The sequence below is a fragment of the Rhodococcus sp. NPDC058521 genome, assembly GCF_042719695.1.
Classification (GTDB): domain Bacteria; phylum Actinomycetota; class Actinomycetes; order Mycobacteriales; family Mycobacteriaceae; genus Rhodococcus_F.
In genome coordinates this window covers 112,190-169,860 of sequence record NZ_JBHXNL010000008.1, presented here as the reverse complement: position 1 = coordinate 169,860, position 57,671 = coordinate 112,190, and the positions used below count along the sequence as shown (strand labels likewise).

43 protein-coding genes and 2 pseudogenes (2 of these 45 running past the window's edge) are annotated in these 57,671 nt (G+C 64.6%); 25 read left to right on the top strand and 20 right to left on the bottom strand.

Features of this window, described 5'->3' with window-relative positions; all coding sequences use genetic code 11:
- From ACFWO3_RS14815 to pglX, 9 genes are all read left to right on the top strand, one after another.
- Positions 1-56, top strand: partial view of an aldehyde dehydrogenase family protein gene (locus ACFWO3_RS14815; protein WP_378578786.1) — the 3' portion only. It extends 1,396 nt beyond the left edge of the window; only the last 56 of its 1,452 coding nucleotides appear in the window; its start codon lies beyond the left edge, outside the window; the stop codon is at positions 54-56.
- Between the two features lie 85 nt (positions 57-141).
- A complete protein-coding gene (locus ACFWO3_RS14810) occupies positions 142-765 on the top strand; it encodes a nucleotide pyrophosphohydrolase (protein WP_378578782.1) in 624 nt (207 codons plus the stop codon).
- Between the two features lie 191 nt (positions 766-956).
- Positions 957-2,837 (top strand): DNA/RNA helicase domain-containing protein, encoded by a 1,881-nt coding sequence (locus ACFWO3_RS14805; protein WP_378578779.1) that lies wholly within the window; start codon positions 957-959, stop codon positions 2,835-2,837.
- Between the two features lie 104 nt (positions 2,838-2,941).
- The gene (locus tag ACFWO3_RS14800) at positions 2,942-3,790 is read left to right on the top strand and encodes an HNH endonuclease (RefSeq protein WP_378578776.1); all 849 of its coding nucleotides are present in this window, start codon (positions 2,942-2,944) and stop codon (positions 3,788-3,790) included.
- 198 nt (positions 3,791-3,988) lie between these two features.
- The gene (locus tag ACFWO3_RS14795) at positions 3,989-5,209 is read left to right on the top strand and encodes a DUF6361 family protein (RefSeq protein WP_378578774.1); all 1,221 of its coding nucleotides are present in this window, start codon (positions 3,989-3,991) and stop codon (positions 5,207-5,209) included.
- Positions 5,196-6,950: a phospholipase D family protein gene (locus ACFWO3_RS14790; protein ID WP_378578772.1), complete on the top strand. Its 1,755-nt coding sequence runs from the start codon at positions 5,196-5,198 to the stop codon at positions 6,948-6,950. The genes ACFWO3_RS14795 and ACFWO3_RS14790 overlap by 14 nt, the downstream gene beginning before the upstream one ends.
- Positions 6,947-10,117, top strand: coding sequence for a helicase-related protein (locus tag ACFWO3_RS14785; RefSeq protein ID WP_378578762.1), 3,171 nt, complete (start codon positions 6,947-6,949; stop codon positions 10,115-10,117). Before ACFWO3_RS14790 ends, ACFWO3_RS14785 begins: the two co-directional genes overlap by 4 nt.
- A gap of 124 nt (positions 10,118-10,241) precedes the next feature.
- A complete protein-coding gene (locus tag ACFWO3_RS14780; RefSeq protein ID WP_378578760.1) occupies positions 10,242-14,363 on the top strand; it encodes an NERD domain-containing protein in 4,122 nt (1,373 codons plus the stop codon).
- The gene (gene pglX / locus ACFWO3_RS14775) at positions 14,363-17,950 is read left to right on the top strand and encodes a BREX-2 system adenine-specific DNA-methyltransferase PglX (protein WP_378578758.1); all 3,588 of its coding nucleotides are present in this window, start codon (positions 14,363-14,365) and stop codon (positions 17,948-17,950) included. The genes ACFWO3_RS14780 and pglX overlap by 1 nt, the downstream gene beginning before the upstream one ends.
- A 70-nt stretch (positions 17,951-18,020) precedes the next feature.
- Here pglX and ACFWO3_RS14770 read toward each other — a convergent pair whose 3' ends face one another.
- The 5 genes from ACFWO3_RS14770 to ACFWO3_RS14750 all read right to left on the bottom strand — a co-directional run bounded on the left by ACFWO3_RS14770 (position 18,021) and on the right by ACFWO3_RS14750 (position 22,202).
- Entirely contained in the window at positions 18,021-18,878 is an 858-nt protein-coding gene (locus ACFWO3_RS14770; protein ID WP_378578756.1) for a hypothetical protein, read from the bottom strand.
- The gene (locus tag ACFWO3_RS14765; RefSeq protein WP_378578754.1) at positions 18,875-20,227 is read right to left on the bottom strand and encodes an AAA family ATPase; all 1,353 of its coding nucleotides are present in this window, start codon (positions 20,225-20,227) and stop codon (positions 18,875-18,877) included. The genes ACFWO3_RS14770 and ACFWO3_RS14765 overlap by 4 nt, the downstream gene beginning before the upstream one ends.
- 186 nt (positions 20,228-20,413) lie before the next feature.
- The gene (locus ACFWO3_RS14760; RefSeq protein ID WP_378578751.1) at positions 20,414-21,034 is read right to left on the bottom strand and encodes a PIN domain-containing protein; all 621 of its coding nucleotides are present in this window, start codon (positions 21,032-21,034) and stop codon (positions 20,414-20,416) included.
- On the bottom strand, positions 21,031-21,864 hold the full coding sequence (locus ACFWO3_RS14755; protein WP_378578749.1) for an ImmA/IrrE family metallo-endopeptidase: 834 nt from the start codon (positions 21,862-21,864) through the stop codon (positions 21,031-21,033). The genes ACFWO3_RS14760 and ACFWO3_RS14755 overlap by 4 nt, the downstream gene beginning before the upstream one ends.
- Entirely contained in the window at positions 21,861-22,202 is a 342-nt protein-coding gene (locus ACFWO3_RS14750) for a helix-turn-helix domain-containing protein (protein WP_378578747.1), read from the bottom strand. The genes ACFWO3_RS14755 and ACFWO3_RS14750 overlap by 4 nt, the downstream gene beginning before the upstream one ends.
- 295 nt (positions 22,203-22,497) lie before the next feature.
- Between ACFWO3_RS14750 and ACFWO3_RS14745 the strand changes: the two genes are divergently transcribed.
- Complete coding sequence (locus tag ACFWO3_RS14745) at positions 22,498-22,947, top strand: hypothetical protein (RefSeq protein WP_378578745.1); 450 nt, start codon at positions 22,498-22,500, stop codon at positions 22,945-22,947.
- 68 nt (positions 22,948-23,015) lie between these two features.
- A complete protein-coding gene (locus ACFWO3_RS14740; protein WP_378578743.1) occupies positions 23,016-23,342 on the top strand; it encodes a helix-turn-helix domain-containing protein in 327 nt (108 codons plus the stop codon).
- A gap of 48 nt (positions 23,343-23,390) precedes the next feature.
- Here ACFWO3_RS14740 and ACFWO3_RS14735 read toward each other — a convergent pair whose 3' ends face one another.
- Complete coding sequence (locus ACFWO3_RS14735; RefSeq protein ID WP_378578741.1) at positions 23,391-23,714, bottom strand: ribbon-helix-helix protein, CopG family; 324 nt, start codon at positions 23,712-23,714, stop codon at positions 23,391-23,393.
- Positions 23,715-23,944: 230 nt separating this feature from the next.
- Between ACFWO3_RS14735 and ACFWO3_RS14730 the strand changes: the two genes are divergently transcribed.
- From ACFWO3_RS14730 to ACFWO3_RS14695, 8 genes are all read left to right on the top strand, one after another.
- The gene (locus ACFWO3_RS14730; protein ID WP_378578739.1) at positions 23,945-27,736 is read left to right on the top strand and encodes a DUF6079 family protein; all 3,792 of its coding nucleotides are present in this window, start codon (positions 23,945-23,947) and stop codon (positions 27,734-27,736) included.
- Positions 27,733-30,519, top strand: a complete 2,787-nt coding sequence (gene pglZ, locus ACFWO3_RS14725) for a BREX-2 system phosphatase PglZ (RefSeq protein ID WP_378578737.1) — start codon at positions 27,733-27,735, stop codon at positions 30,517-30,519. Before ACFWO3_RS14730 ends, pglZ begins: the two co-directional genes overlap by 4 nt.
- Positions 30,516-31,808 carry a BREX system ATP-binding protein BrxD gene (brxD, locus tag ACFWO3_RS14720; RefSeq protein ID WP_378578735.1) on the top strand — a complete coding sequence of 431 codons (1,293 nt, stop codon included), beginning with the start codon at positions 30,516-30,518 and terminating at the stop codon, positions 31,806-31,808. Before pglZ ends, brxD begins: the two co-directional genes overlap by 4 nt.
- On the top strand, positions 31,805-33,904 hold the full coding sequence (locus tag ACFWO3_RS14715) for a DEAD/DEAH box helicase (protein WP_378578731.1): 2,100 nt from the start codon (positions 31,805-31,807) through the stop codon (positions 33,902-33,904). The genes brxD and ACFWO3_RS14715 overlap by 4 nt, the downstream gene beginning before the upstream one ends.
- 202 nt (positions 33,905-34,106) lie before the next feature.
- Positions 34,107-35,609 carry a DUF3375 domain-containing protein gene (locus tag ACFWO3_RS14710; protein ID WP_378578729.1) on the top strand — a complete coding sequence of 501 codons (1,503 nt, stop codon included), beginning with the start codon at positions 34,107-34,109 and terminating at the stop codon, positions 35,607-35,609.
- Positions 35,606-36,232 carry a DUF4194 domain-containing protein gene (locus tag ACFWO3_RS14705; protein WP_378578727.1) on the top strand — a complete coding sequence of 209 codons (627 nt, stop codon included), beginning with the start codon at positions 35,606-35,608 and terminating at the stop codon, positions 36,230-36,232. The genes ACFWO3_RS14710 and ACFWO3_RS14705 overlap by 4 nt, the downstream gene beginning before the upstream one ends.
- Positions 36,229-39,531 (top strand): ATP-binding protein, encoded by a 3,303-nt coding sequence (locus ACFWO3_RS14700; protein WP_378578724.1) that lies wholly within the window; start codon positions 36,229-36,231, stop codon positions 39,529-39,531. The genes ACFWO3_RS14705 and ACFWO3_RS14700 overlap by 4 nt, the downstream gene beginning before the upstream one ends.
- Entirely contained in the window at positions 39,528-40,679 is a 1,152-nt protein-coding gene (locus ACFWO3_RS14695; protein ID WP_378578722.1) for a Wadjet anti-phage system protein JetD domain-containing protein, read from the top strand. Before ACFWO3_RS14700 ends, ACFWO3_RS14695 begins: the two co-directional genes overlap by 4 nt.
- 54 nt (positions 40,680-40,733) lie before the next feature.
- Here the strand turns inward: ACFWO3_RS14695 and ACFWO3_RS14690 are convergent, their stop codons facing one another.
- Both ACFWO3_RS14690 and ACFWO3_RS14685 read right to left on the bottom strand, forming a co-directional pair.
- On the bottom strand, positions 40,734-42,011 hold the full coding sequence (locus ACFWO3_RS14690; protein WP_378578830.1) for a lipase family protein: 1,278 nt from the start codon (positions 42,009-42,011) through the stop codon (positions 40,734-40,736).
- Between the two features lie 299 nt (positions 42,012-42,310).
- Positions 42,311-42,472 (bottom strand): annotated as a pseudogene (locus tag ACFWO3_RS14685) (CoA transferase); the annotation flags it as partial.
- 147 nt (positions 42,473-42,619) lie between these two features.
- Between ACFWO3_RS14685 and ACFWO3_RS14680 the strand changes: the two are divergent.
- Positions 42,620-42,877, top strand: coding sequence for a hypothetical protein (locus ACFWO3_RS14680; protein WP_378578720.1), 258 nt, complete (start codon positions 42,620-42,622; stop codon positions 42,875-42,877).
- A gap of 105 nt (positions 42,878-42,982) precedes the next feature.
- Entirely contained in the window at positions 42,983-43,399 is a 417-nt protein-coding gene (locus tag ACFWO3_RS14675; RefSeq protein ID WP_378578718.1) for a PRC-barrel domain-containing protein, read from the top strand.
- Here ACFWO3_RS14675 and ACFWO3_RS14670 read toward each other — a convergent pair.
- The 10 genes and pseudogenes from ACFWO3_RS14670 to ACFWO3_RS14625 all read right to left on the bottom strand — a co-directional run bounded on the left by ACFWO3_RS14670 (position 43,396) and on the right by ACFWO3_RS14625 (position 53,296).
- Positions 43,396-43,932, bottom strand: coding sequence for a 3-hydroxyacyl-CoA dehydrogenase family protein (locus tag ACFWO3_RS14670; RefSeq protein ID WP_378578828.1), 537 nt, complete (start codon positions 43,930-43,932; stop codon positions 43,396-43,398). The two genes, ACFWO3_RS14675 and ACFWO3_RS14670, sit on opposite strands and share 4 nt — an antisense overlap.
- Positions 43,919-44,242: pseudogene (locus tag ACFWO3_RS14665) on the bottom strand (3-hydroxyacyl-CoA dehydrogenase NAD-binding domain-containing protein). The gene ACFWO3_RS14670 and the pseudogene ACFWO3_RS14665 overlap by 14 nt, the downstream one beginning before the upstream one ends.
- 69 nt (positions 44,243-44,311) lie before the next feature.
- Entirely contained in the window at positions 44,312-45,625 is a 1,314-nt protein-coding gene (locus ACFWO3_RS14660) for an NAD(P)/FAD-dependent oxidoreductase (RefSeq protein ID WP_378578716.1), read from the bottom strand.
- A gap of 189 nt (positions 45,626-45,814) precedes the next feature.
- Complete coding sequence (locus tag ACFWO3_RS14655; protein WP_378578714.1) at positions 45,815-46,504, bottom strand: winged helix-turn-helix domain-containing protein; 690 nt, start codon at positions 46,502-46,504, stop codon at positions 45,815-45,817.
- Positions 46,501-47,703 (bottom strand): sensor histidine kinase, encoded by a 1,203-nt coding sequence (locus ACFWO3_RS14650; RefSeq protein ID WP_378578711.1) that lies wholly within the window; start codon positions 47,701-47,703, stop codon positions 46,501-46,503. The genes ACFWO3_RS14655 and ACFWO3_RS14650 overlap by 4 nt, the downstream gene beginning before the upstream one ends.
- A 150-nt stretch (positions 47,704-47,853) precedes the next feature.
- A complete protein-coding gene (locus ACFWO3_RS14645; RefSeq protein ID WP_378578709.1) occupies positions 47,854-48,600 on the bottom strand; it encodes a phosphoglyceromutase in 747 nt (248 codons plus the stop codon).
- A gap of 49 nt (positions 48,601-48,649) precedes the next feature.
- Positions 48,650-50,236 carry a 4-coumarate--CoA ligase family protein gene (locus ACFWO3_RS14640; RefSeq protein ID WP_378578706.1) on the bottom strand — a complete coding sequence of 529 codons (1,587 nt, stop codon included), beginning with the start codon at positions 50,234-50,236 and terminating at the stop codon, positions 48,650-48,652.
- Positions 50,237-50,603: 367 nt separating this feature from the next.
- The gene (locus ACFWO3_RS14635) at positions 50,604-51,098 is read right to left on the bottom strand and encodes a YbjN domain-containing protein (RefSeq protein ID WP_378578704.1); all 495 of its coding nucleotides are present in this window, start codon (positions 51,096-51,098) and stop codon (positions 50,604-50,606) included.
- Entirely contained in the window at positions 51,095-52,426 is a 1,332-nt protein-coding gene (gene mshA / locus ACFWO3_RS14630; protein WP_378578701.1) for a D-inositol-3-phosphate glycosyltransferase, read from the bottom strand. The genes ACFWO3_RS14635 and mshA overlap by 4 nt, the downstream gene beginning before the upstream one ends.
- A gap of 42 nt (positions 52,427-52,468) precedes the next feature.
- On the bottom strand, positions 52,469-53,296 hold the full coding sequence (locus tag ACFWO3_RS14625) for an alpha/beta fold hydrolase (RefSeq protein WP_378578699.1): 828 nt from the start codon (positions 53,294-53,296) through the stop codon (positions 52,469-52,471).
- A 64-nt stretch (positions 53,297-53,360) separates the two neighbouring features.
- Between ACFWO3_RS14625 and ACFWO3_RS14620 the strand changes: the two genes are divergently transcribed.
- Both ACFWO3_RS14620 and ACFWO3_RS14615 read left to right on the top strand, forming a co-directional pair.
- The gene (locus ACFWO3_RS14620) at positions 53,361-54,134 is read left to right on the top strand and encodes a PIG-L family deacetylase (RefSeq protein ID WP_378578696.1); all 774 of its coding nucleotides are present in this window, start codon (positions 53,361-53,363) and stop codon (positions 54,132-54,134) included.
- A gap of 37 nt (positions 54,135-54,171) precedes the next feature.
- On the top strand, positions 54,172-54,984 hold the full coding sequence (locus ACFWO3_RS14615; RefSeq protein WP_378578694.1) for a class I SAM-dependent methyltransferase: 813 nt from the start codon (positions 54,172-54,174) through the stop codon (positions 54,982-54,984).
- Here the strand turns inward: ACFWO3_RS14615 and ACFWO3_RS14610 are convergent.
- A complete protein-coding gene (locus ACFWO3_RS14610; RefSeq protein ID WP_378578692.1) occupies positions 54,956-55,393 on the bottom strand; it encodes a hypothetical protein in 438 nt (145 codons plus the stop codon). The genes ACFWO3_RS14615 and ACFWO3_RS14610 overlap by 29 nt on opposite strands.
- A gap of 66 nt (positions 55,394-55,459) precedes the next feature.
- On the opposite strand from ACFWO3_RS14610, the gene ACFWO3_RS14605 reads away from it, so the two are divergent.
- Entirely contained in the window at positions 55,460-55,855 is a 396-nt protein-coding gene (locus ACFWO3_RS14605; protein WP_378578690.1) for a PaaI family thioesterase, read from the top strand.
- 6 nt (positions 55,856-55,861) lie between these two features.
- On the opposite strand, the gene ACFWO3_RS14600 is transcribed toward ACFWO3_RS14605, so the two are convergent.
- Positions 55,862-57,124: an ROK family protein gene (locus ACFWO3_RS14600; protein WP_378578687.1), complete on the bottom strand. Its 1,263-nt coding sequence runs from the start codon at positions 57,122-57,124 to the stop codon at positions 55,862-55,864.
- Positions 57,125-57,509: 385 nt separating this feature from the next.
- Here ACFWO3_RS14600 and ACFWO3_RS14595 point away from each other — a divergent pair, with 385 nt between their 5' ends.
- On the top strand, positions 57,510-57,671 hold the beginning of the coding sequence (locus ACFWO3_RS14595; protein ID WP_378578684.1) for a TauD/TfdA dioxygenase family protein. It continues 786 nt past the right edge of the window; only the first 162 of its 948 coding nucleotides appear in the window; the start codon lies at positions 57,510-57,512; its stop codon lies beyond the right edge, outside the window.

Genomic DNA, 57,671 nt, shown 5'->3' with positions numbered 1-57,671 from the left:
CCAAGTACGCGGAGCAGCAGCGCCGGGCGATCGCGAAGAAGTTGGGGCGGCGGTAGTCGTGTGAGACTCGGCCCTGTGGCGTGCGAGCAGAAGCGCGTGAAGTCGCGCAGGGCCCCACGTCCATAGGTAGTGTTCGCACACGTGAACGACAATCTTCGCCGACTGTTGTCGGACCAGCGTGAGTTTGTCCGGGCCCGCGATTGGGAACAGTTTCACACGCCGAAGAACCTTGCTATGGCTCTCGGCGGCGAGGTTGGGGAGCTGGCCTGTGCTATCGGACATTTGCTGCCAGGTTCACCGAACTCGGCGGGCGACAAGGCACGGTCTGACGTGGTCGACGAGTTCGGTGATGTCGTGCTGTATCTCCTGCGCCTGTACGACGTGACGGGTATCGATCCGCAGTTGAGGTTCGGCGTGGCTGCCGAGGTTCCGCCCAGCTCGTTCCGGCCACCGTCGACACCTGCGGAACAGCTCACGGTGGCACGGGCCGTCTTCGATCTCACGGGGACTGCAGGCCGGTTACTCGAGGCTTTCCAATGGGAAGCGAACTCGGCCGTCACCACGTCCCAGTCGGAGCCAGTTCAGGGTCTGACACGGATTCTTCACCTCACCGCTGAGAGTCTGTGCACGCTGGGTGAACTCCTGGGCGTGAACGTCGTTGATGCGGCAGCAGCGAAGAACACGAAGAATGGGAGCAAGTATCCGGTTGAGCTCAGTCGCGGTTCGATCAGGAAGTACACGGAGCTGGATTCCGGTACGCAATGACTGAGTAGCCCTCCGATTGCTTCCGGTCTCGACGATCAGATTGCGGTGCAACGCCGATCCCGCCACGGTCCGAAGATCTGTCCGCATCCTCCGCTAACCTGACCTGGCGGCCCGACGGACTTCCGCTGTGATTCACAGCCACGGATATGCCCCCACCCGCACGACTGTATTCGTGCTGCCCTGGGGACTTCGTGACTTTGCTTCGCACGTCGGCGAACCACATCGCCGGCATCGCTCATCCCGATTCGTTGGCTGAACAACTGTTGGAGAAGATGCTGTTCAGCACCGGGCGGCGTGCCAGCCCCGCTGAGCAGAAGTCGTGGAGTCGAAGCCTGCCGGTATTTGCCCGTGATCTCGCAGATGCAGGACTCGGCGACATCGAGATGCTGGTCGAGTATCACATGCCGCTCACCTCTCAGCGTGCCGATGTGGTCCTCGCCGGGACTCACCCCGACACTGGTGCCCCGTCGTATGTGGTGGTCGAACTCAAGCAGTGGTCGTCGGCGTACCGGTTCGAGAACAATGCTGACCTGGTCGAAGTTCCGGGTATGCCGGGCGGGCCGAAGCTGCATCCGGTGGCACAGGTCAAGGGGTACTGCGATTACCTGGCCGACTTCGCCAAAGCGATTGCCGATCAACCGGATGCCCTGGCCGGAATGGCATACCTGCACAACGCAACCGATCCGGCCATGGTTGCAGATCTGCGCGCCTTCCCCACCGGGGTCACCGGCAGATTGTTCACCGCCGCTGACCGCTCCGACATGATCGCGTTCTTGCGTACGCGACTCGCTACCGGCTCCACGAGCCACGCGGCCGGCGATACCTTGATGCGATCGGCGGTGGCACCGTCTCAACAACTTCTCAAAGTGGCAGCGGCCGAGGTGCGAGAGCGTCCGCAGTTCCACCTGCTCGGCAATCAGCAGCTGGCAGTCGACTTGGTCCTGCATGCGGTCGAGCAAGCCCGCTCTTCGGACAGCAAGCGCGTCATCATCGTGACCGGCGGACCGGGGAGCGGTAAGAGCGTCATCGCGTTGTCGTTGGTCGGCGAGCTTGCTCGCCGCGGCCGCACCGTGCTGCACGCAACGGGTTCTCGATCGTTCACCATGACCCTTCGCAAAGTTGCCGGGCGCAGGGCTCCGCGGGTGCAGAAGATGTTCAAGTACTTCAACCAGTTCATGACCGCCGAACGCAACGGCCTCGACGTGCTCATTCTCGACGAGGCTCACCGCATCCGCGAGACGTCCGTGGACCGATACACCAAGGCCGAACTGCGCACGGACCGTCCTCAGATCGACGAGCTGATTGCGGCGGCCCGTGTCCCGGTTTTCTTGCTCGACGAGCACCAGGTGGTGCGGCCGGGCGAAATGGGCTCGCTCGAGCAGGTTCAGAAGCACGCAGCATCATTGGGCCTCGAGGCGCAGCATGTGCATCTCGATGAGCAGTTCCGCTGCGGGGGCAGCGAGGAGTACCTGTTGTGGGTCAAGCGACTCCTCGGTCTCGTCGAGGGTGGGCCGTACGAGTGGAAGGGTGATCCGCAGTTCCAAGTGCGGGTGGCCGAGACTCCGCAGGAGGTCGAGCATCTCCTGTCGCAGCAGATCGACCGCGGCTACTCGGCCCGGATCACCGCCGGCTATTGCTGGCCGTGGAGTAACGCCCGCGACGACGGAAGTCTCGTCCCTGATGTCGCGATCGGCGATTGGGCTCGGCCGTGGAACAGCAAGAGTGACAGACGTATCGGCGACGCTCCCCCTGCCCCGCTGTGGGCGACCGAGGACGGTGGTTTCGATCAGGTCGGTTGCGTGTACACCGCGCAGGGCTTCGAATACGACTGGAACGGGGTCATCATCGGCCCTGACCTCGTGTGGCGTGATGGCCGATTCACCACGATTCGGGATGCGAACCGTGATCCCGACTTCAAGAACCGCACGAAGATCCCCGATCCGCGATTCGACAAGCTCGTCCGCAATGTCTACAAGGTGCTGCTCACCCGCGGCATGGTCGGAACCGTCATCTATTCAACCGACGAACAAACGAGGAAAGCGCTTCGTGCCTTGATCGACGAACCCCGCTGACACCTCAGCGGCACTGGACCGAACACAAGAACGAGCACGGCCCGACAGGCTTCCGCCACAGGACACGCCTCCACCCGGTGCGATACCGGATAGGCGCATGGGCGTTGACAAGTTGGATTGTGAAGATCAGTGGGAAGACACCGCAGCATTGGGATTTTGCGCGCGATGATCAGTTCTGGGATGTGCGAGACGCGGGTTCGTTCAGGAGAATCGAGCCCGGCGACGACATCTTCTTCTGGTTAACGGGCAAGCGAATCTTCCTGTCCTGGGTACGCGCAACCTCCTCCTTGTATGCAATCGGTGACAACGCCCGTCGCGCGCACTGGGTCGACGTCGACACCGGCGGGTACACGCACCGATTCGAATTCGAGCTTGTCAGCGAAGACGTCGCACACCCTGCTGCGTGGAATGAACTGCAGGCGGCCGCAGGCCGGAAGTATTCGCCACAGGCACCGGCCAACCCGGTCAACGAGCCCAAGGCACAGCAGTTTCTGCGAACCCGGTTCGGTCACCACGGCGACATCGCGTTCCCGAATATCCCCGTCACGTACAAACTCGGTGACGACATGCGCGAACGCGCCCGACGCCAGATCACCGTCCGGCGAGGGCAGTCACGCTTCCGCGCCGATTTGATGGACGCCTACGCCGGTACCTGCGCGGTCACCGGATCCACCGTCACGTCGGTCCTCGAAGCGGCGCATATCGACCGCTACTTCGGCGACCACACGAATCACGTGGCCAACGGACTGCTACTTCGCTCCGATATTCACACCTTGTTCGACCTCGGAGTACTGACCGTCTCGAGTTCGCTGACCATTCAACTCGCGCCGTGGCTCCAGGACAGCGAATACGGTGACTACCACGATCAGCCTCTGCGACTTCCTTCAGAACCCCACAAGCGACCAGCAAGCGATGCGCTCGAACGTCACCGCCACAACTGCCAGTGGCTTTGATGGCGTACCTCTCTCCGGTCAATTCGGCCGAAGACTTCACCAAGCCCGGCGCGCAGCGCGTTCTTGCCGCCGGGCCCTGTTTTCGCCGCGTACGATCGCATGTTCAGTATTACTACTTAACCAATCTATGGATCGCCGGCGGCCAACTGACGGAGCCTGCGTTCCCGATGTCGCTGCCGACCACAGGAGGGGTACCCGATGTCGCTCGTCGCATGGTTGGACACATCTGCGGACGAAGAACGCAGGATGCGCGAGCTGATCAAGCTGCTCAGCGACTCGGACACACTCGACGATCTCGGCATCGGTCAGATTCGGGATGCGTTCGGGGACTTGTTGTTCCCGGGGGTCTCGACGATTCAGACTCGGGCGCGGTACCACTTGTTCGTGCCGTGGACCTACTTGCGCGCCGCGCGTCGGCATGCGGGCGCGCAGCTGGCATCGCGTGCCGCTTACGAGGAGCGTCAGTTGGTGAACGTGCTGAGCGCCGAGGGTGCCACCGACGGGCTGATCGGTCGCCGCGCCGGGGTCCGGGTGAAGGTGCTGCCGTCGAGCATCTACTGGACGGGGTTGAAAACCTACGCCATTCTGCGTGCCGACGTTCGCCCGTCGGGGCTCCAGCAGACTCGGCACTTCCGTCGTCACGAGGACGGACCCGATGACGCCGGCACCAGTGATTGGTCACCGAGTCTTCCGCCGCCTCCCGACGGCTACTCGAAGACGGTGCCAGGAGGGTTCGACCTGACTGCAGAGGAATCGGCTTGGCTACGCGAGCAGATGGCCACCGCGACACCACACCCACAGTTGACGCACTCAATGTTGTCGCATTTGCTCCGCCGGGACACTGCTCCGGAAGACACCTGGTCGACGCCGTGGGATGTCGACGATCTCGATTCGGCTCCGGCGGAGCTCCGTGACCTTGTCCACCACGCTGAGATGTTCTCACTGGTGATCCAGGGTGCACGCCTGCTCTACAACCTACTGTTGGCGGAGCGTTACGAGGAGTTGGGATTCACGTCGCTCGATGACCCGGCCGAGCGCTACCGCGAGGTGTTCGGCGAGTGGGCGGCGCGCTGCGAGGCCCGCCGCGACGAGGTGACCTCGTGGCATTTGAACGACGTGTGGCCACTGGTCGCTCTGAAGGCGCCCCGCATATCTCCCGCCACGCGACTGTTCGTCGAAGGTTGGGTTGACGCAGTGCGTTCGCAGGACTGCCACACCCTCGCAGCCGACTCTGCGGTACGTCGGCTGGTGGCGGACCGCGAGTTCCAGAACAAGCGCGCACAGTCTCGTCTGCGTAACGACAAACTCCTCGCCGCGTGGCGAGGAGCCTCCGGGACGACACCGTTGGTGTATCGGTGGTTCCAGGCGCATCGCATCGTCACCGATATCTTCGAAGGGCTTGGCCGTGCTGACGCCTGACAACCGTGCGACTTTCCTCGAACAGCTGCGACCGGGCGCGGGTCGGCGACTCGACCATCTGTTAGGCACGACTTTCACCGTCGATCTCGAATCCGCGCTGCTGCCACCGCTTGCCTTCGCCGAATATGGTGACCACCGCGACCCGCTCGCGATGCTTGCGTCGGTGCACTCGAGTATCGCGAGCATCGATCTGTTCCACCAGTGCGGTCATGCGAAGGTGCCTTCGACGCCGTCGGCGCTGACGGAATTTCTCGCGCCGTCATTACACGCGGTCAACCCGCCTCGGGGCGGGCTGTTCCACCCGAAGCTCTGGCTGGCTCGGTATGTCAACGATGACGAGGAACCGACGTACCGGCTGCTGGTCCAGAGCCGCAACCTCACGCCCGACGCCTCCTGGGATCTCGTCGGCTGCTTCGACGGATGGCACGATACCCGCCGCGACAAGACCAACACGCCCCTGTTCGACCTCCTGCACTACCTCGCCGCTGACGGCACTACCGTCACCCCACTCGACGCCGGTCGCGGCGCACGCATCCGTGCGCTTGCCGACGCGATTCGCTATGTGCAGTGGGAACTCCCGGAGGACGCAAAGTCTCTCGACTTCCACGTCCTCGGACTGCCTGGTCGTCGGACGAAGCTCGATTTCACCGGCACCCGCCAGCTCGTCGTCTCCCCATTCCTCACTGACGACGGTCTCGATCATGTGTGTTCGGAGGGCAACAGGCGCCTCACGGTTGTAAGTCGTCCAGAGGCACTCGATCAGCTCGACCCCGAATGGGCGAAGTTCATCGATCAGTCGTTCGTCCTCGATCCGGCCGCCGGGATTCCCGCCCCGGATAACACCGGTTCGGTCCTGTCGGGCCTACATGCCAAGGCCTATGTGGTCGAGCATGGGAATCAGACACGCCTGTTCCTGGGTTCCGCGAACGCTACGGGGCCGGCCTTCACGAACAATGTCGAGGTTCTGGTCGAGATGTCGGTACGCAAAGCAGCGTTCGGGATCGAAACCCTGCTCGGAGAGGAGGGGATGGCGCCGATCCTGCTCCCCTACGACGCCGAGGGCGGCGCTGCGCCGGACCCGGACGACGATGCGAAGCGGGTATTGGCGAATGTCCTGCGATCCCTGGCCGCCATCCCGATCACTGCCACGGTGTTGCCCGGCACCGACCGCTTCGCCCTGCGCCTGAGCACCGACGTTCCGCTCCGTGTACCCGAGGGATTCGTCCTCGCGGTCGGTCTGACGACCCGGCCGGGTAACGATGCTCGAATCGACACCGGAACCAACCTCGACCACTGCGTTCAGGAGTTAATTCTGGTGGAGATCACCCCATTCGTGACGCTGACGGTCACATCACCCGAGGGCCTCGTCGCTTCCACGGTGGTTGTCGCTACCCTCGTCGGCGATCCACCGGAGCGCCTCGATGAAGTGATTGCCGCGCAGCTGAAGTCCCCCGAGGACTTCCTGAAGCTGATCGCGCTGCTGCTTTCAGTGCAGTGCATCCAAGGCGCGGCGGGAGCTTCGTGGCTGAGCGCAGCATCGGCCGGCGCTGCGGAGAGCACCGGATCCGGGGTTCTCGAGTTGCTGTTGCAGGCGCTGGCACGCGGGGATGGAGATCTGGAGTCGATCGGACGCATCGTCGACCGCCTCGACGGCCGAGATGTACTTCCCGACGGTTTCGGCGAACTGTGGCGCGCGGTCGACGATGCCTCGAAAATCTCGAGGGAAGGAGGCGTCCGATGAGCACAGGATTCGACGCGGACACGATCATCGCGGGCCTGCGCCCGTTTCAACGGCACACCGTCGAGCACGTCGTCGACCGGTTCTATGGTCCGGACGGGTGCCGTCGCTTCCTCGTTGCCGACGAGACCGGGCTTGGCAAGAGCATGGTTGCCCGCGGTGTCATTGCCCGCGCTATCGAGTACCTCGAGCAGGAACCCGGAGTCGAGCGGATCGATGTGCTGTATGTGTGCTCGAACGTCGACCTTGCCCGCCAGAATCTGCGGCGTCTGAATGTCACCGGCAGCGCCGATGTCCCGATGCCGGGTCGCCTCGGCCTGCTCGCGGTGCACAGCGGAAACCTGAAGCACGACACCGACAACGACCGCAAACCGGTCAACCTGGTGTCTTTGACTCCGGGTACGTCGTTCGAGAAGGGGCACCAGACCGGTCGGCGAGAGGAGCGGGCATTGCTGTTCTGGCTCCTGGACCGTCATCTCAGGATGTCTGGACGACAGCGGACCACGGCATTGAACCTCCTCCGCGGCCAGGTCGAGGCGACTCGTTTTCCAGACGATGTCGCCGATTTCATCGCCGCCAACGCCGACCGCCTGGACCTCGAGATCGAGAAGCGGTTCGTCGCAGCGATCCGAACCCCTGCCGACGGCACTACTTTGCTCGACGAGTTCACCGACCTGCTCCCGGGCCGAATCCCCGGGGTCAAACGATCGATGCCCGACCCCGCCGTGGTCCGCGATCTCATCGGCCGACTCCGCACTGCGCTTGCACATGCCGGAGTCGAGGCGCTCGAACCGGATTTGATCATCCTCGACGAGTTCCAGCGATTCACCGACCTGCTCGACGTGAATACCGAGGCCGGTGAACTCGCGGAGCAGCTCTTCGGATACCCGGATGCCCGGGTTCTGCTGCTGTCCGCGACTCCGTACAAGCCGCTGACACTGGCCGGGGAAACCGAGCCCGGCAAGTCCCATCAGGACCAGTTCATGAGCACGGTGGATTTCCTCGCGAAGGGTGCCCGCGCCGGGCTCGCGGCCGAGGTGACCGAGCAGCTCGAGCTGTTCCGGTCCGCAATCATCGGCCGTACCGACGCCCGTCCCGCTGTCGACGCGTTGGAGAAGCGCCTGCTGGACGTGATGTGCCGCACCGAACGCCCGACCACCGAGGCCCGGAACATGGTCGACGAACGCCCAGTTCTTGTGGACGGCATCACCCCCGCAGACCTGCTCGACTACGTTGCGCTCGAGCAACTCTCGAACCTCACTGACGCACAGCTCAATGTCGATTACTGGAAGTCGGTGCCCTACTTCGCCAATTTCATGGATACCTACCAGCTGGGCCGCAAGCTCGCCGACGCACTGGCAAGCGCTGAACACGGCGCCGCCGCTCGTACAGCTGCCGGCAAGCTGAGTCGTATCGCACCGGACGCGGTCCGTCGTTTCGAGCCGTTGTCTCCGGGGAACGCTCGGTTCCGGCAACTCGCCGAGGACACAGCGACGTGGGAAAATCTGCTCTGGGTGCCGCCGAGTCTGCCGTATCTGAAGCCGGGCGGGGCGTTCGCCGACCGGGCGGTCGAAGCGATGACGAAAAAGCTCGTCTTTTCGGCGTGGTCGTCGACGCCGCCGGCGGTTGCGTCACTGCTCAGCTACGGAGCGGATCGTCGGATCGCCACTTCTGCTGTGGAGTCCGCGAACGGCTCCCTGGGCCTCGGGCAGATCGGTGAACGCCTGTTCGGCGACGACGCCTCCCCTGTCGTTCCACCACGCCTCACCTTCCGTGTTCGCGACGGTCATGCCGAACGGATGACGACGCTGGCATTGTTCTGGCCGATGCCGGATCTCGCTGATCGCGCCGATCCACTCAGGTTGGCTCGCGTCGCGCAGTCCGCTGGGGCGTCCGACGATGCCGAGGCCGGAGTCGCCGCGCAGCTTCGTGAGAGTTTGCGGGGAGTCACGACCAGTAAGGCCAGCGAGCAACGGCGAGAGTATTGGGCCTGGCCTCTGGCGAACGAACCCGGTCTGACCGCACTGGTCGACTCCGTGGGGTGGCCGGAAATCGGCAGTGCCCTGCTTGGTCACGATCCGTCGTTGGGCGAGGAGAACGACAGCCAGCTCGACCCGTACTTCCGTGAGGTTCGTGCTTTGACGACTGAACCGGCAGTTCCGGAGCAGGTCCCCGAGGATCTCGCGGAGGTCTCAGCACAATTGGGCATGCATTCACCGGCGAATTGTGCGTGGCGCACCCTCGGTCGGTTGGGTCTGCCATCCACGGCGACTGTCTCCGGACGTTGGCTTGCGTCCACCGTTCTGGCATCCGGGCTGCGCAGCACCTTCAACCGCTGGCAGTCGATCTTGCTGCTCGACCGCGAATATCCGCAGTTGCCACACTGGCAGAGGGTGCTGAAGTACTGCGCCGACGGCAACCTGCAGTCGGTACTCGACGAGTACCTTTTCCATTTGGCGACGGATCTCGGATTGCAGTCGGTGGACGACGCTGCACTGCTCGATCTCGCCAGGACGGCTGCGGCGGCGTTGGCGCTGCGTCCTGCGCGGTATCAGGCGACCGATCCGCTCGGGGCGGATCCGGTGATCCGGTTCCCCGCGCGATTTGCCATGCAGTACGGGTCCAAGTCCGCCGACGACTCCTTTCGGCCAGCCGAGATCCGGCAGGCGTTCAACAGTCCGTTCTGGCCGTTCGTATTGGTGTCCACAAGCGCCGGACAGGAGGGCATCGATTTTCATCCGTGGTGCCACAATGTTGCTCATTGGAATACTCCGAGCAATCCGGTCGACTTCGAGCAGCGCGATGGGCGGGTCAACCGGTTCCGTGGGCATGCCGTACGTCGCAACCTCGTGGAGGCTCACCGAGCCGAGGTGCTGAGTTCTTCGGAGTCCAGTCCGTGGAGCGCGGCCTATACGATCCCGAAGCCAGACCTCGACGGCCTGGTCCCGGACTGGATCTATCCGGGACCGCACAAGGTGATTCGCGACGTGATGCCATATCGGCTGAGCCGTGACATGAGCCGATTGGAGCGGATCAAGTCCGATGTCGCGCGGTACCGCCTTGCCTTCGGGCAACCACGACAAGAGGACTTGATGTCACTGCTCGAGGCTGACGGTGTCGATGACGAGAGCGCAGCGAACCTCCGGCTGGACTTGCGGCCGCCGCGTTAGTGTTCGTGACCACGCGTTCCAGGTCGTGTCACCGTGTGTGGAATCCAGCCCGGTTGATAGTGTCCGATTCAGCAATACGCGACCGCCGTCGGCCGCGGAGAACACGTGAGCAGGGGACGGTGACGTGGCACAAGGCAGTGATCGGTGGGTCGAGGTCTCGAAGTCGGCGTTCGCGCATGAGACCGAGGGCCTGAACCTGCTCCGCGATGTTGTTCCGGATGCCTCGCCGTATCGGGCGTGGACGAACTTCGAGTTCATGGACAACCACGGTCTGTGGCACGAGGTGGATGCGCTGGTTCTGGGTCGGCGTCGTCTGCATCTGATCGAACTCAAACACTTTATGGGCCGGCTCAGCGGGACGGAGACCAACTGGGTACGCACCATGCCGAGCGGGAAGACCCGCACCCAACGCTCCCCGCTGCTGCTGACGCGCCGGAAGGCGCAGCGGTTGGCCTCGCGCATCGAGGAGGAAGCCCGCAAGGTCGCGATCGAGCACGGGCTGAATCCGGAGAAGGTGCGCCGCGCGTTGCCGTTCGTGCAGGAATCGGTGTTTCTGCATGCCAACGATTTCACGGTGGACATGCCGGACCTGGCGAAGTCGGGGTTGTTCGGTATCGACGGCCACGAGGACTTCTCGCACCTTCCCGGCATTTCCTCCCGCGTTCTCGAGCCACCCACCGACGGCCGCCGCACCACCGAGGATCTGTCCGTCATCATCGCGTTGGCGCTGAAGAACTTGGGCATCGCCCGCCGCACCGAGCGCGAGGCGGGGTCGTGGACGATCTCCGGTGCCCCGCTGTCCTCGGGTGAGGATTGGCAGGAGTGGCCGGCCAAGCACAAGGGCACCGACGAGCAGGCCCGTGCCCGGATCGTGTCGTTCCGTCCGGGCACACCCACGCATGCCCGGGCCGCGGCGCACCGGAAGATGCAGCGTGAGTACACGCTGTTGTCGTCGTTGCGGCACGAGTCGATCGTGGTGCCACGGGATTTGGTGCAGGACGACGACGGCAACACGGTACTGGTGTATCCGGAGACCACGGGCTATGAGCCGTTGGATTTGGCGTTGGCGACGCGCACGTTGACCTCGGAGCAACAGTTGACGGTGCTGACGCGGGTGGCGGAGGCGCTGGCGTATGCGCACCGCAACCATGTTGCGCATCGCGGTCTGGGCCCGAGCACCGTCCTGATCGACACCGATCGTCTCGACGCCGGTGAAGTGAATGTGCGGTTGGTGGACTGGTCGTGGGCGGGCCGCATTCATGAGGGCGGCACCCGGTCGTCGACGATGCTCGGCACCGCGCTCACGGCGACGGGCGGGGCTGCTGCCGACGAGGTGTATCAGGCTCCGGAGGATCGGTGGGCGCCGGATTCGGACCGTATCGCCTTGGACGTGTTCTCCCTCGGCGCGCTGGCGTACTTCCTGCTCTCGGGTGGGCAGCATCCGGCGCGGGATCGGGCTGCGTTGTTGGAGCGGTTGCGCCGCGATCAGGGCTTGGATTTGGCGGCGTCGACGGGGCGGTTTGTCGACGAGAAGCTGCGGGAGTTGGTGCTGCGGTCGACGAATCCGTCGGTGTCCAAGCGGGTGCAGGCGGATCCGAAGTCGGGGCGGCCGGGGTCCGGTGCGCAGCAGTTCGCGGTGGAGCTGTCGGAGTATCGGCACGCTCAGCAACCGGCAACCTCTGTCCCTGAGGTGGATCCGCTCAGTCCGCCGACGGGCGCCCTGTTGGGTGAGCGGTTCGAGGTGTTGCAGTCGCTCGGGTCGGGGTCGACGGCCCGCGGCATTTTGGTGGCCGATCAGGAGGACGATGGTCGCCGACGTGTCCTCAAGGTCGGCCTGGACGACACGGCGACTGCGCGTCTGCACGACGAGGCGGAGGTGCTGACAACTCTGGCGCAGCAACAACCGCCGGTGCCCGGTGTTGTGGAGTTGGTCGAGGGGCCGCTGCAGTTGGCGCACCGGACTGCGCTCTTGTTGAGCAATTGCGGTGAGCAGACTTTGGCCGACGTGATTCGGTACACCCCGCTCGGGGAGTCGCAGCTCAAGTCGTGGGGGTTGGGCCTGCTGGATGCGCTGGTGGCGTTGGACGCGGCGGGCATCACGCATCGGGACATCAAACCGTCCAACCTGGGCCTGTCGCGACCGGAGGGCAAACGCACTGCGAAGGCGCGGCTGGCGTTGTTCGATTTCTCGCTTTCGCGTGCCCCGGTCGAGCAGTTGGATGCGGGCACTCCCCCGTATCGGGACCCGTTTTTGGGGACGGGTGTACGCACCACTTACGACTCGGCAGCCGAACGGTATTCGGCGGCGGTGGTGCTGTACGAGATGGCGACGGCCTCCACCCCGGTGTATGGGGATGGGGTGTCCGATCCGCGGGTGCTGACTGAGGATGTGTCGGTGTCGCCGGAGGATTTCGGTGGGCACTCGCGCACCCGCGCGGAGGCGTTGACGACGTTCTTTGCCAGGGCCTTGGCCCGCAGTGTGCGCGACCGCTTCGATACCGCGGCCGCGATGCGCGCGGCGTGGGTGGCGGTGTTCGCGGCGAAGGCGGTCGATCCGGCGCCGGTGCCCGCCGTGGCACCCACCCCGGTTCCTGTCGTCGAGCCCGCCGCCACCTACACCTCGCTGCAAGCGCTGACGACCGAGTTCGCGCGGGCCGCCGCGACGAAGCCGTCGGCGATCCGCCGACAGGTGGTGGAGCTGCTGCTCGGCAGCCATGACGCGGCGCCGGAGGATCCGTTCGTCACCTACCAGGTGCTTGCGCCGCTGGCCGCGGTTACGCCCGGACGGATCGCGCAGATCTTCAGTGAGCTGCGCGAGCTGTGGGGCAAGAATCCCCGGCTGTCGACCACCGTGGATTCGCTGTATCGGCGCGCGCTCACACTGCTCGAATCGACCGGTGGGGCAAGCACTCCGGAGCTGCTTGCCCGCGAGTTGGCGGCTGCTCTGGACACCGACGGGCTGCGTGATCCGCAGCGCACCGCTCTGGGTGTGCTGCGTCTGATTCTCGCCACCGCCCCACCTGCCCGAGAACAGGAGCCTGGCACCAACGTCCCCGACGCAGATACCGAGGACTCCGGCCTGCAGTTGGTGCGCCGCCAGTCCACCGGCACCGTCGCGATGATCGCAACCGCCGCGGTCTCTCGCCGGTTGCCGGCCGCCCTGGCGCGGGAGGCGGACGCCCTGGTCGCTGCCTCCGCCGCGCAGGGCCTGGCATTGATCGCCCCGACGGATGCGGACCGGCCGCTGCGGATCGCGGCGGCCGCGGTGCTCGATGTGGCACCGGATCAGGTGGAGATCCCCGGGTATGCGCTGCTGCGGATCGCGGCCGCGTCATCCGGCGAGGTGACGCTGTCGGCCCGCGACGAGCTGCATGCTCGCACCTTACCGATCCGCGACGTGTTGATGCTGCTGTTGCAGGGCCTGTCAACCACGGATGGGTTCGCTCGCGCGGAGTTGGAATCGCGTGTCGCGGCCCGATTCCCGGCGCTGACGAAGACGCTGCCCCGACGTCCGGAACTCGACGCGCTGGTCGCTGCGGTGGTGCCGGGAATGGCGTGGAGCGAGGAGCACGGCCGCTACCAGTTCGAGGATGCGCCGCACGCGGGTTCGCATGTGCCGACGCGGCACACCCTCTCCGGGTCGCCAGCCGGTGTCGGTGGGTCGGGTAGTGAGGTGGAATTGTTGTTGGCGGCGAGTGCTCGCGAGCGCACGTTCCGGGCTCTCGGCGTGCCGATGGGTGCGTCCGATCAGGTGGCGGATGCTCTGGTGACGCAGTACGGGGCGGTGCGGGTGGACGTCACCGATGTGCTGCTCGCTGAATTGCGTTCCAAGGCCGAGCAGGCCGGTATCCCGTGGGATGCGATCCTTGCCGCCGATTCGGGCGCCGCCGCCGACCGTGAAGGGTTGAAGGGGTTTGTCGCCCAATCTGTCCCGGCCGTCGTCGATGCGGTGAATTCGGCCGGTGGGCCGGTGGTGCTGACGGATCTGTCGACGCTCGCCGCGTACGGGCAGCTCGGTGCGTTGCAGGCGTGGGTGGATGTAACGAATCCGCCTCCGCACGCGGTATGGGCGTTGATCCCTCAGCCGGAGGAGTCGGGTGGCCGGCCTGGTGCCCGCGTCGACGGCACCGCACTTCCGCGCACCAGTCCCGAGCAGTTCGTGCAGGTGGACCGGTTCGGGCTGCAGGCGTTGTTGAGCCGCGACGATCAACCGAAGAATGACGAGTCGATGAAGGAGCATGTCTGATGGCGTTGGCCACGATCAATGGAGCCGCGCTCAAGGATGCGCTCAAGCCGCAACTATTACTGCTGGTCGACGACATGCGGTCGCGGTTGACCTCCGACGCGGACGAGTTGGAGCGTTGGCGTTCGATGCACAGGACTGCGGTCGCGGAGAAGCGGACCGCGGTGTCGTGGACGGACTGGTCGGAGGACCAGCTCACGCAGGCCGCCGTTGGCTGGCTACTGACGTCGGTGTTCGTGCGGTTCTGCGAGGACAACCTGCTACTCGGTGACAACGCCGTCTGGATCGCGCACCCCGACCCGATGCTGCGCCAGCGCGCCGTCGACGCCGAGCAAGCGTTCTACCGCAGTGATTCGAACAGCTCGTACCGCGAGTGGCTCGAGCAGGGATTCGACGCGCTGCGTGGGTTCCCGGCGACGCAGTCGTTGGTGGATGAGCATGCGGCGCTGAACATCATCGCGCCCAGTTCGGATGCGGTGCACCAGGTGCTGTCGTTTTGGCGCCAGGTCGATGACAGCGGAGAGCTGGTGTGGACGTTCCGCGATCCCGAGCTGTCGACGAGGTTCCTGGGTGACCTGTATCAGGACCTCTCGGACTTCGCGAAGAAGAAGTACGCCCTACTACAGACGCCCGAGTTCGTCGAGGAGTTCATCCTCGACCAGACCCTCGAGCCTGCATTGAAGGACCGGCCACTGGAGGGGTTCAAGGTTATCGACCCTACGTGCGGGTCCGGCCACTTCCTCCTTGGAGCCTTTGCGCGGTTGGTGGATCGGTGGCATCGCGAGGCGCCCGGGGTGGATCTGCGGACGCGGGTCGACAACGCCCTGTCGTCCGTCTATGGCGTGGACTTGAACCCGTTCGCGGTGGCAATCGCGAAGTTCCGGTTGATCGTGGCGGCGTTGCAGGCGTGTGGGGAATCGACATTGGTGAATGCACCGAAGTTCACCTTGAATCTGGCGAACGGCGATTCTCTGCTGCATGGGGCCGAACAAGGTGGAGCGGATGCGTTCGACTACGGCGACTTGAGTTTCGACAAGGACGCTGTGGTGTCCGGGTTCGCATACTCGACCGAAGACGTGGCATTGCTGCGGCGGATTCTGGCGCCGGGGCAGTACGACGTGGTGGTGGGAAATCCGCCATACATCGTCGTGAAGGACAAGGCGCTCAATGCGCGGTACCGGGAGATCTACCACTACTGCAAGGGCAAATACGCGCTCACAGTGCCGTTCATGGAGAAGTTCTTCGATCTGGCAAAGCCCGGTGACCGCGCCGGATGGGTTGGGCAGATCACCTCGAACTCCTTCATGAAACGCGAGTTCGGCACTCCGATCATCGAAGACTTCCTTGCCTCGAGAGACCTCCGGCTCGTCGCCGACACGTCCGGCGCATACATCCCCGGCCACGGGACACCGACATTGATTCTCGTGGGACGCAACAACGGCGTGGTTCACGACAACGTCCACGCGGTCCTCGGAATCCAGGGGGAGCCTGGTGCGCCCGATGACCCTGCCACGGGCAAGGTCTGGACGTCGATCGTCGAGCACGTCGACCAGGCCGGCTACGAAGATCAGTGGGTGTCGATCGTCGACCTACCCCGCGATAGTTTGCGGCAGCACCCGTGGAGTTTGTCAGGTGGTGGTGCGGTAGAACTGGTGACGGCCATCGAGTCTAGCGCTGCCAACCAACTCGGTGACATCGCGAAGCGAATCGGCGTCTTTGGCATGACCAACTGTGATCCCGCCATGATCATCGACGAGGAGACCTGCACACGCAAGGGTCTGGAGCAGGCTGGGCTACGTCGCCTCGTCCTCGGTGACGAGATTCGTGACTACTCGGTCGCAGCCGGCAACTCGGCGTGGTTTCCGTACAAGGGCCTCAACCAACTTCAGTCGCTAGTCGACTTCCCCAACGCCCACAGATACCTCTGGCCCAACCGAACCGAACTCGGCAACCGCGCGACCTTCAACAAGGTGCCCTACTTCGTCGAGGGTCGGCCTTGGTATGAGTGGCACCAGGTACCCAAGGGGGACGATCCCGGAACGTCTACCATCACCTTCGCCTTCGTCGCGACGCACAACCACTTCGTGCTCGACCGCGGCGGAAAGGTGTTCAAGCAGTCGGCGCCGGTGGTCAAGTTGCCGGAGGGGGCCACCGAGGGCGACCATCTGCGGCTGCTGGGCACCCTCAACAGCTCAACCGCCTGCTTCTGGCTCAAGCAAAACAGCCACGGCAAGGGTGTTGGTGGGGTCAACCAGGAGTCTCGGACCGAACAATGGGATGAGTTCTTCGAGTTCACCGGGACCACGCTCAAGGACTTCCCGCTGGCGAAGACAGCACCGCTCGACCGCACCCGTCTCGTCGACGAGCTGTCCCAGCAACTCGCAGCCCAGGAACCCGCAGCCGCGATCGAGGCGAACGGTGCCAGCGTGTCTGACCTCGACTCCGCGCGGGCCGAGCATGCGCGTCTCCGGCGCCTGATGATCGCCGAGCAAGACGAGTTGGACTGGGAGGTGTACCGCAACTACGGGCTCGTCGAGGAGGAGCTGGTCCTGCCTGTCGGCACGGCCCCCGAGATCGCATTAGGCGAGCGGGCCTTCGAGATTGCACTTGCGCGGAGAATCGCGTCCGGGGAAGCACAAACAGCGTGGTTCCGCCGACACGATGGCAAACTCACCACTGACGTTCCCGCACACTGGCCGGCCTCGTATAGGGAACTGGTGGAGAAGCGGCTGCAGGTAATCGAGTCGAATCCGTTCATTCGGTTGCTCGAGAGGCCGGAGTACAAGCGGCGGTGGGCCGGCGACTCGTGGGATGTGAAACTGCAGCGGGCACTGAAGGACTGGCTGCTCGACCGGCTCGAAGATCGGTCCCTGTGGTTCACTGCGCAGGGGACGCCGCAGATGCAGTCCGTCGCCGAACTGGCCGGGCACGTCGAGAAGGACCCCGAGTTCATCACCGCGCTCGACTTGTGGGCGGGCAAGAAGGATGCACCCGTCACCGAAACACTGGTGAGCCTCCTCTCCGATCAGGCAGTGCCGTATCTGGCGGCGATGCGATACAAGGAGTCCGGCCTACGCAAGCGCGCCGAATGGGAGCGCGTGTGGGACCTACAACGCGACGAGGATGCGGGTCTGGTGAAGGCCACCGACATACCGGTACCGCCGAAGTACACGAGCGCCGACTTCGTGAAGTCGTCATATTGGTCCCATCGCGGCAAGCTGGATGTGCCGAAGGAACGCTTCATCTCCTACCCCGGCGCCGGCCGAGCCACCGATCCAACACCACTGTTGGGGTGGGCCGGCTGGGATCACGCACAGCAGGGTCTCGCGTTGGCGACGATCTACGCCTACCGCGAGTCCGAGGGTGTCGATCTCGCCGAGTTGGTGCCGGTGGTTGCCGGCATCGCCGAGGTGCTTCCGTGGGTCAAGCAGTGGCACTCCGGTGTCGACCCCACCTTCGGTATCGACCTCGCCGAATACCTGTCGGGCCAGCTAAACGAGAAATCCGCAACAGTAGGCGTCCCTGTCCCCGACCTCGCTAACTGGCGTCCCCCCAAGCCCACGCGCGGCCGCAAGGTGAACACGCGGTGAGACCGGCTACTTCGACGGGAAACAGGACCGCCGCAAAACCTACGCGGTGAAGGCCAGCTCGAACAGGTACCTACACCGCACACGGACATGCGAACCCAACCGCGCCGCGTTCACGCGCCCATGAATCGATCGTGGCGTACCACGGAGTCATCATGATATGTCGGCAGTCAATGGCGCCCAGAAAAGCAGAGAAGAGAGCTTCCGCTCCGACGCCAGTCACACCGTGTAGCGAGAGCACTCGTGAAAGTGCTCGAAAGAAGTCGTGATCGCCGACTAGTCTCGCTGTCGGGTAAGGCAACAAGGACGCTTGACCGTCGATCTTCAGTGCTAGTTCTTCGACCGTCACCGTCGAATTCGATCGTGAAATCGCTAAGGCAGCAATCTCCCTCACGGAAGGTTCTAGTGACGACACCTTCCCAAACGGGAAATTCTCTAACCTGAGCCCATACGAATCTCGTTCGTTCACAATCCTCAGCGGCGCAATGCTGGCGGCCAGTGCGAGGGACAGAGTGACAATAGTTGACGCAACCACCGATCCCCCTCCCCTTCTCTCCGAGTGACGAACATGGACTTCGACGACACGCTCTATCACGCTTGGCGCCACCAGGATAGTGTCCATGAACAGGTCGTGATGCGTTGATGTAGCAACGGACGGCGGCAAACACCGGGCGTCGTCAATAAGGTCATCGTAATCTGCATCTACCATAAAAAGGACATCACCAACACCTCGAGTCTGCGCACTGCGCGCGGCACTTATCACACCCGACTTACCACCGATCCCCTTCAGCAAGATTAACGCTTCAGTCAAGTGTCGCTTCATCGCCAGCAGGTCGTCATCACCCTCGACGACCAATATCGGCGTCATCTTCTCGCTTCGAATCATGGCGATCGTGTTAAAGAGTGTTACCGAGTTCAATGCCTCCCTCATGCGAATTCCGCCGTTTCAGGACCCAGTCGAACCGCCCTATTCCACGAATCGTTGATAATTTGAGGTGAGTGAGTAGCGACAACAAACCGAAATCCAGAAAGATCTGCTATTCGCTGAACATCGGGGATAAATGCCAGCTGCCAAACCACGTGAAGCGAGATCTCGGGTTCGTCAATCATGACCAACGACCCTTTCTGGACATTGAACAAGAGGTCGAACATGAGGATGATTTCGTGCTGCTCTCCAGACGAGAGGGAATCTAGTTCAATCGCACGTTCTTGAAGAACATCGACCACTGTGAGCCCCTCATCAGCGGTAACTTGCAGTCGCTTGTTGAGAAGGCGAGAGTTGACAATATCTTCAAACAGTTCAATCTTCTGCAGAAGTACCTCAAACGGAGCCAGCTTCTTGTTTGCGTCATCCAGGTATAGACTAAGCAGATGCAGTTCCCAATCGTGAAGCTCGCGATCCGGAAGTGAGAGCGCATCTTCCAATGCAACGGAAGCTACACGACCCAATCGGCTCCGGAATTCGTCCTGCTCAATGTAACGCCGACGAATATCTGAGTCGACAAGATCGCCACTTGATGCCCGACCGAGAACCCTATTAGGAAATGTTCGATCAAGTTGTTGAGTAATCCGAGAATGCTCGGTTTGCGCATCATTGACAAGCTTGCGCATCTTCATCGCATGTTCCGCAATCTTGGACGATTTTCGATTCGGAGAATTACCGAAGCCATAACGCACGCGTCGGCGCGCTACCGACGAGTATTCATCACTTTCGATACGCAATCTCTGCGTTTCGATCAGGTAGGTCAAAGCCGCTTCTTTATACTTCTCAAACTCCTTTGGCATCGGAGTTTCATTCGACGATTTGCCACGGAAACGCCTGACTAGCTCAGACAACGGGACGAGCTCACCGTCGGTACGGTCCTCCCACATTTCTCCATCAAATGGACGCCAACTGGTATTTTCTACAAGCCATGATTCGTTGTCGTCTCCTTTGAATATCCAACTCACCCTTCTCTTCTTCTTCGGCATCCCTAACTCGAAACTTACGTGGGGCTTACCCAGAGCCCGAGTGCCACCGTCACCGCGCACCGGTTTTGCGACAATACTGTACCCGTCCGAATATTCGAGTGTTGCGGTCGAGAATGGCAACTTTGAAAGCGTTCGAACATCCAGTCGTGACAACGCATGAATGATCTCCAGAAATTTTGTCTTACCTACCCCATTAGGGCCATAGATGATGACAAAATCATCATCAGCGCCGAACGCAAGCTGGTGATCGTAGGTTCCCAGGACATTCGTGATCTGCGCGCTCACGAGACGCATTGATTCTCTTGCCACGGGACCACTATGGCATCAGACAGGGCGACAAGCTGCACGACGCTCCGGTAGGCGTTGCGGTGCATGAGGTTGGTGACACGGGAAATGTAGCGCACCTTAGCGGCCAAAGCCGACCCACAAGCATATCGAACGGCCAGGTTCCGTTTCAGTCTCCCCTCTGCCCCGAGACTCTCCGCCTTTGCCTTGTCACGGTCGTCGCCAGACCTCCGTGGACAACAGTCTGGTGTGCTTGATCGGAAGCAACCCGTCATCGCACCCTCGGAGCCGCTCGTACACCTCGCGCATCGACTCCTTGTTCGGGAGATACTGACCGCCCGCGGCCTTCTCCAGGATGGTCGGAGTGTTCACGAACGCGATCGATCCATACGGCAGGCCAGCGCCACGAAGCCGGGCCGGGCGCCGATTCTCGTTGGTCGCGAGCTCGGCGCCGCCGCGACCGTCGATGATCACCGTTACTCGTTGGCCGGCTTCGGCGAGGACAACGGCATGGGCGACCACCATCGTTTCACCCAGATCCTGGGCGGTTGCAAGACGCTGCCCCCAGGGCTGTTGACTGATGCGTTCGAGCGCCGCGAGTAGCTCCGGAGCCGGGTCGTCGGGCAGAACCTTGAGCCACTTAGCTGGAATCTTCTTCCAGACCTTTTCTACGGCCGTGAATCTCGGATCGCGACCGGACTTTGCGAACACTTCGTTCCGAACGGTTTCCGGAGTGCTGATCGGGCCGGTGACCGAACTGAGCAGGCGTTCTTTGTTGATCGACAGGAAATTCAAGGCCGGACCGGCATCGATGATCGGCCGAGGCGTCATCCGTCCCATCCCTCGTCGTTGGCATCGTCGTCCCAGTCGCTGAAGTCGACTGCCACCGCAGGAAGGTCATCCGGTGACGCCCATTCGGGCTCGCGACCGCGTGGGGTGAGCCCCTCGGCAGTCAGGCCACGAACCACCTCGTCGACAGCCACACCCCTCAGCGTGGCCAGGGTCTGCGCCGACACGACGTTCTCGAGGTAACCATCGATCGCACGCGTCAACAGCTTCTGGGGTGCACGGCGGGTATCGGATTGGGTCTGCAACAAACCGTAGTGATCGGCCCATCCGAACCGAGCCGCCAGCTGTGGGGTGGTCATCGATTTCCATGCGGCCTTCGTCGCTTCGTCGATACACCCGGCCTCGTGCAGTGCGATGGCGGCGATCGCCGGGGACACCCCGAACAACTGCACCACCCGCGAAAGCTCCCCCAGCGAAGCGGGTCGCATCCCCACGACCTCCTTGACGCCCTGCACGGGTACAAGGAGGTGTCGTGCGAAGGCATCGGCTCGGATTTCAAAGTTGGGTCGCCGGTCGGTGCCTGGCGATAGGTCGTCGGTCCAATCCTCGAAGAGGACGTGTGCGAGTTCATGGGCAAGTGTGCTGCGCTGCCGCATAGGGTGCCGTGTGCGGGCGACGGCGATGAACACCGCTCCCCGTTCCCGGTCGCGTACGGTCAGGCCGTGCTCATCCGGGCCCACATCGAGTACTGCGACATCGTTTCCGGTGGACTGTTCGATGAGTGCGACCAGATCACCCAACGGCTGAGTGCCCAGGTGGTGATCGCGGCGGAACGTGTGCGCGGCAGCACGCCCCTCCGCTTCAGCGGTCACGCACCGAGTCCGATGCCCTGGTCCTCGAGATAGGCGTCGAGCTCGAGGAAGTGCAGCAGCTGGCGACGCATCTGGTCCATACCAGCGCCGTTGGTGGACCGGGCCGCGTACTGGGCACGGTCGGCGACGGTGGAGGATCCGGTCAGCTGAGCGAGGGTGCAACCGGTGGCCACCGCGATCGCCACCAGCTCGTTCGCCTTCGCAGGCCGATTACCGGCGATGATGCGAGAGAAGGTGGGTTGCGAGATGCCGGCACGCTCAGCCAACTTGCGATGACTGCTGATGCCTGCGGCGACCCTTGCCTGCTCGATCCGATCGACGGTCGAGACTGCGTTCATTTCACTCACCCCCTGAATCACTTTCCCAACTTATGATTCAGCGTACGTCGTCGCTGTACACCACGGCAACCGGCCCGCACCGCTACCGAGCACATGCACTCTCAGAGTGAGGCACATACTTTCGGCCGCTGCGGTCGTATTCCCCTCATTCGTTGTCGGCGCCTGCCAGTACGGTGGATGACTGTGAACGGGGGGGGAATCATTGAGCGACCGACGGATCCCACATGACGAGCTACGGTCGCGTCTCAACACGCCGGGTGCGCAGTGGCACTCCACGCAGCGCTGCACTGGAGAGATGAGCACTCTGAAAGAGCAAGATGCAGAGGCTTGGTTCCTTCTCGAAGCGCTTCGCCAAGACGCCGTGGAATTCGGACTCGACCCACTCGACAACAGAGAGCATCCTGAGGGACTTCGTGACGGTTCGTATCGCTGCCCTGTCGGCAAGCACATCTACCGCGGAATGGCATTTCCCCAAGGCTCGCTGCCATGGTTGGGTGAACTCGACGTCGACGGCACCGTCCCAGTCGACCATCGAGACATCCACTGGCGCTACTACTTCATCGAACCCCGCAAGAACGCCGATACCGAAGACGACGTACTGCTCGGTTGTTCCGTCAAGGCGAAAGGAATCGGGGCCAACTACCACGCTGCCGATCAGACCCGCCACATGCGCGACGCGATCGAGGCAGGCAAGCGTTGGTGCAGACAGCAGATGCCGTCGTACACGTGGCGACCCGCGCTATGAGACAGTAGAGTCTGACTTATAAGTCAGACGTTTCGTTCATTCATGTCGCCAAGGAAGGGGATTCAGCGATGGACCAGCAAAAACGCGACCAACTGGGCATTGACCTCGCCCGGCAGCAGACAAAGTTGGTCCGCGAGTTGAAGACAATCCGCGTCTCGTCTGGCCTCACAGTGGCAGAGGTCGCATCATCGATGAGTGTCGACGAAGCCGTGGTGTACCGATTCGAGAAAGGCGGCACCAACCCGACGCTTGCCACAGTTCGACGCTACGCGCTGGCCGTGGGCGCGATGCTCGATCTCGGCGCCACCACCGCGTTCGAGCACACCAGCAAAGCAGTCCAGCGTGCGGCCGATTCGATCGAACACGACCCAGTCGAACTGGCAGGTCCCCGATAGTCGGATTCCTGGTTCATGCGCACCTCGTTCACCGACTTCACCCCATAGCTACGCAGTGTGCTTCTGGACGTATTCCTCGACTGCCTCACGCATGAGTTCGCTGGGCTTGCGGTCCTGGCGTTCGGCGAGTTCATCGAGCTTGTTGCTCAGTGGCCGAGGGAGCCGTACCTGGCGTTTCGGCGATGCGCCACTGATCCCCGCATCCCGCGCCAAGGACGGGCGCCCGACGCCAACCCGCTCGAGCAGAGCACGGCCTGCAGCCGCGGCATCGTCGCCACGTTCGGCGGCATCCGACTCCATTGGCAGTGTCATATCGCGCTCAGCCCACTGGGAGAGCTCGTCGTAATCGGTGTTCTTGTCGTTGCTACTCATCTGCGTATCGCCTCGTCCGCGCTGCTAACCCAGTCGACAGCCACTCAATATCGTACTCCACAATCCGTTATTTTGTAGTACACAATCACACCAGCCAGGTGTGGTTGACGCTCCTGTGTGGCCACCACCTTCGTGTCACCACGTCATGGCACGATGTAATGCGCGCGGAGCCGACAAGTTCGACATCCACCACCGGCCAGAACCCCCGCTCGAACGGAGTGCAGCACCCAATGTTCCCCGGCGCCACGTCCAGCAACGCACGCACGCTGCGCGAAACTTTCGACATCCCGCAGACTCACGGCACCAACGACTACGTGCTGCGCCTGTCCGACTCGGTCGCCGATGACCAGCTGGCTGCCACCGTCGACTCCTACGTCGTCACCCCCGCCATTGCCGAAGCGTTCGACCGGGCCCTGTCCGTGGTCGAGGAGTCGCTCGGCAGCGGCGAGAACAAGGCCGCCTACCTCAACGGCTCCTTCGGCTCCGGTAAGTCGCACTTCATGGCTGTGCTGTACGGCATCCTCGGGCACTCCCCCAAGGCGCTGTCGGTCCCGGAATTGCAGCCGATCGTCGCCAAGCACCCCAAGATTTCCGAGGCGAACCTGCTGCGGTTGACGTTCCACTTCCTCGACTCGGCCACCATCGAATCTGCCCTGTTCGAGCAATACCTGCGCCAGATCTCCCAGCTGCACCCGGGCGCGCTGCCGCCGGTGCTGCACTCCGCAGGTGGCCTGTTCACCGACGCCGACAACCGCCGCGCCGAGGTCGGGGACGAGAAGTTCTTCGCCGCCCTCAACGCCACCGGCGGCGCGGCCTCGTCCACCGGCACCGTCAACTGGGCCGCGCTCGGCGCCGCAACCGGCACTTGGAACGCCGACACCTACACAGCCGGTACCGCACCCGAAGCCGACCCCGCCGAACGGGCCAGGCTGCAGCAGGCGCTGATCGCCTCCTACTTCACCAGCTACTCCCGCAACACCGACTGGCTCTCCCTCGAAGAGGGACTCGCCGTCATCGCCGACCACGCCAAATCCCTCGGCTACGACGGCGTCGTCCTGATGCTCGACGAGCTCGTGCTGTGGCTGACATTCCTGATCACCGAACGCGAACGCTTCAACGCCGAGGTGCAGAAGATCACCAAGCTCGTCGAAACCAGCCGCGGTCGGCTCGCCGTCCCCATCGCCTCGTTCATCGCCCGCCAGCACGATCTGTCCCGCTGGGTGGCCGGTGGCCCCGAATCCGGCGCCACCCAACAGGCACTCGAGCAGGCGTTCGCACACCAGGCCGGCCGGTTCGGCACCGTCGTCCTCGGCGACGAAAACCTGCCGTTCATCGCGAAGAAGCGTCTTCTGCAACCGCTCGGCGCCGAAGCTCAGGCTGCCCTCGACGCCGCCTTCGACCGGCTCGACCGCAACCCGCAGGTGTGGGACGTGCTGCTCGACGGCATCAACACCGACGACCAGTACCGCGGCTCCGACGCCGACGCCTTCAAACTCACCTACCCGTTCTCCCCCGCCCTCATCGCCACACTGCGGGCGCTGTCCGGGCAGATGCAGCGCGAGCGCACCGCGCTGAAGGTGATGCAGCAGATGCTGCAGGACAGTGCCGACCGGCTCACCATCGACCACGTCATCCCCGTCGGCGAAGCCTTCGACTACGTCATCGACAGCGCCAACTCCACCCCCATCAACGACGCTGCCGCACAAACCTTCAAGACGGCGCGCACCCTGTGGACCGAAAAACTGCGGCCGCTACTGTTCCGCAATGCGGGCGTCGACGAATCCACACCGGACACCGAGGTGCCGGCCGGTCTGCGCGCCGACATCCGCATCGCCAAAACCCTCCTGATGTCCGCGGTCGCCCCGAACGTGCCCGCACTGGGGCAGATCGACGCCGGGCGCCTCGCATCACTCAACCACGGCAGCGTCGTCTCCCTCATCCCGGGCGACACCGTCGGACAGATCACCAACAAGGTCAAGCAATGGGCCGCGGAAATCCCCGAACTGTCCGTCACCTCGGATCAGAACCCGATCATCGCGGTCACCCTCGAATCCGTCGACTACGAGCGGATCATCACCCGCGCCCAAGGTGAGGACACTGACGGCCGCCGCCGCGAACTGATGCGCACCCTGCTCGGCGAGCATTTCCGCGTCGAAGGCGCCGAACGCACCCTCGACGACGCCCTGCTGCGCAACATCGTCTGGCGCGGCACCGCCCGGCCCGTCGAGGTGGTGTTCGGCAACGTCCGCGACCGCGGCTACCTCGCCGACGAACGGTTCCGCCCCGTCAACCCGGGCGCGCTACGACTGATCATCGACCTACCGTTCGACGACCCCGGCCACACCATCACCGAAGACCACGACCGTGTCTCCGAACTCCTGCGCACCGGACAGGACCGCTTCACCGTCGCCTGGCTACCGCGATTCTTCCCGGACAAGGTGGTGCGCCAGCTCGGCCGTCTCGTGGTGCTCAACTACGTTCTCGCGGGAGAGCGTTGGGCAACCTATTCCAACGAACTGTCCGAAGGTGACCGCATCTCCGCCCGCTCCATCCTCGAGCAGCAACAGACACAGGTGCGCGGGCAACTCGGCAACGCCATCCAGGTCGCCTACGGCACCGCCTCTGGGGCCAGCTTCCCCGAGGGACAGCCACCGCTGCGATCCCTGCACGCCGGGTTCGCCGCACAGCCTCCTATCGGAAACACCCTCGGCGAGGCCGCCGACCGACTCATCAGCGACGCGTTCGACGCCCTCTACCCCGACCATCCGGACTTCACTCCCGCCGAAACCCTCATCACCCGGCGCGACCTGAACACCGTCCTCACCCGGCTTCGGGAGGCGCAATCCCAGGTCGACGGGCGCATCCCCCTCGAGGGTGGGGCCCGCGGCGACCGTGACATCGCGCGCCGTGTCGTCGAACCGCTCGGGTTGGCGAAGGTCAACGAGACCCACTTGATCTTCGGCCCTGAGCAGTTCACCGCCTGGCAGACTCGCATCACCCAGGAACTCGCGCGGCTGTCCGCCGACGAACACGGTGACATCGACATCGAGGTGCTGCGAACCGCGATCACCGCGAGCGGACCCAAGCGCGGACTCACGAGCGACATGGTCGACCTGATCGCCGCAGCCTGGGCTGCTCAGACCAAACGCTCCTGGTTCCTGCACTCCTCACCCACCACCGAGGCGATGATCGGTGACATCCGCCCCCGCACCTCCTTCCGGCTCGAGCCGCTGCCCGAACGGCAAGCGTGGACGGATGCAGTCACCCGGTGGAAGGCATGGACCGGACAGACCGTCAACGAATACCTCACCGCCACCAACCTCGCCGCCTTCGCCGACCAGGTCCGCGACTACACCCGCTCCGGATTCACCGGGCGCGGCCAATTCGTGTCCTCACTCGCGCAGGTCTACCAATACTTCGGTCTCGACCCCGCGCAGGGCCGCCACGCACTCGCCGCGGACCTGCTTGACCTGTTCGACACGCGTCTTGCGCACGTGACCAACCTGGACCTCGTCTCCGTCATCGCCGAGACGTCGCTGCGCGGCAACGACATCGAGGCTGGAAAGTCGTTGGCCACCGCCGAATTCATCGAGAATGCGCTGATCCGATACCCGGTGAGCCGCTGGAACGTACTGCGCGACGCCGCAACCGGCACCGACGAGCGCGCCATCCAGGCCAAGGCGATCCTGACCGATCTCGCGAAAGCCGCACAGGCGCAGGAGTTCACCCAGTCGCTGTCGAAGGCACTCGCTGCGGCCGACCGCGCCCGCGACGCCTGGCTCGAGGCCGGGGTGACGAACTCTGTCAGCACCCCGCCTGCGCCAGTCACTCCGCCGAGTAACCCGAACACGGTGGAACTCGACCCGCCGGCGCCGACCCCCACAGACGCAACCCAGACCTCTCACTCCTTCACAGTCAACGGCGCGAACGCCACCTCAGCAGTAGAGGAACGACTCCGCGTGCTGCTCGCGCAGCACCCGAACGACCAGTTCACCGTCACCATCACCCGGGTGCCACGATGACCGCTGCATTCACGCTGCCGGAAGCAGACCTCGCCGGCATCCGCGCAGCCATCGACAATGCACGCCGAAGCCGGCACGAATCCGGGGTCATTGCACTCGCGGCGATCCCCTCCTGGGACGGGTCGGACGTGGTGGACCTGAACGGGCAGTCGGTGCGGGTGCGAACCGCATCCTCGATGCTCGCCATCCGCGACGCCCTCACCGAACGGTCACAATACGACTGGGTGGTGATCCTCACCGACCGGTCCGCCGCCGACCTCCCCGCCGGCGTGCGCGACCACCTCGTCGCCGGGACACTGTCCAATCTCGACCCCTGGCCGATGCTGCGGGAGCTGTTCAAGGCCACCCGGCAAGAATTCAATCTGCTCTCGCTCGACAACAACGCCGCCCGCTCCGCCCTTCGCGTGCTCGACGACACGGTGCCACCAGCGCCCGGCGGGGTACTCACCGGCGACCACCTGTTCGGGGCACTGGCCCACCGCAACTTCGGACTGGCGCCGAACGAGTTCACACCCCACCAGGTGGCATTGTGGTCCACCGACCCCGAGCGCACCGCCCGCTTTACCGCTTGGCAGTCGCGGGTAGACGAAACATTGCTCGACCAGTTCTACGTCTGGCTCGAACGCAAACTCGGTCCGCTCGGCCGGGCCATCACCCTGGTGTGGCGCAACAGCGGCCCAGCGCAACTGGTCCCCCTCGGACTCGTCGCCGCGTTGATCGACGACTCCGCCAAAACAGCCACCGTGTTCCCCGCGCCGACCGAAGCCACCGTGCGCGTTCGCACCCTGCTCGAAGAGGTGGAACTCGGAAAACACAGACTCACCGAGCAACAGCTTTCCGCGTGGGCCAACACCGCCATCCTGGCGGTCGCCGGCACCGACGTACCCGACGACACACTGCGCCGCGCCGAGGAACTCGTCACCCGGTTGCAGGCCACCACCCTGGTAGGACGCTCCGACGTGCTGCCGTCGGCACTGGCACCGCGGCTCACCCGCTTCGCCACCGCGCTGGCAGCCGCCGAAAACTCCGAGACCCTCACATCCGTCGAAAACACCTGGGCAGACGTCACCGCACACCGACTTGCCCGCGCCGACCTCCCCGATGCGCCGCGCGATGTTCGGGTCGGCGCCGCCGCCCTGCGCCTACTGCGCTGGACCAGACTCCCCGACACCTCCCCCACCACGCTCGCCGATTGGCTCGCGCACTATCGCGCCGAGCTGTCCTGGGTGGACGGCGCCGTCGACGAGGTATTCGTCGGCGCCGACGACGCCACCCTCGCCGCCGCCGCGCACCGCATAGTGGTTGCCGTCCGTGCCCGCCGCGCCAAACAGGACCAGGTGTTCGCCACCCTGCTGGCGTCCACCGGCACGCGCCGCCACACTGGCCCCGACGCCCCTACCTACATCGAGGACGTCCTCGACAAGGTCGTACTGCCACTTACCGTGCGCCCGCACGGCGCCATGCAGGAAGCGCTCCCCTCAGCGGTGCTTGTGATCGTCGCCGACGGGATGAGCGCCTCCGCCGCCAACGAAGTGGTCGCCGACGCATTGCGGCGCAACCGCCCCCAGTGGCAGGAGTACGTCCCCGAGAACACCGAGCCGGTCACCGTCGCCCTGGCGGCGCTACCGACCGTCACCGAGTTCTCCCGCTGCTCGCTACTGTCCGGCGTACTCGCCCGCGGCAGCCAACGCGAAGAACGCACCGGCTTCTTCTCCTGGTTGGCGGGGCACGGCCTGCCAACCAGCCAGGGGCAGGTCCTGTTCCACAAAGGCGAGATCGACTCCATCGCACGCGGAAACGCCCTCGGCGTCGACGTGCGCGCCGCCGTCGACGACACCACCCACCGGCCGGTGATCGCCTGCGTGCTCAACGACATCGACGACGCCCTCGACCGCTCCGACCCGATCGGGACGGTATGGACCACCGACCGGTTCAAACGCCTCGACGCCCTGCTGTCCGCAGCCGCCGCCGTCGGCCGCACCGTCGTCCTCGTCTCCGACCACGGGCACGTCGTCGAACGTCGCGAACAACCGAGCGCGCAACGCGGCCAACAAGTGTCAGCACGGTACCGGCTCGCTACCGGAGTGGACCCGGCGACACTGCCGGCCGACGAGGTGCTCGTGGACGGGCCCCGAGTCCTGACGGACGATCACCGCGCGGTCCTCGCCGTCGACGAACAGCTGCGGTACACCGGACTCAAAGCCGGCTACCACGGCGGCGGCGCGCTCGCCGAAGCAGCCATCCCAGTCTCCGTCCTCGTCAACGGCACCGCACCACGGCATCTCGGCCTGACGCAAGCGCCGCCGCCACAACCCGGATGGTGGGAACCCGCCCGTGTCGCGGTGCCCGTCGCGGCCGCGACGCCTGCGCCGAAGCCCGCCAAGAAGACCCCGGTCAAAGCTGCGGCACAGGAGGAATCACTGTTCGACCTCGGCGGCTCATCCGCCACCGAGGCTGCCGTGGCCGCACCTGCCGGTGGACGCGACCGAGTCGCCGAACTCCTCGCCACCGGCCTGTTCACCCAGCAGTACAAGATGTTCGGCCGGAAGATGAACCGTGGGGCCATCGCCCAACTACTCCGGGAGACGATCGACGGACACGGGGTGCTGCCGCTGGCGCGGGCCGCGCAAATCCTCGGTGTCAAAGCCTTCCGTGCAGGCCCCGCCGTGCAAGTCCTCGCACAGGTACTCAACACCGATGGTGTCGTCGTGTTGTCGGTACATGGGACGGACGTGGAGCTCGAATCCGCTGCGCTGTTCGAACAATTCGGGGTGGAACCATGAGCGGCCTATCCCCGGTGCGGCGCCGGGAGATCCTGCAATCCTTGCGCCAGGGCACCGTCCCGGACGGCAACCTCGACGTGCTCGCCGTCGGAATCGACCGTTTCGCCGCCACCGTGGACGCCGACCTCGACGCGGTCGCCGCCGGTGGCTCACTGTTCAAAGCGGTGCGCGGCGAATACGGATCCGGTAAAACCTTCTTCTCCCGATGGGTGGAGCAAAGGGCGATGCGCCGTGGCCTCGCCGTCGCCGAAGTGCAGATCAGCGAACTCGAAACCCCACTGCACAAACTCGAAACCGTGTACCGGCGCACCATCGAAGAACTACGCACCTCCGCCTTCGCGAAGAGCGCGTTTCGTCCGGTGATCGACGCCTGGCTGTACGGCATCGAGGAAGACGCCGCCACCGCAGCCGGTGTCGACGAGGCCACCGCCGCACAGGTGGAGGAACTGCTCGAACAGCGCCTCGCCTCGGTGGCGACCGCAACACCCGTGTATCCGATGGTGTTGCGCGCCTACCGCGCCGCCCTCGAACGCGAAGATGCCGCCACCGCCGACGCGCTCATCGCGTGGCTCGGCGGGCAGCCACACGTAGGCGCTGCCGCCAAACGAGTCGCCGGAATCAGGCAGGACGTCGACCATTTCCTCGCCATGGGCTTCCTTCAAGGGCTCCTCGCGGTCCTCAAAGGCGCCCGGCATCCGGGGCTGGTGCTGGTCATCGACGAGGTGGAGACGCTGCAGCGGATGCGCAGCGACAGCCGGGCCAAGGCTCTGAATGCATTGCGGCAGTGGATCGACGAACTCGACTCCGGCCGCTACCCGGGCCTGTATCTGATGATCACCGGTACCCCTGCCTTCTTCGACGGACGGTCCGGTGTACAAACACTCCCACCACTCGCACAACGCCTGCACACCGACTTCGGCACCGATGCCCGGTTCGACAACCCCCGAGCACCACAAGTGCGGCTCACCGGTTTCGATCTCGACCGGCTCGTCGAAGTCGGCATTCGTGTGCGCGACGTCTACGCCGACGGCTCGTCGGCCCCAGAACGCATCCGGTCGATGGTCGACGACGCCTACCTGAGGGACCTCGCGTCTGCGGTTGCCGGCGAACTCGGCGGCAAAGTTGGTGTGTCACCGCGACTGTTTCTGAAGAAGTTGGTCGCCGACATACTCGACCGCGTCGACCAGTTCCCCGACTTCGACCCGCGGCAGCATTATTCGTTGACGATCGCCGAGAACGAGAAAACGGAGATCGTGCGCGCCACCACCGCAGACGAGGTCGAGTTGTGACGGCGGGCTTCGACGAGCTCGACCCGATCATCCAGCACCACATCGTCAACTCGCTCGGCTGGCCTGGTCTGCGACCGCTGCAAGACGAGTCGGTCGCGCCGATCGCAACCGGATCCGACGCGATCCTGCTGGCGCCCACCGCCGGTGGTAAGACCGAGGCCGCGATGTTCCCGCTGCTGACCCGGATGCAGGCAGAGCGGTGGACCGGCATCTCGGTGCTCTATCTCTGCCCACTCAAGGCCTTGCTGAACAATCTGCAGCCGCGACTGGCCGACTACGCCTCCTGGGTAGGTCGGGGCGCCATGACCTGGCACGGTGACGTCGGCCAATCGGTCCGCGGCGGCATCAAACGCGACCGACCCGACATCCTGCTCACCACCCCCGAATCACTCGAGTCGATGCTCGTCTCCGAAAGTGTGGACGCTGCGGAAGTTCTCGGCGGTGTGCAGGCCGTGGTGGTCGACGAAGTGCACGCCTTCGCCGGAGACGACCGCGGCTGGCACCTGCTGGCCGTCCTCGCCCGACTCCAATCACTGCTCGGCAGAAGGGTGCAGCGGGTCGGGATGTCCGCCACCGTCGGCAACCCGGACGAACTGCTCGGCTGGCTGCAGGGCGGCAATACAACACCTGGTCGCGTCATAGCGCCCACGGTTGGCGGGCCTGCCGTGGTCCCGGAGATCACCGTCGATTCGGTGGGGAGCGCGGAGAACGCCGCCAAAGTCATCGCCGCGCTGCACACCGGAGAGAAGAGACTGGTGTTCGTCGACTCGCGGCGCCTCGCCGAGGAACTCGGCACCCTGCTGCGGCGCCACGGCATCACCACCTTCGTCTCGCACTCGTCACTGTCTGCCGCCGAGCGCCGCGAATCGGAGCAGGCATTCGCCGAAGCACGCGACTGCGTCATCGTCTCGACCTCCACGCTCGAGCTGGGCATCGATGTCGGCGACCTCGACCGCGTCATCCAGATAAATGCGCCCCGGACAGTCTCCTCGTTCCTACAGCGCTTGGGTCGGACCGGCCGTCGACCTGGCACCACCCGCAACTGCCTGTTTCTGGGGCTTACCGATGAAGCCGTGCTGAGCACCCTCGGCATGCTCCAGTGCTGGTCGTCCGGCTGGGTCGAGCCCGTGGTGCCCACGCCCGAACCCCGGCACATTGCGGCCCAGCAGATCCTCGCATCGGCGCTGCAGACCCGCCGTGTTCCGCTGACCGGATGGCAGGACACGTGGGGTCAGCTGCCGCTGTTGGGATCCGACGGCCAAGAAATCTTCGACTACCTCGTCGAAGAAGGCTTCCTCGAACACGACTCCGGCACTGCCTTCATCGGGCCGGAGGCTGAGAAGCACTTCGGTCGACGCCATTTCATGGAGCTGCTCGCCGTGTTCACCGCCGCACCCGAATTCAGGGTGTATGCCGGACGCCAGGAGATCGGGTCTGTAGAGACGGGCGTGCTCACCGACGAGGTCGAGGGCCCACGGGTGCTGCTGCTCGGCGGCCGGTCGTGGAAGGTCACCCACATCGACTGGAACCGGCGTCAGGTGTTCGTGGAGAGCACCGACATTCAGGGCCGCGCCAAGTGGATGTCGCTACCGGATGGTGCGTCGTTCGAGATCACCCGCGGAGTACGGGATGTTCTGCTCGGCGCTCAGCCAGCAGGAGTCACCCTGACCCGACGGGCCACCGCAACGCTCGAGGACGTACGCCTGCAGCGCGCAGAACATGTCACCGACGGAGCATTCGTCATCGCGCGAGATGTCCGCGACGAATGGCGCTGGTGGACCTGGGCGGGAGCCAAGTCCAACCGGACGCTGGCAGCATGGGCACACGAACTCGTGCCGGCCCGGCAGCGGATCGGCCCAGAATCGATTCGGCTGCATACCGATCTCACGGTCTCCGAGATTCGAGCCGGATTGGCGTCGTTGCGCTCACGTAATGCGGCCAGACCTTTGCCTGCCGTGGACCACGGTGCGCTGAAGGGTTTGAAATTCTCGGCAGCACTGCCGGAGGGGCTTGCGCGACGGACGCTGGCCGCGCGGTTGGTGAACTTCGCCAAGGCTGAGACGGTGCTCGGAGAAAAGTCGCAGATCCGGACGTAGGGCGCCGAGTTCGCCGATCAAACCTGCAACCGCGCCTGGACGACTACGGCTCGTGGGTCGGTCGCGGTGCGATGACCTGGCAAAGCTACCTCGCGCAGTCGGTGCACCGGCCTACGTGGTGTGACACCGACAAAGGGACCACCGACCTGTCATGTCGGGCCTTCGTGCAACCATGTCCGGGTTGCCACTGGAAGGAGCCACGATGTCTGCAACCGGCGACGTCCACCGGCTCCTTCGTGAACGTGCCGACAGCGCCGGATGGGCACTTCTGCGATCCGATAACGCTCCCGCCGTCCTGGCATTGCTGAACAGGCAATTCGACCACGGCACGCGACGCATGCCCGCACCCGAACTGTTCGCCCGGATCGACGCCGACCTGCAGGAATTACGAGACGGAGGCCTCGATTTCCCCCGCACCGGTCAGGGGTACTGCGCAGACTGGGTGCGCGCAGGATTCCTGCTGCGGCGCACCAGCGACTCCGCACGCGAAGAGACACTCGAGCCCACCGAGGGCGCGTTCGCGGCGATGGCGTTCGTCGCCGGCCTCACCTCGCAGGTCAGTGCCGTCACGGAGTCTCGGCTGACGACTTTGTCCACCCAATTGCATGCGCTGGCTCGTGACTCCGATCCGCGTAGCGAAACGCGACTCGCGGCGCTACGCGCCGAACGTGACGAACTCGACCGACAGATCGCCGCCGTCGAGTCCGGCGACTTTCCCGTTCTCGACGGCACCCGCGCGGTCGAACGATCCGCAGAGATCCTGGCCCTCGCCTCCGAGGTTCCCGGCGATTTCGCACGCGTCCGGTCCGGTTTCGAGGAACTCAACCGCGACCTGCGGGCACGCATCCTCGATGACGACACCGACCGCGGCGACACCCTCGGCGACGTGTTCCGCGGTGTCGACCTCATCGGCCAATCGGAATACGGGCGCAGCTTCACCGCCTTCTACGACACGATCCTCGACCCGGCTCGCTCTTCTCAGATCGACGACTGGATCGAGGCCATCCTGGACCGACCCTTCGCGCAACAGCTGGATCTCGAGCAGCGCCGCCGCTTCCGCACCTTACTAACCGAGATGGAAACTGCTGCATCCGAAGTGCATTCGACTATGACGTCCCTGTCTCGCTCACTGCGGCATTTCGTTCAGTCCCGCACCTACGAGGAGCACCGCCGGCTGCAGAAGCTCCTGCGGTCGGCGCAGCAGAAGGCCGTGGGCGTGACGCGGACACTTCGACCGTTCGACCTTGTCGACCTCGAACTGGTCCGCATCGGCATGAGCATGGAATCGGTCGCAGCGCTCAAGCTGCACAACCCGAGCGACGACCTCGTCACGGAACCTATCCACACCCAGGATCCCGGCATCGTCGACCTGGAGGAATTGCGCAGACTGGTCCGAGAATCCGAGATCGACTTCGGCGAACTCGCCGACAACGTCGCCTCCACATTGCGCAGCCGCGGGCGGGCGACGGTGGCAGACGTACTGCGCGAGCACCCCGCCACGCAGGGGCTCGCCAGTGCTGTCGGACTCATGGTGCTCGCGACGCGGCACGGTCACACCACCGACGGCACCGAACGCGTCGAGTGGACCTCCGTCGCGGGTGTGGCCCGCGAGGCGATGATCCGCCGCTACCTTTTCGATCCGGCGGCGGACGAATTCGCCAGCCGCCCCGCCACATCGACGCCCCAGGAGGAGGTACCCGAATGACCAGTCCCGACATCGACGAGGGCGCCGACGATGCCTCTCATGCCCGCTACCCCGGCGACCACGGCGAACTGGACGTGTCGACGCGTCGCGCACTCGTGCAGCTCCTCAAAGGGCCTCTAATCACCGCCGCCAAGCATCCGGAGGTGTGGCGGACGGTGATCCGCGAGGAGAAGCTGCTCCGTTCACGCGTCGCCGACGTGTTCCTCGATCTGGTCGTAGACGACGAGAACGAGATCGCGTTCACTCGGCCCGCCGACACCGGCGAAGTCGACGCCCCGACCGTGCTGCGCACCGAACGTCTGACTTTCATGGACACCGTCATGCTCCTCGCGTTGCGACATCTGCTGCTCCGTGCCCAACCGGGCGAGCGAGTAATCGTCGACCGCGACGAGATTGCCCAACAGTTGGAGATGTACCGGGGGGAAGGCGACACCGATCCCGCCGGATACGCCAAACGCATCAACGCATCCTGGACGAAACTCGGCAAGTACTCGCTGTTGTCGAAGACATCCACCGAGGACCGTATGGAGATCTCACCGGTACTTCGCCAACTGTTCGACGCCGACCAGGTCGCCGCCGTCGAAGCCGAATTCCGGCGTATCTCGGAAGAGAAGACGCAATGACCAGCGCACCCGTCGTCATTCATCCCGGGCAGCGTCGACTCGCCCGCCTACAAGTCGTCAACTGGGGAACTCTCCACGGCCATCACGATATTCCGGTCGCACGCAAGGGATTCCTCGTCACCGGCAACTCGGGATCCGGCAAGTCGACGCTCATCGACGCGATCTCCGCGGTTCTCATGCCGGGTGACCGCGTCCAGTTCAACGCCGCCGCTCAGGAAACCGGAAAGTCCGGGCGCAACCTCGTCAGCTACATGCGCGGCGCATGGCGCCGAGAAGCGGGCGTCGACACCGACGGCCTCGTCACCGCCTACCTCCGCCCGGGCGCGACGTGGAGCGGCATCGCCATCACCTACCGCACGGGATCCGACGGCCCACCGCTGACTCTCCTCAAGCTCATGCATCTCGGGCGCGGCCGCAACGCCGTCTCCGACGTCAACCACCTGCACCTGATCCTCGACGAGGAGCTCCACCTCACCGAACTCGAACCGTTCGTCGCCCGCGGTATCGACACCCGGGCAATCCGCCGCCGCTGGCCCGACGCGACCGTCAACCCGTCCTACGCGCCGTTCGCACGGAGTTTCCGTTCCCGCCTGGGCATCTCCACCGAGAGCGCGCAACGACTCCTGCACCGCACACTGTCCGCGAAATCTCTCAGCAGCCTCGACCAGCTGTTTCGCGACTACATGCTCGACACCCCCGATACGTTCACCATGGTCGAGCGAGCCGTCGCCCAGTTCCACGACCTCCGTGAGGCCCACCGGGTGGTCGTCGACGCCCGCTTGCAGGTCGCGGCGCTCGCACCGCTCGAAGAACTCGCAGCCACCCGCAAGTCCGCACTGACGGTGCAGGTCGACACTGGCGAGGAACTCGAACACCTCGACGCGGTCCGATCCCAGAAATCACTACAACTCCTCCTCGACGAGCGCGAGGAGATGATGGCGCGCACCCCGCTGCTCGAGGCCGGAGCGAGAGAAGCAGCGGATGCCGCGCAGTGCGCCCGCGACAACACTGTCGACCTGCGCGTCCAACTGGAAGGCGTGGACGGCGGACGTCTCCCAGTCCTGCACGCCCAACGTGACGCGGAAATGCGCGCTGTCGAGCAGGTTCGGGCGCGCCGCGATCGCGTCGAGAAAGCCGTAGCCACGTGGGGCGGCGAGGTCCCGACCACCGCCGAGGAGTTCATCGTCCTTCGCACGCACCTCGAAGACCAGATCACGCAGGCCGCGGCTGGTCACGAGGATCGCTTGGGCGAGCGGTACGGACTGTCGGACCAGCGCAGTGTCGCCATCCGCGAACGGGACTCGCTTGTCGCCGATCGGGAGGTGGTGGCCAGGCGCCGCTCCAACATGGACCCGGCCCTGCTCCGCACACGCGAAAACATCTGCTCCGCAACAGGACTCACCGAGGACCAACTCCCCTTCGCCGGCGAACTCATCGCCATCGGCAACGACCACGCCGAATGGGCGGGGCCGATCGAACGCGTCCTCGGCGGCTTCGCCCGCACCCTCCTCGTCCCCGATGCCCTCTACCGTGCGGTCTTGGCAGCCGTCGACGACACCTATCTCGGTACACGTCTCGTCTACCGCCGGGTGCGTCCGCTGTCTTCATCGACGACCACCGCCAAGACAGGTCCGCAGTCTCTGGTGCGCCGACTCGACGTGGCCGACAACGCGTTCACCCCGTGGATTCACCACCACCTCGCCGAACACTACGACTACCCCTGCGTTGCCACCGTCATCGAACTCGCCGATCACCCACGCGCGGTAACCCGCGCCGGGCAAGTCAAACACTCCGCCGAACGCCACGAGAAGGACGACCGGCGCCGCATCGACGACCGCAGCCGCTGGGTGCTCGGCTTCGACAACGACGCCAAACTCGATGACATCCGGCGCCGCATCGACGAACTCGAGACGACGATCACGACCCTGTCCGCTCGCCTCGACGAACTCGACACACGCGACCGCACCATAGCCCGCCAGAATCAAGCCGCGCAGACGCTCCTCGACGCGCAGTGGCGGGACATCGACCTCGCGTCGGCCGAATCCGTGCTCACTGCAACCGAAGAGCGGCTGGCGCGGTGGCAGCAGGACAATCCTCAACACGCCGCCCTCGTCGTCGAACTGGAACGCGCCCACACCACCGAGGCGAACGCCAATGCGGCGTACTCGGCCGCGGACTCCGCCCTCACCGGACACCGCAAGACCCTCGACGAACTGGACGAGAAGATCGCCGAAACCCGGGATGTATCCGCGACCTCGGTCCCCGAACCGATCGCGGAACGTCTCGGCAAGCGCTTCGCCCAGGTTTCTCGCAGATTGACCTCGGCCAACATCGACAGCGCCGTCCTCACCATCAACCAGAAGATCAGCGACGAGAACCGCCGCGCTCAGCAGACCGTTTCCACGTCGAGTTCCGAAATCGTGCGGATACTCACGAAATACCTGGACCGGTGGAACTCCCGGGCCGGTGAACTGCGACCCGATGCCGAGTACGTGGACGATGCACTGGCCGTGCTCGCGCGCCTGCGCTCCGACGGCTTGCCGCAGTACGAGGACCGGTTCTTCGAACTCCTCAACGATCAGTCCGCCCGCAACATCGGTGAGCTCGCTCGGGCGATCCGCAAAGCTCCCGGCGAGATCCGTTCCCGCATCGACCCCGTCAACGCGTCGCTGACACATTCCGCGTTCGACGTCGACCGGTGGCTGCGCATCGACGTCCGCGAACGACGCTCCCCCGCCGCGACCGAGTTCCTCGACGACCTCGGTAAGATCAATTCCGGGTCGTGGGGCAAAGAGGAGCGCCACACGGCGGAAGAACGGTTCGAACGAATGTCTGCGGTCCTCGACCGTCTCGCCTCCGGCGAACCCGCCGATCACCGCTGGCAGCGGCAAGTCCTCGACACCCGTCTGCACGTGAGCTTCATCGGCGTCGAGGTCGACGGCGGCAGTGAGGTGCGGAACTACCACGACTCGAGCTCCGGACTCTCCGGCGGTCAGGCACAAAAGCTCGTGTTCTTCTGTCTCGCTGCGGCGTTGCGCTACCAGCTCGCACCTGACGGGGAAGGCACACCCAAGTACGGGACGGTGATCCTCGACGAGGCGTTCGATCGAGCCGACTCTGCATACACCCGACGAGCGCTGGACGTGTTCGCCCAGTTCGGGTTCCACATGGTCCTCGCGACACCGCTCAAGCTATTGCAGACCCTCGAGGAGTACATCGGAGGAGCGGCAGCGGTCAGCATCCGGGACAACAGGTACTCCCAGATCGCGCTCATCGAATGGGAGGTCGATCCATCATGACCGGCCGTGACTTCCTCCTGCCTGCAGAGGCGGCGACCAAGGCGGCCACCACCTTCACTGCACGACGCCGACGATGGCTCGCCGACCCGGACGCCGCCGAGTCCGATACTCTCGCCATCGGATTGCGGGCGCCCTCAGAGGCACAGGTCGCACACGATCCCGACGCGGCACGCGATTGGGTGCGGGCCTGGGAGTCCTACGATGGGCCGGGCGATGTCGACTGGGTGAGAAGACGCTGGCCCAGCTTCGGAACTCACGACATCCCTACTCGCGTCGTCTATCCCGGTGCGACGGCCATCGCGGCAGCAGCACGGAAGACATCGCAGTGGCGACGTCTCATCGACCGGCGCGCAGCCCTGATCGCATTGGTTCCTGAGCCGGCAGAACCACTGTCGTCCGCAGTCGCAACGACCGCAACAGCATGGGATGCGCTCGACGACAACGACTTCGGCCGGATGATCACGGCATTGCGGTGGCTTCTCGCCAATCCCGCGTCGGGCTTGCTCATTCGGCAGCTTCCTGTTCCGGGTGTCGACACGAAGTGGGTGACGCGGCATCGGGGGCTCGTCGAATCACTCCTCGCTGCTATGCGCGGCGACGGCGCGCTGGGGGTGCGGACGCTACCTCGGCTGGTCGACGTCGCAATACTCGATCGCGCACTCCTGCCCGGTGCACCGCGAGTGTTCGCGGCCTCCACCGAGGAGCTTGCGGCGTTACCCGTGTATCCGAGTACGGTGCTGATTCTCGAGAACAAGGAAGGTGTGCATGCGCTGCCCGACCTTCCCGGCGCGGTTGCGGTCCATGGCAGCGGATACGTGGTGCACGAACTGGCGACGCTGCCATGGCTCGCACGCGCCGACATCGTGTACTGGGGCGATCTGGATACGCACGGGTTCGCGATTCTCGATCGACTCAGACAGCACCTGCCTGCGGTGCGGAGCATGTTGATGGACTGCGACACCTTCAGCCGATGGCGGTACCTGTCGGTACCTGAGCCTTCAGCTGCTGCGGGCGCACTCGCGCATCTCACGCCCGACGAGGCCTCGGCCCTCGAGATCGTGCGGACCGAAAACCTACGCCTCGAGCAGGAGCGGATTCCGTGGAACCACGTCCTCGAACAGATTTCCGCGGCGCTCACCCACCGCTGACGCTCGCACACTAGTCGGCTGACCCAGCGACACGTTCTGCGCGCCCGCCTGCATTCAGGCGAACGAGCATCCCGCCGCAGGCTGATCCCCCAGCTGATGGACGAGATGATTGGCCACCGTGTCGGAGAGGTATCCGTCGATGATCTGCGGCCCGAAGTGATTCGGCAGTGTCGATCCGGGCGCGATCGGGGGCATCTGATTGGTGAGGAACCGCACCGATGCGCCTTGGCCGCACCAATCTTCGGCGAGTTGCCGCGCCTGCCCGTAGGGGACGGTGTCGTCGTGGAAGGCACTGGTGATGGTAATCGGGGCCGTTGGGGTGAGGCGCCCGATGCGCTGATCGTCCAGTGCGGCCCTCGCCTTCGGCATTTCTGCGAGCCATTCGTTCAGGCTGCGTCCGTCGACGGTCAGGGTGCTGGTGCGCAGGAGCGGCCGCGTCAAGATGACATCGCCGATGCATGCCGTTTTCAGGTCTTGCAGAACGACTTTCCCCTTTTCGCTGGCCACCCGATCGATCAGGGGTTCGAGTTCGGGGTAGCGGGCAACGAGCCCGTTGAGTGCGAAACCGATGACGCCACCGATGAGGGTCCCGTCGACCTGTGCGAGCACGGCATTGAGGTCTGCGGTCGGCGCTCCCGCCCACACTCCCTGCAGGTTGAGTTCGGGTGCGTAGCTGGGCTGCAGTTCTGCCGCGGCGGCGGTGGCGCCACCACCTTGCGAGTACCCCCAGAACAGGAGGGGTGTGTCGGTTCCGGTGCCGGACAACGTGTTCGCGACGCGTGCGGCGTCGAGAACGGAGTGGGCGGCCTCGCGCCGGTTGACGTAAGTGTGGATACCGGGGGTGCCGAGGCCGATGTAGTCGGTGACGAACACACGTGCTCCGCGGGCAGTCCACAACGCGGTGGAGACGGACTCCTGGTTGACCGACATCGACGGTGTCGGGGCAACCTGCGCGTACAACCCGTTTGCGAACGCCACCGACGGCGCGCACTGATCGCCCTGCCCGACCGTTCCCGGCGCGACGATCACCGTCGGGCGCTCACCCGGCCCCGTCCACGGCGCCGACGTTTCGACGTACGTCCCGGACACGGCAACGGGGGCACCGTCCTGGGTGCGGGAGGTGTACATGACTCGTTGAGCCTGCACCGGCCATGTTCCGTCCCCGGCCGGGGGCAGCGCCAGAACATCCACCGGCTCGGACTTGATCACCGCCCCTCGAGTCTCGTCGAATTGCGCGGGCGGAAGGTAGAAGTCGTCGACCGGTGCCGCAGCGGCAGGCACTGCGGCCAGCCCGGTGACGGTTGCCGCGCCGGCGCAGGCAACGGTGACGATGGCGGTGGCGCGCCTGAGCCGTGCGGTGACGCTGCGGCGCCATGCCGTCCCGGCTTTTCCGAGTGTCCGACGGGAGTGTGGGGTGACGGACACTCGGTGCTCCTTCTTCGGGGTTCGATCGGCACGGTTCGCCGACCAAAAAACTAGACGCATCCGACCGATAGTGTCAAAACTCACGTTCCGGCAGGAATTGTCGACCACGCCTCAACCTGCATCCCAAACTGGTACCGGGGATACCGGTCCGCCGTGCCAATGGACTCGACACACCATCCTGTAGTCAGTTGCGGCAACATCGTGACCACCTCAGACGGTGCGATGCTGGGATGACGGTTACCCATGGCCTGTGGGACGACCCCGGCAGACACATAGCCGCCAGTCTGATTCGCCAATGCCGACAGCAGTGACGACAGCAGGTTCACCTTCACGAGCTGTCCTTCACCGGTCCGATCGCGGTGACGCAGCGTATCGGTAGGCGGCACACCGTAGTCGTGAAAGGAAGTGGCCGTGCGCGGCCTCGTCGGTTTGTCGATGTTTGACCTACCTGAGCAAGCCGCTGACCTCATACTCGGCGGCGATTAGGGAGTTCTGCACCTGGGCACTCATTCGGCATGACAACTCATGAACCGGACGAGATCCGCGCCGACGATCTGCGGCGACTCCTCGACTCCGACCTCGAAGATGCAACCCTGATCCTGATCGACGGCCATCCCGAAGTGGCCTCAGCCGGTGACCAATCACGCACCGGCCTCGAGGTCATCTCCCGGCGGCAGTTCGTAGAAGGGGCCGGCACGGATTCGTTCAGCGACGACGAATTGCAGCAGCACGCTACGCAACTCACGGCCACAGTGGGCAGCCTCGGCGGCTGACACAACTACCGGCGCCGCGGTGGTGCGCGGCTCACTACCCAGGACGCCCGCCGGGTCCGGGCTCCTTACGGATCACCGAACCACAGTTGCAGAGAGGAAATCCAGGTGACAGTAGACCAGCAACCCACACTGATCGACCTCGACGACGCCGACCTGTTGCTCGAGAATCCCACCGACGACATCCGGGGGCGGAATGTGTTCGACCGCCATGGTGACGAGATCGGCCACATCGACGGACTCGTGGTCGACGAAGACGAGAAGAAGGTGCGATTCGTAAGAATCGGCTCGGGCGGCTTCCTCGGATTCGGTGAAACCAAGAGACTGATTCCGGTCGACGCGATCACCCGAATCGCCGACAACGAGGTGCACATCGATCGCACCAAGGAGCATGTCGCCGACAGTTCACCGTATGACCCGAACGTTCTGAAAACCGCCGACTTCTACAAGCACCTGTACCGCCACTACGGTTACGGGACGTTCTGGTCGCCCGGCTACGTCTACCCGTACCCGCCCATGCTTTAGTCGGCGAGCTTCCACTCTTCGGCGGGGTTTGTCCGATTACCGTCGGCGTCGTACTCGAAGAACCCTTTGCCGTCGCCGAGACCGGCCTTCCCGGCATCGACTGCCTTCTCGAGCATGTCTCCGAACTTTTGCAGGCCCTCATCCTCCTTGTTGTTGCGAATGATGTTGAGTGCGCCGTTGAAGCCCACGGTGTCGTAGAGCTCGAATGGTCCCACGGGTGACCCGGTCGCGATTCTCCACACCTTGTCGATATCGCCGGGGTTGGCGACGCCGCCGACGTACACGTACGCAGCGGCGTTGAGGAAGGGAATCAACAAGCTGTTGAGCACGTAGCCCGGAACCTCTTTACGCACCGGAATCGGCTCGAGACCGATCTCCGTGGCGAACTCGATCACGGTATCGAAGTACTTTCGATCAGTCTTGGTCGCCATCATCACTTCACCGGTGTTGTGCGACCACACGAGGTTGACGAAGTGCAATGCCAAGAACTTCTCCGGCCGCCCTGTGGCATCGGCGAAATCACTGGGACGCAGGGACGACGTGTTCGTCGTGAAGATCGTCTTCTTCGGGGCGGACTTCGCCGATCTGCGCCCACACCTCCTCCTTGAGGTCGAGGTTTTCGGGAACGGCCTCGATAACGATGTCGGCGTCGGTAACCGCCTCGTCGATGTCGATGGTTGTCTTGATGGACGCAATTGCCCGGTTGAACCGATCCTCGTCGAAGTCTGACAAATCGCGCTAGTAGTAGCCGCGCATCCACTCCCAGCGGTCCGGGAGTCTGTCGAGCAGTTCCTTGGAAATGTCGTAGGCCGAGACCGTTTTACCGTGATACGCGGCCTGCATGATGATCTGCGAACCGAGCACGCCGGTCCCGAAAACTGCGACGTTCTGAATGTCTGTCATTCTTCGCGCCTACCTTCCCTGCGCGTAGAACTTGGCTTCGTCGCCGGTGACGGTGCCGAAGGAGACGAGTGAGCGGTCGGCGAAGACGTCGGTGACGTATCCCATCGCCACCGCCCATCGGTTCACCCCGCGCGGCAGGGAGAACAGGTGGTATCCGCGGGTGACGGCCTTCGCCGGCAACCCGGACAGATGCACCCCCACCGGGTTCGCGACCGCGAACCCCGGTCCGAGATCGACAACGAGACCCAGGTTGGAATGCTTGTACGGTTTCGCGGTTCCGGTGCCGACACTGGCAAGCACGTTGCGGGCGAGGGCTTTTCCTTGTCGAATCGCATGCTGCGCGGTCGGCGGGGTCACCGAGCCGGGTTCGGTCAGATCGGGAACCGCGGCGGCGTCACCGGCGGCGAAGACATCAGGGTGCCCATCGACCGCAAGATCGGTGCCCACCTTCAGACGCCCCTTCTCGGTGGGCAATCCCAACGTGGCGATCAAGGGGTTTGCCGTGACCCCGGCGGCCCACACCACAGTCCGCGTCGGCACCCTCGTCCCGTCGGTGAGCACGACATGATCGGCCGATACCGACTCGAGGCTCGTCTCCAGCCGCACGTCGATCCCTCGCTCCCGGAGCACGTCGAGCACTTTGTGGCTGAGCTTGTCGCCCACTTCCGGCATCACTTGCTTCGCAACATCGAGGAGTACGAAACGCACCGACGAGGGATCGAAGTGGCGCTTCTCGGCGACCTCGTCGGCCAGCGCACGCATCTGGGAGACCAGTTCGGTTCCTGCATAGGACGCCCCGACGATCACGACCGTACGGTGCTGCTCGGCCAGAGCGGAGTCTTCCGTCTGGGAGGCGAGCTCGAGTTCGCGGAGGAGCTGATCTCGCAGGTACAAGGCTTCGGTCGTGGACTTGAGACCGAGAGCGTGTTCCCGCAGCCCGGGGATATCGAACAGCCGGGTGACCGAACCAGGTGTGAGCACCAGCCGGTCCCACGGCACGACCGCCGTCTCGCCACCTCGGCCGACGTACTGGACCTGCTTGCCGTCGAGATCTACCGATTCCACCCGCCCGGCGATCACATCCACTCCCGGCAAGGTCTGGTTCAGCGGCACCGCCACGAACCGCGGATCCAACAGCCCACCGGCCACTTCGGGTAGCAACGGTGTGTACAGCATGAAGTCGTCGGCAGACACCAGCGTGACCGCCACATTCGTGTTCGACTTCTTGGCCTTGCGGGTGATCTGCTCAGCCGCCTCGAATCCAGCGAAACCAGCGCCGACGATCACGACACGCACTGCATTGCTCAAAGAATCTGTGGTCATTGCTCTCCTCTTGCCGCTCTCCCTACCGGTGAGCATTCGACTCGAGTCACGTCCCCATCCATCGGTGGCGTTCCCGCCCCCGGGTAACCGCGATCGGCGTTCTGTAAACAGCCGGCCTCGGTGGAGACGAAGACACGTGCGCGGCCGACGAATCCAGACACTCGTCGGCCGCGCACGGGGCGCAGCCCCTCAGGCTTCGAGCTTGTAGCCCAACCCGCGCACTGTGACGAGGTGTTCCGGCTTGGCCGGATCGGATTCGATCTTGGAGCGCAACCGTTTGACGTGCACGTCGAGGGTCTTGGTGTCTCCCACGTAGTCCGCGCCCCAGACCCGGTCGATGAGCTGGCCGCGGGTGAGCACGCGTCCGGAGTTGCGCAGAAGGTATTCGAGCAGGTCGAACTCCTTGAGCGGCAACGTGACCGACTCCCCTCCAACCTGTACGACATGGCGTTCCACGTCCATCCGCACCGGGCCGGCTTCGAGGATTCCGTCGACGCCGACGCCGTCGAGGTCCGCATCCATCCCCCGCCGCAGGACCGCGCGAATGCGTGCGATCAGCTCACGCGCCGAGTACGGCTTGGTGACGTAGTCGTCCGCACCGAGTTCGAGTCCGACGACCTTGTCGATCTCACTGTCGCGCGCGGTCACCATGATCACGGGCACGCCGGATCGGCTGCGCAACTGCTTGCACACGTCCGTTCCACTCATGCCGGGCAGCATGAGGTCGAGCAGGACGATGTCTGCGCCGGAACGGTCGAACTCGGCAAGTGCGGACGGTCCGTCGCCGACCACCGTCGCCTCGAAACCTTCCTTGCGCAGTAGAAACGCCAGCGGGTCGGCCAACGATTCTTCGTCCTCCACGATCAGCACACTTGTCATCGTTTGGCCTCCATGCCAGTTTCTCGCTTCCCGATGGCCCGGACACCGCGGGTGTCGGTGCCTGCCTTCTCGACGTGTGCGGGAATCCGCAGCGTGAACGTCGAACCCGTTCCGGGTTTACTCCACAGATCGATCGATCCGTTGTGGTTTGCCGCGACATGCTTGACGATCGCGAGACCGAGGCCGGTGCCACCGGTTGCTCGTGATCGTGCTTTGTCGACGCGGAAGAATCTCTCGAACACCCGCTGTTGGTCCGCCTTGGCGATGCCCTCACCGCGGTCGGTGACGGCGATCGCCACGTCCCCGTCGCGGATCGATCGGCTGATCGACACGGGCGAGCCCTTGGGCGAGTACGCGATGGCGTTCTGGATCAGATTGGACAGCGCGGTGGTGAGGAGCGTGCGGTCGCCGAGCACCTCGTATCCGCTGGGGTGGTCGGTGGTGATGGTGATGTCGGCCGCCTCCGCGGTCACGCGGCAGCGCAGCAGCGCCTCCGAGACGACATCGTCGACCTGCACGACGTCGAGGTCGGGCAACTTCTCCGCACCCTGCAACCTCGACAGTGCGATCAGTTCGGTGACCATGCGCCCCAGTCGCACCGACTCGCTTTGCAGGCGTTCGCCGAAGTGGCGCACCGACTCGGGGTCGTCCGCCGATTCCATGAGGGCTTCCGCGAGCAACCCCATCGCTCCGACGGGAGTTTTCAACTCGTGACTGACGTTGGCGACGAAGTCGCGGCGCGTGGCTTCCATCCGCACCTGCTCGGAATCGTCGTCGGCAAAGAGCACCACGAAGTTGCGGTCCTCTTTGCTGAGCAGCCGCGCGGTCACGCGAACGGCGATGTTCTCGCGGCCCCGCTGCGGAGTCTTGCTGGTGAGGTCCAGTTCCTCCGGATTGCCGGTCTCGAGGACCCGCTGCGCGGCCACCCACGCACGGTCCTCGATCAACCGATGACGTACCAGCCCCAACTGCTCGGCACGAGGATTGGCGAGCACCACGTCGTGATGCTGGTCGACGACCGCGATGCCGCTCTCCGAGGCGAGGATGATGAGGTCGAGAACCTGCGACATCGTGAGCCCGGTCTGATCCTGGCGACGCTGTTCGTTTCGGGTGGCGATCCGAGGGACCAGCACCCCACCGACCAGGAAGGCCGCGAAGCCGACCATGGCGGCGATCAGGACTGCCTGAGCAACACTCACGCTTGAATCGTACGTAGACGAAACCCGTGGACTAAGCAGGGTTGGCCTATTTCCGCACAGGTCACACTCGGGCAGTGCAGTGTTGGAAGCTCGTTCACCTGGTGTTTGCCGGGGCCGCCCGGCCGAGAGGACACGGGCGGCCTGGGCAACTTACCTTCCGCCCTGGTTGGCGACGGCGGCCGCACCGGCGGCGGCAGCCTCGGGATCGAGGTAGGTGCCACCCGGGTTCAGCGGCTCGAGGTTCTCGTCGAGGTCGTAGCGAAGCGGAATGCCAGTGGGAATGTTGAGACCGGCGATCTCCTCGTCGGAGATTCCGTCGAGGTGCTTGACGAGCGCGCGCAACGAATTGCCGTGCGCGGCGACCAGCACGGTCTTGCCCGCGAGGAGTTCCTTCGAGATGGTCTCTTCCCAGTACGGAACGAGACGCTTCACAACATCGAGGAGGCACTCGGTGAGCGGAACCTCGTCGAGGTTCGCGTACCGCGGATCGGCGTCCTGGCTGTAGTCGCTGCCGGCCTCGATGGGCGGCGGCGGGGTGTCGTAGCTACGACGCCACAGCATGAACTGATCCTCGCCGTACTGCTCCTTGGTCTGCGCCTTGTTCTTGCCCTGCAGGGCGCCGTAGTGACGTTCGTTGAGACGCCAGTCGCGGACGACCGGGATCCAGTGGCGGTCAGCGGCATCGAGCGCGATGTTCGCGGTGCTGATCGCACGCCGCAGCAGCGAGGTGTAAAGGACGTCGGGCAGCAGTTCGTGTTCGACGAGCAGTTCGCCGGCGCGCTTGCCCTCGGCGACGCCCTTGTCGGTGAGGTGGACATCCACCCAGCCGGTGAACAGATTCAACGCATTCCATTCGCTCTCGCCGTGGCGGAGCAGCACAAGGGTTCCGGTACTCATGCGTTCATCCTGGCACGAATACCGGAACCCTCGGGAACCGACTGCTACGTCAGGCGGTCTCGCCCGCGCGCAGGTCCTTTCGCAGAATCTTGCCTGCCGCGGACTTCGGCACGGTATCGATGAACTGCACCTTGCGAACCTTCTTGTGCGGCGACACCCGCTCGGCCACGAAGGCCATGATGTCGTCCTCGGTCAGGTCCGCACCTTCCTGCCGCACGACGAACGCCTTCGGCACTTCTTCGCCGTCCTCGTCGCGTACTCCGATGACTGCGGCGTCGGCGATCTGGGGATGCGTAAGCAGCAGAGCCTCGAGCTCGGCCGGCGGCACCTGGTAGCCCTTGTACTTGATGAGTTCCTTGAGTCGGTCGACGATCGTGACCACACCGCCGGCGTCCACGACCGCGATGTCACCGGTGCGCAGGTAGCCGTCCGAGTTGAGGGTCTCGGCGGTGGCCTGCTCGTTTCCGAGGTAGCCGACCATCACGTTCGGGCCCTTGCACCACAGCTCGCCCGGTTCGCTGACGCCTTCGGCGGGAATCTCGATCTCCTGCTCGGTGGCAGGATCGACCAGCTTGCACTCCATGTTGGCGATGGTGAAGCCGACCGAATCGAGAGCGATGTCGTCCCGTCCGAACGGAATGGCGTGACTGACCGGGCTCATCTCGCTCATGCCGTAGCCCTGCAGCACACGGCAATCGAGGCGGCGTGCGACGGCTCCACCCAACTCCGCGTCGAGCGGTGCCGCGCCGGAGAAGATGGTGTGAATGCTCGACATGTCGTACTGGTCGACGAGGGGGTGCTTCGCGAGGGCCACCGCCACGGGCGGCGCGATGAACACGTACGTGCACTTCTTCTCGGCGACGTTGCCGAGGAACTCGACCAGATCGAACTTCGGCATGGTCACCAGCGTCGCCCGATTGGCCAGTGCCGCGTTGAGCAGCACCGTCATCCCGTAGATGTGGAAGAACGGCAGCACGGCAAGGAGGTTGTCGTCCGAGGTGATGCCCATGCGCGGGTTGATCTGGCACACGTTGGCAACGAGGTTCCGATGGGTGAGCATGACGCCCTTCGGGCGTCCCGTGGTTCCGGACGAGTACGGCAGCACCCCAAGGTGCGTGGCGGGATCGATGGACACGTCCGGCGCCGGAGCACCCTGTTCGAGGAGGTCCTTCAACGAGGGGCGGCCTTCGGCACCGTCGAGAACCACGACGTTCTCAGTGGCGATGCCGACCTTGGCCGCAGCATCCTTCGCCTGCTGCAGAAGCGGCGAGACGGTGAAGATGAACTTGGCCTTCGAATCGGTGAGCTGCTTGGCGATGTCCTCTGCGGTGTAGAGCGCGTTGATCGTGGTGGCCGTGGCACCTGCCCGCAGAATTCCGTGGAACACGGAACCGAACGCCGGCGAGTTGGGCGCGTGCAGAGCCACGACGTCACCGACCTCGACCCCGCGCGCGGCGAGCGCGCCGGCCACACCGTCGATCTGCGCGATCAGCGCGCGGTAGCTGGTCTCGGCTCCGGAACCGCCGTCGACGAAAGCGATCTTGGCCAGATCGGAATCCTCGATCTTCCCGAACAGGAACTCGTAGACGCTCAGGTTGGGGATCTCGACGTCCGGGTAGGGACTCTTGAAGCTCACGGGGCTGCTCCTGGGTGGTGCGGCGGCAACGGCGAACACTTGTATGTGACAGTAGGTAACGTACATTACTCTGTGACTGCCACCACAAGATGTCGAAACTCTACCGGTACTCACGCCGTTCACCAGAAGCTCGCTCCCTGATCCACCCGAACGGAAACACGAAAGCGCCCCGGTCGCGCAGCAACCGGGGCATCACCTTCGGACGTTCAGTCGGTTTCCACGATCTCGGTTTCTGCGGCATTCTTCTCGACCGATGCGATCCCGTTCTTCGCTCCCAACGTTCGCTGTGGATCGAATGCATGCACCACACTGCAACCAGGGTCACACCTCAGGTGTGGAACCTTGCGGAGTCTCCGACTGATTCGACCTAGTCCTCGATCAGGTGCTCGAAGGGCTTCAGGTTCGCAAGGGATTCACCGCGCGAGACTCGCCACTCCCATTCACGCTTGATCGAGCCGGCGAACCCCAGTTCGAGGATGGTGTTGAAATCACCGTCGGCGGCCTCGAGGATCTGACCGAGCACCCTGTCCAGTTCGTCACCCGTCACCGAGTGCTCCGACATCCTGCCCACGAGATAGATGTCGCCGATCTTGTCGATCGTGTACGCCACCCCGTACAGCCGACGGTTACGGCGCAACAGGTACTTGTAGACGCCCTCGAAGTTCTCGTCGGCCTTGCGGCACACGAATGCTTCGATTCGCACACCATGGTTGCCGACGGTTAGCAGGGTGGTGGTCTCGAGCTTGTTCTCGCCGGGAAGTTGTACGACGAAATGTGCCGAATCCTTTCGCGTGAACTCGAGTTCACGCTCCTTCAGGGCCGCCTCGATCGTGGCTCCGACGTCAACATTTACCTCACTCATGCACGCACTCCTGTCGACCTGCGCAGCTTCCAGCGCCCTCGTCCCCGGCGCTGACCGAACTCGGTGCCCGGCAGGTTTCCGTTGTTGTAGTTGATCGTGGCCTTGCGATAACTCTCGAGGAGGCCGTCCGCCGTGTGCTCCCACGAGAAGTTCGCAGCGTGCAGCGGTGCCTGCCGCGCCATCTCTGCGAGCCTCGCCGGCCTCTCCACAAGCGACCCGAGTGCCGAAGACCAGTCGTCGATGCGATGACCGTCCACGAGCAATCCCGTCGTGCCTCCCTGCACCGCCACTCCGAGCCCACCGACGTTCGCCGCGAGCACCGGCGTGCCACACGCCTGAGCCTCGACGGCGACCAGACCGAACGATTCCGAATAGCTCGGAACCGCCACGAGATCCGAGGCGCGGTACACATCCGCAAGGTGCTCCGGGGCCTGCGGCGGAAGGAACGTCACCCGCGAGGAGATACCGAGACTCGCAGCGAGGTCGATGAGCACGTCCGGTCGGGCGAGTCCAGTTCCGGACGGGCCACCGACCACGAGGATCCGCAACGGCAGCTCGGGCTTGCGGGCAAGGAGGTCGGCGGCCGCTCGCAACAGCACATCGGGTGCCTTCAGTGGCTGGATGCGGCCGACGAACGTCACCACGGTTTCGTGCGGGTCGAGACCGAGCTTCGCCCGGGCGGCGGCGCGGTCGCCAGGCCGGTATCGGGTCAGGTCCGCTCCGGGTGCCACGACGTCCACCCGGCCGGGGTCGGCGCCGTAGAGCTGGACGAGATGGTCCGCCTCGTCGGATGTGTTGGCGACCAGCCGGTCCGCCTCCGACACGACCTGCTGTTCACCGATCTGCCGCGCCGCGGGCTCCGGGGTGTCGCCCTCGGCGAGAGACCGGTTCTTCACGGCCGCCAGCGTGTGCGCAGTGTGCACGAGTGGCACTCCCCAGCGGTCGCGGGCGAGCCAGCCCACCTGCCCGGACAACCAGTAGTGCGAGTGCACGAGGTCGTAGTAGCCGGGTTCGTGCCGTGCTTCCTCGCGCAGCACCCCCGCCACGAACGCACACAGCTGCGTCGGCAGATCGTGCTTGTCCAGGCCTTCGAACGGGCCCGCGACGACGTTGCGAACCAGCACGCCGGGGGCCGCCTGCTGCACCGGAACATCGGACGACGAGGTGGCACGGGTGAAGATCTCGACCTCCACCCCACGCTGGGCCATCTGGATGGCGCTCTGCAGAACGTAGACGTTCATACCGCCTGCGTCCCCGGTACCCGGTTGCGCCAGGGGCGACGTGTGGACCGAGAGGACGGCCACCCTGCGCGGGTGCGAGTTGTGCATGGGTGTCACCACTCCATACTGCCCCTTCGTTTCGAGTGCACCTCAACCGAGGCTGTCGACGAACCCGCAGAGGTCCCCGACGAAGCGGTCCGGGTCCGCGACGAACGGCCCGTGGTCGGTGCCCTCCCAGAAGGACGTCCGGGACTTCGGTATCAATTCTGCAGCATGACGTCCGGCCGAAACGTCGACGACGGTGTCTTCTTCGCCGTGCAGCACGAGTGCGGGGATGTCGAGCGATCGCAGCAAGTCGTCGTGGCCGACCGCCCGGTCGAAGAGAGCAGCACGTACCCGCGGCGGCGTGGACAAACTGGCGCCGAACAACGCCTGCGACTGCGCACCCTTGCCGTCGACGGGACCGGTGAGTGCGGTTCCGAATGCGCCGAGAGCCTTGATCGCGGTTCTGGGATTTTCGGACATCGCGTCGGGGATTGCGGCACGCATGGCCGGTCCGACCTTGCCGCCCTTCTCTCCCCGCCCGATGCTGGTGATCGCGCCGACCAGAACGATGCCGTCGACGGCACCCGTGCCGTGGGCGTCGAGATAGTCTGCGATGACGAGGCCGCCATACGACCAACCGAGCAGCACCGCACCGCTCTCGATTCCTTCGGCGGCGAGAACGGCACGCACGTCGCCCGCCCAGTTCTCGGAACTGTCGTAACCATCTTCGGGTGCACCGGAGAACCCGTGCCCGCGCAGGTCCACCGCGATCACCCGGTAGTGCCCGGCCAGATCGGCGAGCACCTTCTCACCCCAGCACTTCGACGACTGCGCCCAGCCGTGCAGGAGGACGAGCGGGCGGGCACCCGTGTCGCCGTCGGCCAAGTAGACGATGGAGGTTCCGTCGATGCCGACGGTTTCACGAATTGCCATGGCGTCACGATAGGCGCCGGCCCCGGCGCCCGACTGGGTCGGCTCGGCGTGGCAGCATTGCGGGATGAGTGTGCTGGTGTGCTTCCACGCCCATCCCGACGACGAGGTGTTCACGACGGGCGGGGTGATGCGGCAAGCGTCCGATGCCGGGCACCGCGTCGTGGTCGTCACCGCCACCGACGGCGCGCTCGGGGAGGTCCCGGACGGCCTGTTGGCGGAGGGCGAGACGTTGGCTGCGCGCCGCAAGCGCGAACTCGAGGCGTCTACGACTGCACTGGGTGCTCACCGGCTCGTGCAGTTGCACTACGCGGACTCCGGTATGGCGGGCGACCCGGCCAATCGCAATCCCGACGCGTTCTGCAATGCCGACGTGGACGAGGCCGCGCAGCATTTGGCGAGAGTCCTGACCGAGGAGTCCGCGGACGTCGTCACGATCTATGACCCCAACGGCGGATACGGCCATCCCGATCATGTTCAGGTGCATCACGTGGGTGTGCGGGCCGCCGAGTTGGCGGGAGTCGAGCACGTCTACGAGGCAGCGGTCAGCCGCGATCACGTCAAACGACTCTTGGCGCTCAACCCCGAATGGTCCCCGGATTCCACTCCCCCCGATCTCGACAATTTCGGGCTGCCGGATTCGCAGATCACCACGGTCGTGGACGTCCGGGAGTCCATGTCGGCGAAACGTCGGGCCATGCACGCGCATGCCACCCAGATCGGCGACTTCGGACCGTTCCTGCAGATGCCGGAGGAGCAGTTGCAGGCGATGTTCGGCCAGGAGTGGTTCCGTCGGCGCGGTGGCGACGCGGGCCTGAGCGAAACCGCGCTCCCCCTGTGACCTACCGAATTAGGTAAACCTAATCTACTGTGGCGTCATGGGTGAAACGGTGTCGTTGGGTGACGTACAGGAAACACTGATGATTCCGCTGTACGGGCGGGCGCTGGACGCCCGAAAGTCCCGCAGCATCCTCGGCGACGAACGAGCCGCCGAGCTCGTGGACGCGATCGATTACGACTTCGAGAAGTTCCGCGGACCGTCGTTGGGCGGATCCGTTCTCCGAGCGTCGATCTTCGACGAATACGTGCGCGAGTTCCTCGGAAAGCACCCGGACGGCACGGTCGCCGACCTCGGCTGTGGCCTGTCCACCCGTTTCGATCGACTGGACAACGGCCGCGTGCGATGGTTCGACCTCGATGTCGAGGACACGATGTCGTTGCGTCGCAAGTTCTTCACCGACCGGGACCGCTACACGATGATCCCCGGGTCGATCTTCGACACCGACTGGTACCAACAGATATGCGAGCGTTCGGGGCCGATGTTCCTGCTGAGCGAGGCAGTTCTGCTGTACTTCCCTGCAGAGCAGGTGCACGCGGTACTGCGACGCTTCGCGGAAACCCTTCCGGGTGCCGGCCTGGCGCTGGACACCGGAGGGCCGGCGATGATGAACACCCAGGATCGCAATCCGGTTTTCAAGGCCCTGCCGACGCGAATGCAATGGACGTGCAAAGACCCTGCGACTCTCGAGCAGTTCGGTCTTCGACTGCGCGAGTCGCGCACCTTCGCACACCCTCAACCTTCGGTGGCGCGCACCTGGCCCTGGCGATACCGCTGCCTGTTACGGGCATTCGAGTGGGCACCGCCCATCACCACCTACAAGCTCAACCTCTTCGAATCCGAGTCGGGATGAGGTGCGCCCCACCGGCCACGAGGCCCAGTGCACCCGACACCAGTAACACCAGGCCTGCGCCCGCTCCGGTGACGGTGACCGGCGGAACCGAGGTGGCGAGCCCGAGGAACAGGGCCACCGCGGCCACCACCAATACGATGCCGACTACCTTCAGAGGTTCGGCACCGAAGACACCGGCAAGCGGCACGAAGTGAACACCCACCACCGCACACACCCACACCGAAATCCAGTCAGCTGCGCCTGTTGCCCCGAGAATCAGCGCACCGACCGCGATGAGTCCGAACTCGACCGCGACGATCGTCCAGTACTTGCGGCGCACAGCCGGATCGGCCATCGGCGCATGGCCTGCGGGACCGCGAACGGCCAGCACGATTCCCCCGACGGCCACGACCGCCAGCCGATTGCTCACCGTTCATGCGCTCAACGTAGTTCGTCAACCCGGCGCACGTCGGCAACTCGCAGCTAGCATCCGAGTATGGACCTCGATGCGATTCTCGCGACCATGCCGTTCGCCGTCCAGGTCGGCGTCGAATTGGATTCGGCAACACCCGACGAGGTGGTGGGTCACCTCGAGTGGAGTCGGGATCGAACCACCCTGGACGGTGCGATGCACGGTGGCGCCGTGATGACGCTGGCGGACAGCGTGGGCGCGGTGTGCGCTTTCCTCAATCTGCCCGAAGGTGCGTCGACGTCGACGGTCAGTTCGAGCACCGTGTTCACCCGTGGTCTACGCGAAGGCGCCCTGACCGCCCGCGCCACCCCACTGCATTCCGGACGCAGCACCGTCTCGGTCGTCACCGAACTTCGCGACGACGCAAGCAAACTCGTCGCGCAGGTCACCCAGACACAGGCGGTACTGACCCCGAAGTAGCCCGCCCTACGCGGTGGCCCGCCGCATTGCGCCCGCCGGGTCCGAGTACAGCGAACTGAGGGACACCACTGTGGAGGCGTACTCCTGCACCCGGTTACCGAAGCCGGTTATTCGAATGTCCTTGCGCTCCAAGGACGAAGTGTTCGCAAATGCTTCCGCGACGTGCGGAACACCGGCCGGGTACTCGGTGAATGCCTGTCCCCCGAGTATCACTCGGTCCGGGTTGAACAGGTCGCGCAGCATGGCGACGGTTCGACCGAGCACTCGACCACGTTCGACGAGAAGCTCGTGTGCCGGAGCGCTGCCGGATGCTGCCGCCTTGTACAGCGCCGACATGGCGGGACGCTCGTCGGTGTCGGTGACGATGCCCGCGTCGAGCGCGGCGTCGATCAACGCGCGGTCGCTCACGGTCGCTTCCAAGCACCCGGTCGAGCCGCACGAGCACACCGCAGACGAGCCGGTGGGTAGGTGGGCGATTGAGCCCGGACCGTTGGACGGGGTGTGTACCCGTCCGTCGATTGTGATTGCGATACCTGCGGTTTCGCGGGCATACACGTAGAGGCTCGTCGCGTTGTCAGGGCCCGCGTCGGGGCGGTCGGGGCTGAGCAGCAGTTCGGAAGCGGCCATCGCTTCCACGTGCGCTGCCACGGACACCGGCAGCCCGAGACCCGCACCGATGATGGCGCCGACCTGCGCGTCAGCCCACCCGAGACGGGGGTGATCGACCAATCCGGACTGTGGGTCGACACGGCCACCGAGCGCGACACCCGCCCACAGGGGGCGACGCCGGTGCCACCGAGAAGCGAAAGCACGAGCGCTGCGGGCGATGGCCTGAAGAGCATCCGCCGACCGACCGCGAGGAGTGGGCACCTCCACGGCCCCCAGCACCTTCCCGCGCAGGTCACTGGCGATGATGCTGGTCACGACGGCGCCGATGTGAATTCCGACGGTCAGATACGGCTCGTGGTCGATCTCGAACGGAACCCGCGGGCGTCCTATCGCACCGGAAGCGGTGAGATCTCCACGCTCGCGCAGGAGACCGAGGTCGAGGAGCGCCGACACCTGCCGATTGACGGTCGCGATACTCAGTCCGGTCGCCTTGGCAGCCACGTCCCGGGAGATTGGTCCCCGCGAGCGAGCCACCCGGAGTACGCCCGCGGCGGGGCCTTCCGCGATTCTGAGGTCGGGGGCGACGATGCCGACGCGGGGACGCACCGCAGCGGGACGCCCGACAGGTCGGTGGGCGGGAGAAAGGGTCGTTACAGACACGAAGCAGTCCTTGCAGGTAGGCGGCACGAACAATGCCGATTGCATGAGAGAAGAAATCGCGCCAACGTCACCGAATCGCCTGCAGAGCGCAGGAAGAATCGGGCGATACGTGGCAGCGTTTGCTAGCTACAGATGCTGCGACAGGAACAACACAGTTCCCGCGCCAACGGCAGTCGCGAACCCAACGCGGCAGTCACATACGTGACCCGCGGAGCGGACGACCGGCCTGAGGACATGGATTCAAAATAGCAGCTTCACGCGCAGCCACCAATTACAGGCGCACCGGACGCCTTGTGATCAGGCTGACCGAAATCCTTCTGTTCGAACCGTTTCCGATGGTCTCGTGGATGTAGTCAACACATCACCTTCTGCCGAAAGGTCCACGATGTCCATCGATTTCGCCCCCGAGGTCAAGGCCGCACCCACCGCGTCGGTCGTCAAACTCGGCGCCCACATCGGCGCCCGTATCGACGGCGTACGCCTCGGTGGCGACCTCGATCCCGCGACCGTCTCGCTGATCCGACAGGCTCTTCTCGAGCACAAGGTC

What these genes read in the sequence shown, in the direction of transcription:
- ACFWO3_RS14795 (WP_378578774.1), top strand. Translation starts at nt 3,989, where the DNA reads ATGTCGCTCGTCGCATGGTTGGACACATCTGCGGACGAAGAACGCAGG.
- ACFWO3_RS14785 (WP_378578762.1), top strand. Translation starts at nt 6,947, where the DNA reads ATGAGCACAGGATTCGACGCGGACACGATCATCGCGGGCCTGCGCCCG.
- pglX (WP_378578758.1), top strand. Translation starts at nt 14,363, where the DNA reads ATGGCGTTGGCCACGATCAATGGAGCCGCGCTCAAGGATGCGCTCAAG.
- ACFWO3_RS14770 (WP_378578756.1), bottom strand. Translation starts at nt 18,878, where the DNA reads ATGAGGGAGGCATTGAACTCGGTAACACTCTTTAACACGATCGCCATG.
- ACFWO3_RS14760 (WP_378578751.1), bottom strand. Translation starts at nt 21,034, where the DNA reads ATGACGCCTCGGCCGATCATCGATGCCGGTCCGGCCTTGAATTTCCTG.
- ACFWO3_RS14750 (WP_378578747.1), bottom strand. Translation starts at nt 22,202, where the DNA reads ATGAACGCAGTCTCGACCGTCGATCGGATCGAGCAGGCAAGGGTCGCC.
- ACFWO3_RS14745 (WP_378578745.1), top strand. Translation starts at nt 22,498, where the DNA reads ATGAGCACTCTGAAAGAGCAAGATGCAGAGGCTTGGTTCCTTCTCGAA.
- ACFWO3_RS14740 (WP_378578743.1), top strand. Translation starts at nt 23,016, where the DNA reads ATGGACCAGCAAAAACGCGACCAACTGGGCATTGACCTCGCCCGGCAG.
- ACFWO3_RS14735 (WP_378578741.1), bottom strand. Translation starts at nt 23,714, where the DNA reads ATGAGTAGCAACGACAAGAACACCGATTACGACGAGCTCTCCCAGTGG.
- ACFWO3_RS14730 (WP_378578739.1), top strand. Translation starts at nt 23,945, where the DNA reads ATGTTCCCCGGCGCCACGTCCAGCAACGCACGCACGCTGCGCGAAACT.
- pglZ (WP_378578737.1), top strand. Translation starts at nt 27,733, where the DNA reads ATGACCGCTGCATTCACGCTGCCGGAAGCAGACCTCGCCGGCATCCGC.
- brxD (WP_378578735.1), top strand. Translation starts at nt 30,516, where the DNA reads ATGAGCGGCCTATCCCCGGTGCGGCGCCGGGAGATCCTGCAATCCTTG.
- ACFWO3_RS14710 (WP_378578729.1), top strand. Translation starts at nt 34,107, where the DNA reads ATGTCTGCAACCGGCGACGTCCACCGGCTCCTTCGTGAACGTGCCGAC.
- ACFWO3_RS14705 (WP_378578727.1), top strand. Translation starts at nt 35,606, where the DNA reads ATGACCAGTCCCGACATCGACGAGGGCGCCGACGATGCCTCTCATGCC.
- ACFWO3_RS14700 (WP_378578724.1), top strand. Translation starts at nt 36,229, where the DNA reads ATGACCAGCGCACCCGTCGTCATTCATCCCGGGCAGCGTCGACTCGCC.
- ACFWO3_RS14695 (WP_378578722.1), top strand. Translation starts at nt 39,528, where the DNA reads ATGACCGGCCGTGACTTCCTCCTGCCTGCAGAGGCGGCGACCAAGGCG.
- ACFWO3_RS14680 (WP_378578720.1), top strand. Translation starts at nt 42,620, where the DNA reads ATGACAACTCATGAACCGGACGAGATCCGCGCCGACGATCTGCGGCGA.
- ACFWO3_RS14660 (WP_378578716.1), bottom strand. Translation starts at nt 45,625, where the DNA reads ATGACCACAGATTCTTTGAGCAATGCAGTGCGTGTCGTGATCGTCGGC.
- ACFWO3_RS14655 (WP_378578714.1), bottom strand. Translation starts at nt 46,504, where the DNA reads ATGACAAGTGTGCTGATCGTGGAGGACGAAGAATCGTTGGCCGACCCG.
- ACFWO3_RS14645 (WP_378578709.1), bottom strand. Translation starts at nt 48,600, where the DNA reads ATGAGTACCGGAACCCTTGTGCTGCTCCGCCACGGCGAGAGCGAATGG.
- ACFWO3_RS14635 (WP_378578704.1), bottom strand. Translation starts at nt 51,098, where the DNA reads ATGAGTGAGGTAAATGTTGACGTCGGAGCCACGATCGAGGCGGCCCTG.
- mshA (WP_378578701.1), bottom strand. Translation starts at nt 52,426, where the DNA reads ATGCACAACTCGCACCCGCGCAGGGTGGCCGTCCTCTCGGTCCACACG.
- ACFWO3_RS14625 (WP_378578699.1), bottom strand. Translation starts at nt 53,296, where the DNA reads ATGGCAATTCGTGAAACCGTCGGCATCGACGGAACCTCCATCGTCTAC.
- ACFWO3_RS14620 (WP_378578696.1), top strand. Translation starts at nt 53,361, where the DNA reads ATGAGTGTGCTGGTGTGCTTCCACGCCCATCCCGACGACGAGGTGTTC.
- ACFWO3_RS14615 (WP_378578694.1), top strand. Translation starts at nt 54,172, where the DNA reads ATGGGTGAAACGGTGTCGTTGGGTGACGTACAGGAAACACTGATGATT.
- ACFWO3_RS14605 (WP_378578690.1), top strand. Translation starts at nt 55,460, where the DNA reads ATGGACCTCGATGCGATTCTCGCGACCATGCCGTTCGCCGTCCAGGTC.